Annotated in this window: 44 protein-coding genes; 42 read left to right on the top strand and 2 right to left on the bottom strand. The window is 33.9% G+C overall.

Annotated elements, in window-relative coordinates:
- The first annotated feature begins 269 nt into the window (after nt 1–269).
- The 14 genes from fapR to rplS all read left to right on the top strand — a co-directional run bounded on the left by fapR (nt 270) and on the right by rplS (nt 13874).
- Entirely contained in the window at nt 270–839 is a 570-nt protein-coding gene (fapR, locus tag HMPREF2580_RS07500) for a transcription factor FapR (protein ID WP_070831650.1), read from the top strand.
- Entirely contained in the window at nt 832–1818 is a 987-nt protein-coding gene (gene plsX / locus HMPREF2580_RS07495) for a phosphate acyltransferase PlsX (protein WP_037541395.1), read from the top strand. Before fapR ends, plsX begins: the two co-directional genes overlap by 8 nt.
- Nucleotides 1811–2737, top strand: a complete 927-nt coding sequence (fabD, locus tag HMPREF2580_RS07490; protein ID WP_070831647.1) for an ACP S-malonyltransferase — start codon at nt 1811–1813, stop codon at nt 2735–2737. Before plsX ends, fabD begins: the two co-directional genes overlap by 8 nt.
- Entirely contained in the window at nt 2730–3464 is a 735-nt protein-coding gene (fabG, locus tag HMPREF2580_RS07485) for a 3-oxoacyl-[acyl-carrier-protein] reductase (protein WP_037541397.1), read from the top strand. The genes fabD and fabG overlap by 8 nt, the downstream gene beginning before the upstream one ends.
- Nucleotides 3465–3770: 306 nt before the next feature.
- Nucleotides 3771–4004 (top strand): acyl carrier protein, encoded by a 234-nt coding sequence (locus HMPREF2580_RS07480; protein ID WP_001830184.1) that lies wholly within the window; start codon nt 3771–3773, stop codon nt 4002–4004.
- Nucleotides 4005–4123: 119 nt separating this feature from the next.
- On the top strand, nt 4124–4870 hold the full coding sequence (gene rnc / locus HMPREF2580_RS07475) for a ribonuclease III (RefSeq protein WP_002442511.1): 747 nt from the start codon (nt 4124–4126) through the stop codon (nt 4868–4870).
- Between the two features lie 98 nt (nt 4871–4968).
- Nucleotides 4969–8538 carry a chromosome segregation protein SMC gene (smc, locus tag HMPREF2580_RS07470; protein WP_070831645.1) on the top strand — a complete coding sequence of 1190 codons (3570 nt, stop codon included), beginning with the start codon at nt 4969–4971 and terminating at the stop codon, nt 8536–8538.
- Nucleotides 8535–9791, top strand: coding sequence for a signal recognition particle-docking protein FtsY (gene ftsY, locus HMPREF2580_RS07465; protein ID WP_070831643.1), 1257 nt, complete (start codon nt 8535–8537; stop codon nt 9789–9791). The genes smc and ftsY overlap by 4 nt, the downstream gene beginning before the upstream one ends.
- Nucleotides 9778–10110: a putative DNA-binding protein gene (locus HMPREF2580_RS07460; protein ID WP_002442519.1), complete on the top strand. Its 333-nt coding sequence runs from the start codon at nt 9778–9780 to the stop codon at nt 10108–10110. Before ftsY ends, HMPREF2580_RS07460 begins: the two co-directional genes overlap by 14 nt.
- Before the next feature lie 31 nt (nt 10111–10141).
- Nucleotides 10142–11509 (top strand): signal recognition particle protein, encoded by a 1368-nt coding sequence (gene ffh / locus HMPREF2580_RS07455; protein ID WP_002442522.1) that lies wholly within the window; start codon nt 10142–10144, stop codon nt 11507–11509.
- Between the two features lie 269 nt (nt 11510–11778).
- The gene (gene rpsP, locus HMPREF2580_RS07450; protein WP_002439483.1) at nt 11779–12054 is read left to right on the top strand and encodes a 30S ribosomal protein S16; all 276 of its coding nucleotides are present in this window, start codon (nt 11779–11781) and stop codon (nt 12052–12054) included.
- A 124-nt stretch (nt 12055–12178) separates the two neighbouring features.
- The gene (gene rimM / locus HMPREF2580_RS07445) at nt 12179–12682 is read left to right on the top strand and encodes a ribosome maturation factor RimM (RefSeq protein WP_070831641.1); all 504 of its coding nucleotides are present in this window, start codon (nt 12179–12181) and stop codon (nt 12680–12682) included.
- The gene (gene trmD / locus HMPREF2580_RS07440; protein ID WP_070831638.1) at nt 12682–13419 is read left to right on the top strand and encodes a tRNA (guanosine(37)-N1)-methyltransferase TrmD; all 738 of its coding nucleotides are present in this window, start codon (nt 12682–12684) and stop codon (nt 13417–13419) included. The genes rimM and trmD overlap by 1 nt, the downstream gene beginning before the upstream one ends.
- 104 nt (nt 13420–13523) lie before the next feature.
- Nucleotides 13524–13874 (top strand): 50S ribosomal protein L19, encoded by a 351-nt coding sequence (rplS, locus tag HMPREF2580_RS07435; protein ID WP_002436293.1) that lies wholly within the window; start codon nt 13524–13526, stop codon nt 13872–13874.
- Between the two features lie 805 nt (nt 13875–14679).
- Here rplS and HMPREF2580_RS07430 read toward each other — a convergent pair.
- A complete protein-coding gene (locus HMPREF2580_RS07430; RefSeq protein ID WP_070831635.1) occupies nt 14680–17289 on the bottom strand; it encodes a YfhO family protein in 2610 nt (869 codons plus the stop codon).
- Nucleotides 17282–19882 carry a YfhO family protein gene (locus HMPREF2580_RS07425; RefSeq protein WP_070831632.1) on the bottom strand — a complete coding sequence of 867 codons (2601 nt, stop codon included), beginning with the start codon at nt 19880–19882 and terminating at the stop codon, nt 17282–17284. The genes HMPREF2580_RS07430 and HMPREF2580_RS07425 overlap by 8 nt, the downstream gene beginning before the upstream one ends.
- Before the next feature lie 276 nt (nt 19883–20158).
- On the opposite strand from HMPREF2580_RS07425, the gene ylqF reads away from it, so the two are divergent.
- The 28 genes from ylqF (at nt 20159) to ribF (ending at nt 53064) form a co-directional block, all read left to right on the top strand.
- Entirely contained in the window at nt 20159–21043 is an 885-nt protein-coding gene (gene ylqF / locus HMPREF2580_RS07420; RefSeq protein ID WP_070831629.1) for a ribosome biogenesis GTPase YlqF, read from the top strand.
- Nucleotides 21027–21797, top strand: coding sequence for a ribonuclease HII (locus tag HMPREF2580_RS07415; RefSeq protein ID WP_070831626.1), 771 nt, complete (start codon nt 21027–21029; stop codon nt 21795–21797). The genes ylqF and HMPREF2580_RS07415 overlap by 17 nt, the downstream gene beginning before the upstream one ends.
- 107 nt (nt 21798–21904) lie before the next feature.
- Complete coding sequence (gene sucC / locus HMPREF2580_RS07410) at nt 21905–23071, top strand: ADP-forming succinate--CoA ligase subunit beta (RefSeq protein WP_002442536.1); 1167 nt, start codon at nt 21905–21907, stop codon at nt 23069–23071.
- Between the two features lie 21 nt (nt 23072–23092).
- Nucleotides 23093–24001 carry a succinate--CoA ligase subunit alpha gene (gene sucD / locus HMPREF2580_RS07405; protein ID WP_002442537.1) on the top strand — a complete coding sequence of 303 codons (909 nt, stop codon included), beginning with the start codon at nt 23093–23095 and terminating at the stop codon, nt 23999–24001.
- A 263-nt stretch (nt 24002–24264) separates the two neighbouring features.
- Complete coding sequence (dprA, locus tag HMPREF2580_RS07400) at nt 24265–25137, top strand: DNA-processing protein DprA (RefSeq protein ID WP_070831623.1); 873 nt, start codon at nt 24265–24267, stop codon at nt 25135–25137.
- Nucleotides 25138–25314: 177 nt separating this feature from the next.
- A complete protein-coding gene (topA, locus tag HMPREF2580_RS07395; RefSeq protein ID WP_167495587.1) occupies nt 25315–27390 on the top strand; it encodes a type I DNA topoisomerase in 2076 nt (691 codons plus the stop codon).
- 26 nt (nt 27391–27416) lie between these two features.
- Complete coding sequence (gene trmFO, locus HMPREF2580_RS07390) at nt 27417–28724, top strand: FADH(2)-oxidizing methylenetetrahydrofolate--tRNA-(uracil(54)-C(5))-methyltransferase TrmFO (protein ID WP_070831621.1); 1308 nt, start codon at nt 27417–27419, stop codon at nt 28722–28724.
- Between the two features lie 233 nt (nt 28725–28957).
- On the top strand, nt 28958–29848 hold the full coding sequence (xerC, locus tag HMPREF2580_RS07385) for a tyrosine recombinase XerC (protein ID WP_037541405.1): 891 nt from the start codon (nt 28958–28960) through the stop codon (nt 29846–29848).
- A gap of 3 nt (nt 29849–29851) precedes the next feature.
- Nucleotides 29852–30394 carry an ATP-dependent protease subunit HslV gene (hslV, locus tag HMPREF2580_RS07380; protein WP_002442548.1) on the top strand — a complete coding sequence of 181 codons (543 nt, stop codon included), beginning with the start codon at nt 29852–29854 and terminating at the stop codon, nt 30392–30394.
- A gap of 84 nt (nt 30395–30478) precedes the next feature.
- Nucleotides 30479–31882, top strand: coding sequence for an ATP-dependent protease ATPase subunit HslU (gene hslU, locus HMPREF2580_RS07375; RefSeq protein ID WP_002442550.1), 1404 nt, complete (start codon nt 30479–30481; stop codon nt 31880–31882).
- A 22-nt stretch (nt 31883–31904) separates the two neighbouring features.
- On the top strand, nt 31905–32678 hold the full coding sequence (codY, locus tag HMPREF2580_RS07370) for a GTP-sensing pleiotropic transcriptional regulator CodY (RefSeq protein WP_037541406.1): 774 nt from the start codon (nt 31905–31907) through the stop codon (nt 32676–32678).
- Between the two features lie 251 nt (nt 32679–32929).
- The gene (gene rpsB, locus HMPREF2580_RS07365; RefSeq protein ID WP_002442555.1) at nt 32930–33718 is read left to right on the top strand and encodes a 30S ribosomal protein S2; all 789 of its coding nucleotides are present in this window, start codon (nt 32930–32932) and stop codon (nt 33716–33718) included.
- A 153-nt stretch (nt 33719–33871) separates the two neighbouring features.
- A complete protein-coding gene (gene tsf, locus HMPREF2580_RS07360; protein WP_002442557.1) occupies nt 33872–34750 on the top strand; it encodes a translation elongation factor Ts in 879 nt (292 codons plus the stop codon).
- A gap of 137 nt (nt 34751–34887) precedes the next feature.
- Complete coding sequence (gene pyrH, locus HMPREF2580_RS07355; RefSeq protein WP_002436299.1) at nt 34888–35610, top strand: UMP kinase; 723 nt, start codon at nt 34888–34890, stop codon at nt 35608–35610.
- 16 nt (nt 35611–35626) lie between these two features.
- The gene (frr, locus tag HMPREF2580_RS07350; RefSeq protein WP_070831618.1) at nt 35627–36181 is read left to right on the top strand and encodes a ribosome recycling factor; all 555 of its coding nucleotides are present in this window, start codon (nt 35627–35629) and stop codon (nt 36179–36181) included.
- A gap of 283 nt (nt 36182–36464) precedes the next feature.
- On the top strand, nt 36465–37235 hold the full coding sequence (locus HMPREF2580_RS07345; protein WP_070831615.1) for an isoprenyl transferase: 771 nt from the start codon (nt 36465–36467) through the stop codon (nt 37233–37235).
- A gap of 3 nt (nt 37236–37238) precedes the next feature.
- Nucleotides 37239–38021: a phosphatidate cytidylyltransferase gene (locus HMPREF2580_RS07340; protein ID WP_002442562.1), complete on the top strand. Its 783-nt coding sequence runs from the start codon at nt 37239–37241 to the stop codon at nt 38019–38021.
- Between the two features lie 240 nt (nt 38022–38261).
- Nucleotides 38262–39548, top strand: coding sequence for an RIP metalloprotease RseP (gene rseP / locus HMPREF2580_RS07335; protein ID WP_070831614.1), 1287 nt, complete (start codon nt 38262–38264; stop codon nt 39546–39548).
- 19 nt (nt 39549–39567) lie between these two features.
- Nucleotides 39568–41271: a proline--tRNA ligase gene (locus HMPREF2580_RS07330; RefSeq protein ID WP_070831611.1), complete on the top strand. Its 1704-nt coding sequence runs from the start codon at nt 39568–39570 to the stop codon at nt 41269–41271.
- Between the two features lie 252 nt (nt 41272–41523).
- Complete coding sequence (locus HMPREF2580_RS07325; protein WP_141756883.1) at nt 41524–45834, top strand: PolC-type DNA polymerase III; 4311 nt, start codon at nt 41524–41526, stop codon at nt 45832–45834.
- A gap of 181 nt (nt 45835–46015) precedes the next feature.
- A complete protein-coding gene (gene rimP, locus HMPREF2580_RS07320; RefSeq protein ID WP_070831605.1) occupies nt 46016–46483 on the top strand; it encodes a ribosome maturation factor RimP in 468 nt (155 codons plus the stop codon).
- Nucleotides 46484–46503: 20 nt separating this feature from the next.
- The gene (gene nusA, locus HMPREF2580_RS07315) at nt 46504–47715 is read left to right on the top strand and encodes a transcription termination factor NusA (protein ID WP_002442570.1); all 1212 of its coding nucleotides are present in this window, start codon (nt 46504–46506) and stop codon (nt 47713–47715) included.
- Nucleotides 47716–47731: 16 nt separating this feature from the next.
- A complete protein-coding gene (gene rnpM, locus HMPREF2580_RS07310; RefSeq protein ID WP_002442571.1) occupies nt 47732–48016 on the top strand; it encodes an RNase P modulator RnpM in 285 nt (94 codons plus the stop codon).
- Nucleotides 48013–48330 (top strand): L7Ae/L30e/S12e/Gadd45 family ribosomal protein, encoded by a 318-nt coding sequence (locus HMPREF2580_RS07305; RefSeq protein WP_002442572.1) that lies wholly within the window; start codon nt 48013–48015, stop codon nt 48328–48330. Before rnpM ends, HMPREF2580_RS07305 begins: the two co-directional genes overlap by 4 nt.
- Before the next feature lie 4 nt (nt 48331–48334).
- The gene (gene infB / locus HMPREF2580_RS07300; RefSeq protein WP_044466282.1) at nt 48335–50500 is read left to right on the top strand and encodes a translation initiation factor IF-2; all 2166 of its coding nucleotides are present in this window, start codon (nt 48335–48337) and stop codon (nt 50498–50500) included.
- Between the two features lie 161 nt (nt 50501–50661).
- Complete coding sequence (rbfA, locus tag HMPREF2580_RS07295; RefSeq protein ID WP_037541413.1) at nt 50662–51012, top strand: 30S ribosome-binding factor RbfA; 351 nt, start codon at nt 50662–50664, stop codon at nt 51010–51012.
- A 147-nt stretch (nt 51013–51159) separates the two neighbouring features.
- Nucleotides 51160–52077, top strand: coding sequence for a tRNA pseudouridine(55) synthase TruB (gene truB / locus HMPREF2580_RS07290; protein ID WP_070831602.1), 918 nt, complete (start codon nt 51160–51162; stop codon nt 52075–52077).
- A gap of 15 nt (nt 52078–52092) precedes the next feature.
- Complete coding sequence (gene ribF / locus HMPREF2580_RS07285) at nt 52093–53064, top strand: riboflavin biosynthesis protein RibF (protein WP_070831599.1); 972 nt, start codon at nt 52093–52095, stop codon at nt 53062–53064.
- Nucleotides 53065–53125 lie beyond the last annotated feature (61 nt).

The raw sequence follows: 53125 nt of genomic DNA, 5'->3' as shown, positions 1-53125 counted from the left end.
AAGAGGCTTTCGTAAGCGAAAGTCAACGGAAAGTGCAAGCCGGGAATCGGGGCCCCAGCAAAGAGACTTTCGTAAGCGAAAGTCAACAGACAGTGCAAGCTGGGGATTGGAACCACAGGGCATAGGCTATAGTGCATATTTAAATGATAGAATTTTTTTATAGTAGAAAAGGTGCCAACAGTGCAGTTATTTGTTGAGGAATTGAATAAGAAAGTGTTATGATATGTGAGGAATATTTAAGACTTGGTACTAAAATGAGGGGTGAGAGTTTGAAGCTAAAGAAAGACGAACGCAGAATAGCAATTCGAAATGCAATTGAAGCCAACCCCTTTATTACAGATAATGAACTTTGTGAAAAGTTTGATGTTAGTATTCAGACGATTCGCTTAGACCGTACGCATTTAAATATTCCAGAGTTGCGCAAGAGAATTAAACTTGTGGCTGAACAGAATTATGGACAAATTAAGTCTATTGAAGCCAATGAAATTATTGGAGATTTAATTCAAGTAGAGCCAGATGTAAAAGCACAGTCTCTCATAGAAATTACTGAAGACTACGTTTTTGCAAAAACACAAATCGCAAGGGGACATATTCTCTTTGCTCAGTCAAACTCTCTATGCGTAGCACTTATACATAATCCAACAGTATTGACTCAAGAAAGTCAGGTTGCATTTGTCGAAAAAGTAAAATTAAATGATACGGTAAGAGCAGAAGCTCAAGTAATAAATAAAACAAGTAAACATTATTTAATAGAAGTAAATTCATTTGTTAAAGACAAGTTAGTTTTTAAAGGGAAATTTAAAATGTTCTATATAAGTGAGGATGAATTCAATGGTTAAAATTGCAGTTGATATGATGGGCGGAGATGACGCGCCAGGTATCGTACTCGATGCAGTTAAAAAAGCTGTAGAAGACTTTAAAGATTTAGAGATTATTCTTTTTGGTGATAAAGAACAATATAACTTAAATCATGATCGTATTGATTTCAGACATTGTTCTGAAAAAATTGAAATGGAAGATGAGCCAGTTCGCGCGATTAAACGTAAGAAAGATAGTTCGATGGTTAAAATGGCAGAAGCAGTCAAATCTGGTGAAGCGGATGGTTGTGTTTCTGCGGGTAATACTGGGGCATTAATGTCAGCAGGACTATTTATTGTTGGTCGTATTAAAGGCGTAGCGAGACCAGCACTTGTTGTCACATTACCTACTACAGACGGTAAAGGATTTGTCTTCTTAGATGTTGGTGCCAATGCTGACGCTAAAGCTGAACATTTATTACAATACGCACAATTAGGTAATATTTATGCTCAGAAGATTCGCGGTATTAACAATCCATCAGTCTCACTTCTTAACATTGGAACTGAAGCTGCGAAAGGTAATTCATTGACGAAAAAAGCCTATGAATTATTCGAAAAAAATAATTCTTTCAACTTCCAAGGCAATATAGAAGCAAAAACATTGATGGATGGTAATACAGATGTCGTTGTTACTGATGGCTATACTGGAAACATGGTGTTGAAAAACTTAGAAGGTACAGCGAAATCTATTGGTAAAATGTTAAAAGAAACGATTATGGGCAGTTTAAAAAATAAATTAGCAGGCGCTGTTCTTAAAAAAGATTTAGAAACATTCGCTAAGAAAATGGATTACTCTGAATATGGTGGTTCAGTGCTATTAGGTTTAGATGGTACTGTTGTCAAAGCGCATGGTAGTTCTAATGCTAAAGCATTTTATTCAGCGATTAGACAAGCTAAAATTGCTGGTGAAGAAAATATAGTACAAACAATGAGGGAAACGGTAGGTGGAAAAAGTGAGTAAAACAGCAATTATTTTTCCAGGACAAGGTGCTCAAAAAGTTGGAATGGCGAGCGACTTATATAATGAAGAAACACGTTCGACTGAAATTTTAAATCAAGCACAAGCGTCACTAGACTTCGATTTACTTGAAACAATGTTCACTGATGAAGAAGGTAAATTAGGTGAAACTGAAAATACTCAACCAGCATTACTCACTCATAGTGTAGCGTTATTAACAGCTTTAAAAGATTTAAATGCTGATTATACTATGGGGCATAGTTTAGGAGAGTATTCAAGTTTAGTAGCAAGTGGTGTACTTTCATTTGAAGATGCAGTGAAAATTGTACGTAAACGTGGTCAATTAATGGCACAAGCGTTTCCTAATGGTGTAGGTAGCATGGCTGCTGTGTTAGGTTTAGATTATGAAGAAGTAGACAAGATTTGTAAGGATTTATCAAATGAGGATGAATTAATTGAACCAGCTAATATTAATTCACCAGGACAAATTGTGGTCTCAGGTCACAAAACACTCATTGATAAGTTAGTGGAAGAAGGAAAATCTTTAGGGGCAAAACGCGTACTTCCTTTAGCAGTTTCCGGTCCATTTCATTCATCAATGATGAGCGTGATAGAAGAAGACTTTGCTTCTTATATCAATCAATTTAATTGGAATGATGCTCAGTTTCCTGTTGTGCAGAATTATAATGCTCAAGGTGAAACAGATGCAGAAGTAATTAAGCATAATATGGTTAAGCAATTATATTCTCCTGTTCAATTTATTAAATCTACTGAGTGGCTCATTGAACAAGGCGTAGATCACTTTATTGAAATTGGTCCAGGAAAGGTACTTTCAGGATTAATCAAGAAAATTAATAGAGACGTTAAAATTACTTCAATTCAAACACTTGAAGATGTGAAAGGATGGAATGAAAATGAGTAAAAGTGCTTTAGTAACAGGTGCTTCACGTGGTATCGGACGTAGTATTGCATTACAATTAGCTGAGGAAGGATACAACGTTGCTGTCAATTATGCAGGTAGTAAAGACAAAGCAGAAGCTGTGGTTGAAGAAATTAAAGCTAAAGGTGTAGACAGCTTTGCCATCCAAGCTAACGTTGCAAACGGCGATGAAGTTAAGGCGATGATTAAAGAGGTCGTAAGTCAATTTGGTTCTGTTGATGTGTTAGTTAATAACGCTGGTATTACAAGAGATAATCTCTTAATGCGTATGAAAGAACAAGAATGGGACGACGTGATTGATACAAACTTGAAAGGTGTATTCAATTGCATTCAAAAAGTCACACCTCAAATGTTACGTCAACGTGGTGGCTCAATTATTAACTTATCAAGTGTTGTTGGCGCAGTAGGAAACCCTGGTCAAGCAAACTACGTAGCTACTAAAGCAGGTGTTGTTGGTTTAACTAAATCAGCTGCTCGAGAACTTGCGTCACGTGGTATAACTGTTAATGCCGTAGCGCCTGGATTTATTGTTTCTGATATGACAGATGCGCTTAGTGATGAGCTTAAAGATCAAATGTTAGAACAAATTCCTTTGGCACGTTTCGGTGAAGATACTGATATTGCGAATACTGTCGCATTCTTAGCTTCAGATAAAGCGAAATATATTACGGGTCAAACTATTCACGTTAATGGCGGAATGTATATGTAAAGCACTACTTTGTTTTCTATAGAAAACAATTTGTAGTTCTTGTACAATAGGCTTTTCCTATTGTAATCCTATTAACAAGGAACACAATGGTTGTACCATTGCGTAAGTATCACTAATCATTGAAATGAAAGTGATACTTTATAAGCACTAAAGTGCAGTATGGTATACAGTTGTTGGCACAACTGCATAAGAAACACTAGGCACTAAAGTGCTAAGTGTTTCTAAAAATTGTACTTGTATTTTAGAATCTAAAATGGGAAAATATAGTAGTCTATGGATAGACGCTTTTAAAGGAGGTGAATCGACGTGGAAAACTTCGATAAAGTAAAAGACATCATCGTTGACCGTTTAGGTGTAGATGCTGATAAAGTAACTGAAGATGCATCTTTCAAAGATGATTTAGGCGCTGACTCACTTGATATCGCTGAATTAGTAATGGAATTAGAAGACGAATTTGGTACTGAAATTCCTGATGAAGAAGCTGAAAAAATCAACACTGTTGGTGATGCTGTTAAGTACATCAATAGCTTGGAAAAATAATAAAACTTACATCTGAGTCGTCACTCACGTCGGCTCAGATTTTTTCTTTAGTTTTATTTTATTTTCACGTAAAATTAAAGTATATTGAAATTTAATTTTTTGGACAAGGAGGTTAGACAGTGGCTAACCAGAAAAAGATAGACATGGTCAAAGATTTCCAACAAACATTTACTAATAAAATGAATGAGTGGGGTTTCAGTTTTAATAATATCGATTTGTATCAACAAGCGTTCTCACACTCGAGCTTTATTAATGATTTTAATATGAATAGATTAGATCATAATGAACGTTTAGAATTTTTAGGTGATGCGGTATTAGAATTGACGGTTTCACGCTATTTGTTTGATAAGCATCCTCATTTGCCAGAAGGTAATCTGACAAAGATGCGTGCAACAATTGTTTGTGAGCCCTCACTTGTAATATTTGCGAATAAAATTGATTTGAATGAGCTCATTTTATTAGGTAAAGGTGAAGAGAAAACAGGTGGTAGAACAAGACCTTCACTCATTTCAGATGCTTTCGAAGCATTTGTAGGTGCTTTATATTTAGATCAAGGTTTAGAGACTGTTTGGGCATTTGCTGAGAAAGTCATTTTCCCATATGTCGAAGATAATGAATTAGTTGGTGTAGTGGACTTTAAAACACAATTTCAAGAGTTTGTGCACCGTCAGAATAAAGGCGATGTAACCTATCGTTTAATTAAAGAAGAAGGTCCGGCGCATCATAGATTATTTACGTCAGAAGTTATTTTGGAAAATAAAGCAGTTGCAGAAGGTAAAGGAAAGACGAAGAAAGAATCCGAACAGAAGGCAGCAGAACAAGCATATAAGTCAATGAAAAAGAATGAGAAGCTGAGACATCATTAATTATCTCAACTTCCGTTTAATAAATAATAAGTGGAAAGAAGAAGAGATGACGTGTGTCGTGCTGATAAACTAAACAGGAACGGGATAAGGAGAATAAGATGGTTTATTTGAAATCGATAGATGCCATAGGATTTAAGTCTTTTGCCGACCATACGAATGTCCAATTTGATAAGGGCGTCACAGCTATTGTTGGACCTAATGGTAGTGGTAAAAGTAATATTACTGATGCAATTAAATGGGTACTAGGTGAACAATCTGCGAAATCATTACGTGGCGCTAAGATGGAAGATATTATATTTTCTGGTGCAGAACATAGAAAAGCTCAAAATTATGCTGAAGTAAAATTAAAATTAGATAACCAATCTAAGAAATTGCAGATTGATTCAGATGAGTTAGTGGTTACACGTCGTTTATATAGAAGTGGCGAAAGTGAGTACTATTTGAATAACGACCGTGCTCGTTTAAAGGATATTATTGAAATATTTTTAGATTCAGGTTTAGGAAAAGAAGCGTTTAGTATTATTTCTCAAGGCAGAGTAGACGAAATATTAAATGCGAAACCGATTGACCGTCGTCAAATTATTGAAGAATCAGCAGGTGTTTTAAAATATAAAAAACGAAAAGCTGAATCAATCAATAAATTGGATCATACAGAGGACAATTTAACTCGTGTAGAAGATATTTTATATGATTTGGAAGGTCGTGTAGAACCATTAAAAGAAGAAGCTGCCATTGCAAAAGAGTATCAACAACTTTCTAAACAAATGGAACAAAGCGATGTTATTGTCACAGTGCACGACATTGATCAATATAATGAAGATAATCGCCAATTAGACAATCGTTTGAACGAGTTAAAGAGTCAACAAGCGGATAAAGAGGCACAACAAGCGCAAATTAACCAGTTATTGCAAAAGTTTAAAGGCGAACGTCAACAGATTGACCATGATATTGAAAAGTTAAACTATGAGTTGGTTAAGACAACAGAAACATATGAACAACTTGCTGGTAAGTTGAACGTTTTAGAAGAACGTAAAAAGAACCAATCAGAAACGAATGCAAGATATGAAGAAGAATTAGAAAACTTAAATGCACAAATCAAATCTATTGATGAAGAAAAACGTCAAAATGAAGAGATACTTAGTGAGTTAAAGGATAAACAAAAGCAATTAAATAAAGAAGTACAAGATTTAGAGTCACTCCTTTATGTTTCTGATGAACAACATGATGAAAAGCTAGAAGAAATTAAAAATAATTATTATACATTAATGTCTGAGCAATCTGACGTTAATAATGATATTCGTTTCTTGGAACATACGATAAATGAGAACGAAGCGAAGAAATCTCGATTAGATTCAAGATTAGTTGAAGCATTTAATCAGTTAAAAGAAATTCAGAATAATATCACTGAAACTGAAAAGAATTACAAAGCGTCTAAAAAAGAGATGTCTGAAGCTGAACAACAAATCAATCGTCTAGAAAAAGAATTAACAGCTTCTAAAAAGCTTCAATCAGAGTATGAAGACAAACTTTATCAGGCGTATCGTTATAATGAAAAGCTAAAATCTAGAATTGATAGTTTAGCTACTCAAGAAGAAGATTATACGTATTTCTTTAACGGTGTTAAACATATTTTAAAAGCAAAAAATAATGAATTAAATGGTATTCATGGTGCGGTAGCAGAGGTTATCGACGTGCCATCGCAAATGACACAAGCAATTGAAACAGCTTTAGGCGCCTCTCTCCAACACGTGATTGTGGATAGTGAAAAAGATGGCCGACAAGCCATCCAATACTTAAAACAACGTGGATTAGGTAGAGCAACATTTTTACCTTTGAATGTTATCAAACCACGTCAAATTGCTTCAGATATAAAAGATATTGCACGTAATACAGATGGTTTTATTAATATTGCTTCAGATGCTGTGAAGGTTTCATCTAAATACCAAAGTATCGTTGGAAATTTATTAGGAAATACCATTATTGTGGATGATTTGAAACATGCAAATGAGTTAGCTAGAGCGATTCGCTATCGAACTCGAATTGTTACGTTAGAAGGAGATGTCGTGAATCCAGGAGGATCAATGACAGGTGGTGGCGCTCGTAAAACGAAGAGTATTCTCTCACAAAAAGATGAATTATCGACAATGCGTCATCAACTTGAAGCGTATCAACGACAAACTGCCGAATTTGAACGTCATTTTAAAGAGCAAAAAGACAAAGCTGAAAAATTAAGTGAACAATATTTCGATGCGAGTCAACAATATAATACATTAAAAGAAAAAGTGCACCATCATGAACTTGAGTTAGATCGATTAAGAACGCAAGAAACGCACCTTAAAAATGAACATGAAGAGTTTGAATTCGAGAAAAATGATGGTTACCAAAGTGATAAGAGTAAAGAAACGTTAACGCAAAAACAAACTCGACTTTCAGAGATACAACAGCAATTGACTGAATTGGAAAGTGACATTGAGCGTTACACTCAATTATCTAAAGAAGGAAAAGAATCAACGACGCAAACTCAACAACAACTCCATCAAAAGCAATCTGATTTAGCAGTAGTCAAAGAAAGAATTAAATCGCAAAAACAAGCAATTGAGCGCTTAGATAAACAATATGAATCAACACAACTGCAAATTAAAGATGTTCAAGAGAAAATCAGACTATTCAATTCGGATGAAATGATGGGCGAACAAGCCTTTGAGAACTTGAAATCTCAAATTCAAGAACAAGAAGAAGAACGAGATCGTCTTAACCATCAACTTACAGACATTAAACAACAACGTATCGAACTGAATGAGACGATTGAGCGTAATGAAAGTCAACTTCAAGAATGTCACCAAGATATTCTATCAATTGAAAATCATTACCAAGATATTAAAGCGAAACAATCGAAGTTAGATGTACTTATTAACCATGCAATTGACCATCTCAACGATGTTTATCAACTTACAGTAGAAAGAGCACGCACTTTATATGAATCTGACGAACCGATTGAGAGCCTGCGTAAAAAAGTGAAATTGACTAAAATGTCGATTGATGAATTAGGACCAGTCAATTTAAATGCGATTGAACAATTTGAGGAATTAAATGAACGATATACGTTCCTAAATGAGCAACGCACTGATTTAAGAGAAGCGAAAGAAACATTAGAGCAAATTATAAACGAAATGGATAGAGAAGTAGAAGGGCGATTCAAAGAAACATTCCATGCAGTTCAGTCGCACTTCACAACCGTATTTAAGCAGTTGTTTGGTGGAGGTCAAGCCGAGTTACGTTTGACTGAAGATGATTACTTAGCTGCTGGAGTGGATATCATTGTTCAACCTCCAGGTAAGAAGCTTCAACACCTTTCTCTATTAAGTGGTGGGGAACGCGCCTTAAGTGCTATAGCATTATTATTTGCAATTCTAAAGGTTCGTTCTGCTCCATTTGTTATACTAGATGAGGTAGAAGCTGCGCTTGATGAGGCAAATGTTATTCGCTATGCACAATACTTAAATGAATTATCAGAGCAGACACAGTTTATAGTAATTACGCATCGTAAAGGAACGATGGAATTTTCAGATCGCTTATATGGTGTGACAATGCAAGAATCAGGTGTGTCTAAACTGGTTAGCGTTAACCTAAATACTATAGATGAGGTTATGAAGGAGGAACAAGCATGAGCTTTTTTAAACGCTTAAAGGATAAATTTTCTGGTAAAAGTGAAGACGATATTCAAAAAGAGTTAACCGAAGATGTGGAATCAGACGCATCTAGTGACTCTGATACATCCACTGAGTCAGACGACTCGAATTTGAATGAAACAGCTGAAGATTCTAAACCTAAGAAAAAGCCGAAAAAATTGAGTGAAGCAGATTTCGATGAAGATGGTTTAATATCTATCGAAGACTTTGAAGAAATAGAAGCACAGAAAATTGGTGCTAAATTCAAAGCTGGTTTAGAAAAATCTCGACAAAATTTCCAAGAACAATTAAACAATTTAATTGCGCGTTACAGAAAGGTCGATGAAGATTTCTTCGAAGCACTAGAGGAAATGTTAATTACTGCAGATGTTGGATTTAATACTGTAATGAAATTAACAGATGAATTACGTACTGAAGCTCAAAGACGTAATATTCAAGAAACTGAAGACTTACGTGAAGTTATTGTTGAAAAAATCGTAGAAATTTATCATCAAGAAGATGATCATTCTGAAGCGATGAATATTGAAGATGGCAGATTAAACGTTATCTTAATGGTGGGCGTCAATGGTGTAGGTAAAACAACGACGATTGGTAAATTAGCATATCGTTACCAACAAGAAGGTAAGAAAGTTATGTTGGCTGCTGGTGATACATTCAGAGCTGGTGCAATTCAACAGTTACAAGTTTGGGGAGAACGTGTAGGCGTAGAAGTTGTGAGTCAAAGCGAAGGTTCTGACCCTGCTGCTGTCGTTTATGACGCTATTAATGCTGCGAAGAATAAAGGTGTAGACATCTTAATTTGTGATACTGCTGGCCGTTTACAAAATAAATCTAACTTAATGCAAGAGTTAGATAAAATGAAACGTGTGATTAGCAGAGCCATTCCAGATGCACCTCACGAAGCATTATTATGCTTAGATGCGACTACTGGACAAAACGCATTATCACAAGCCCGCTCATTTAAAGAAGTTACAAATGTATCGGGTATTGTATTAACTAAACTAGATGGTACTGCTAAAGGTGGTATCGTTCTTGCCATTCGAAACGAATTACACATTCCTGTTAAATACGTTGGTTTAGGTGAAAAATTAGACGACTTACAACCATTTAATCCTGAAAGTTACGTTTATGGCTTATTTGCCGATATGATTGAACAAAATGAAGATATTCCTGATGAATTAGTGGAATCATCTAACGAAACTGAAGAAGGTACACAAGATGGGTCAAAATGATTTAGTTAAAACACTTAGAATGAATTATTTGTTTGATTTTTATCAATCATTATTAACTCAAAAGCAAAGAAACTACTTAGAATTATTCTATTTACAAGATTATTCACTAAGTGAAATTGCTGATACATTTGAAGTGAGTAGACAGGCAGTTTATGATAATATAAGAAGAACTGGCGATTTAGTAGAAGACTATGAATCTAAATTAGGCTTATATCGACGATTTGAAAAACGTCAAGAAATTTATAACTTAATGAAACAATCGCTTAATCAACCTGATTTGCTTAAACAATATATTAAACAATTAGAAGAGTTAGAGTAGTCATTATTTTTCAAAAAGGAGGGCAATAGTTATGGCATTTGAAGGATTATCCGAACGCTTGCAATCCACGATGCAAAAGATGCGTGGTAAAGGGAAAGTCACTGAAGCGGATATCAAAACAATGATGCGAGAAGTAAGACTTGCATTATTAGAAGCCGATGTTAACTTCAAAGTAGTTAAAGAATTTGTGAAAACAGTGTCAGATCGTGCATTAGGTTCTGATGTAATGCAATCTTTAACTCCTGGCCAACAAGTCATCAAAATTGTACAAGAAGAACTTACAAGTTTGATGGGTGGCGAAAATACATCAATCAAAATGGCTAATAAACCGCCAACTGTTGTAATGATGGTTGGTTTACAAGGTGCAGGTAAAACAACAACTGCAGGTAAATTAGCTTTATTAATGCGTAAAAAATATAATAAAAAGCCGATGTTAGTTGCAGGAGATATTTATCGTCCAGCAGCAATTGATCAGTTACAAACAGTTGGTAAACAAATAGACATACCTGTTTATAGTGAAGGTGACCAAGTACCACCTCAACAAATTGTTGAAAATGCATTAAAACATGCTAAAGAAGAACATTTAGATTTTGTTATTATCGATACTGCTGGTCGTCTACACATTGATGAAGCGTTGATGAACGAATTACAAGAGGTAAAAGAAATCTCTAAACCTGATGAAATCATGTTAGTTGTTGACGCGATGACTGGTCAAGATGCTGTGAACGTTGCGCAATCATTCGATGACCAATTAGATGTATCAGGCGTGACACTAACTAAACTCGATGGCGATACACGTGGTGGTGCAGCATTATCTATTCGTTCTGTAACTCAGAAACCGATTAAATTTGTTGGTATGAGTGAGAAATTGGATGGCCTTGAGTTATTCCATCCTGAACGTATGGCTTCTCGTATCCTTGGTATGGGTGACGTTTTAAGCTTAATTGAAAAAGCTCAACAAGACGTAGACCAAGAGAAAGCTAAAGATTTAGAGAAGAAAATGCGTGACTCTTCATTCACATTGGATGATTTCTTAGAGCAATTAGACCAAGTTAAAAATTTAGGTCCATTAGATGATATTATGAAAATGATTCCTGGAATGAACAAAATGAAAGGATTGGATAAGCTAAATATGAGTGATAAACAAATCGATCATATTAAAGCTATTATTCAATCAATGACACCGAAAGAACGTTCAAATCCTGAAACATTAAATGTTTCTCGTAAGAAACGTATTGCTAAAGGTTCAGGTCGTTCATTACAAGAAGTGAATCGTTTAATGAAACAATTTAATGATATGAAGAAAATGATGAAACAATTTACTGGTGGCGGTAAAGGTAAGAAAGCCAAACGCAACCAAATGCAAAACATGCTTAAAGGTATGAACTTACCATTTTAATATTATTTGATAAAGCATCGAACGGCTGTAGTGGTTGTTCGATGCTTTGTTTTGGTGTTGAATGCTTGAGCTAAAGCTCATGCGTAAGTCCCACTAACTTAATAAATTTTTAGAGGTTCGCCTGAGCTAGCGCTCATGCATAACCAAATGTAAGGTTTTGTAAAAACCTACATTTGGTAAAGAAAAAAGTCTTTACAAACATTTGTGTAACTGTTATTATTTATTCTTGTAGAAAATAAAATGATAAAACATAAAGGAGAGTAATTTAAATGGCAGTTAAAATTCGTTTAACACGTTTAGGTTCTAAAAGAAACCCATTCTATCGTATCGTAGTTGCAGATGCACGTTCACCACGTGATGGTCGTATCATCGAGCAATTAGGTACTTATAATCCAGCACACGTTAATGCACCAGAAGTTAAAATCGATGAAGAGTTAGCTTTAAAATGGTTACATGACGGTGCTAAACCAACTGATACAGTTCACAATATCTTATCAAGAGAAGGTATTTTGAAAAAATTCGATGAACAAAAAAATGCTAAATAATTAGCTTATGTTTGTGGACGCCAATGATGGCGTCCTTTTTTAATAAATCAACACTAACATGTTAGAATATATTTGATTCATTTTCGAAAAAAACAAGAGATACATCGACTAGGAGGGGCGTTAGATGGAAGTAGAAGTAGGTCAAATCGTAAATACACATGGTATTAAAGGCGAAGTTAAAGTAAAATCAAACTCAGATTTCACTGAAACACGATTTCAACCTGGCGAAAATTTAATTGTTAAACACAATAATAACGATATCCAATATACTATAGCTTCTTACCGTATACATAAGGGATTTCACATGTTGAAGTTTGAAGGAATTAATAATATTAACGACATTGAACATCTAAAAGGGGATTATTTGTATCAAGAACGTGACCATGAGGATATCGAATTAGATGAACATGAATATTACTATTCTGATATTATCGGTTGCACAGTTTTTGATGATAACAACACGCCAATTGGACGAGTAATTAATATTTTCGAAACAGGCGCAAATGATGTGTGGGTCGTTAAAGGTGATAAAGAATATCTCATTCCTTATATTGAAGATGTTGTAAAAGACATTGATGTGGAAGGGAAATCAATTAGAATTACGCCTATGGAAGGATTGCTAGATTAATGAAAATCGATTATTTAACGTTGTTTCCAGAGATGTTTGAGGGCGTTTTAAACCATTCAATTTTAAAGCGAGCTCAAGATAAAGAGATTATTGACGTAAATACTATTAATTTTCGAGATTATTCAGTTAACAAACATAATCAAGTTGATGACTATCCATTTGGTGGAGGTCAAGGAATGGTGTTAAAACCTGAACCAGTTTTTAATGCTATGGAAGATTTGAAAAGAGACAAAAATACACGTGTGATATTGATGTGTCCTCAAGGTCGGCCTTTCACTCAAGAGATCGCGCAGGAGTTGAGTGAAGCCCAACATATTGTATTTATTTGTGGTCATTATGAAGGGTACGATGAACGTATCAGAGAGCATCTTGTTACTGATGAAATTTCTATGGGAGATTATGTGCTTACAGGTGGAGAATTGCCTGCAATGACTATGACTGATGCGATTGTTCGTCTTATTCCAGGGGTTTTAGGTAATGAAGCTTCTCATCAAGATGATTCATTTTCAGATGGATTATTAGAATTTCCACAATATACAAGACCAAGAGAATATAAAGAAATGAAAGTGCCGGATGTCTTATTATCCGGAAATCATGCACATATTGAGCAGTGGCGACATAAACAGAAATTAATTCGTACTTATGAGAAACGTCCAGATTTATTAGAAAAATATGAGCTTACTGATAATGATAAAGAAATTTTAGAAACATATAAAAAGCAATTGAAAAACAATTAGCGTTATGCTAACATAATTTAAGTGTGAAAAAACACTAAAATCACTATGATCCGCTGCTATACATTTGTCTAGGCAAGAACATAGGTTGAAGGAGAGAATTTATAATGAGTAATCATAAGTTAATCGAAGCAGTAACTAAATCACAATTACGTACTGACTTACCTACTTTCCGTTCTGGTGACACTTTACGTGTACACGTTCGTATCGTAGAGGGTTCACGTGAACGTATCCAAGTCTTCGAAGGTGTTGTAATTAAACGCCGTGGTGGAGGAATTTCTGAAACTTTCACAGTTCGTAAAATTTCTTCAGGTGTAGGTGTGGAAAGAACATTCCCATTACACACTCCAAAAATCGAAAAAATCGAAGTTAAACGTCGCGGTAAAGTACGTCGTGCTAAATTATACTACTTACGTAGTTTACGTGGTAAAGCTGCTAGAATCCAAGAAATTCGTTAATCAGCAAACTCGACATTTTCAACACAAGTTATCTGTAACTTGTAATAAAGATAAAGCTTTCAAACATCTTAATCAAAGGTGTTTGAAAGCTTTTTTGTTTCGTTTGAATGTTAATTGCTGACAGAGTCGTATAGAAAACAACGTCGACTTTAAGAATGATACACATCCTAAAAGTTGGACTGAAAATCTAACATTAGGGGGACGTTTTTATAGGTAAATATTATAAATTTAAAATCAAGTTAAAAATAGTTCAAGACTATTTAGATGAATGGCTTAGAATGTCATATTTATACAAAATAAGAGGTTGGGACATAATTAATTGTCTCAGCCTTCTTTAACATATTGGCAGTAGATGTCTGAATTAAAAGTGCGCTTATATCAAGCTTCTTTCAATCCTAGCCATCCTTGCCGGGGAGGGACAACGAAAATAATTTTGCTAAATTATATTTCTGTCCCACTCCCCAAGATTTCAACTTATATTTAATTATTACAATTTAACATTCACTAAAAGGAAATCACTTTTCTCTTAAATACAGAATTAATATAATAAATCCTGCAACAATATAGTAAAATAACAAAAAATATATCGCGTGTATGGGATTGTTGTCTACAATCATTCCTTTATCCCAAATTACTTTAGATATTGTGTACAGACACACAAAAGCCAATGGAAATGCGAATAAAATATATTTTTTCAAAGAATCACTTCCTGTTTCATTTTACTATTGGTATATCTACTACATTCATCATACGTCCATGTCAATTGGCTTCGGTACTTAAGTCAACGCAGTGTTAATCATAATTATTAAATTTTATTTTTCCTTATTTTTCGGGCAAAAATGATACTTAATAGTATTCCAATTACGCTTAAGATAATTAATAAATAAAAATGTGGCGGTGTGTATGTCAATCTTATTGTTGATTGACCAGCTTTAGCTGGAATAGCAGTCATGATACCGTTCGCTTGTTTTACCGTTATAGATTGATTTTCTGCTTTCGCTTTCATACCTTTTGCGTAAGCAATCGGAAGAACGATATATCCACTATCGTTTTTATTTTTAGTCATCGTATAGCCATTTCTTTCTTTTTTCACCTTAACACGTTTTAAATCATGTGAGGCTTTTCTAAGCGTTTGATAATTTTCACCATAAATACCTTTAACTTTAAATCTGTAAATGCCTTTAGACATATGAATGTTAAGTTTGTCTGAAGCTTTAACCCGCATTGTTACAGGTGTGACGAAGCGTCGATATTTATATGAAAGTGCATTTCTATTTTGTGTATATTCATTTACACCGATACTATGTTCTTTATCAGGAGTGAGTAGTTCAACATCCATTTCGATATACATGTCTTTATATTTTTTAGTTAAGGATTGAGGTAATGTGAGTTGAACGCCACCATTATTTTTATCTACATTTAGTTGATTTTTCTTCTCCCATTTTGAATCTTTGAGTTGTAGTTGAGCATCATTTAATAGATTTTTGTTAGGACTAAACGTCGTATTTGCGCGCTTATTATTATTGAACACCACACCTTGAAGCATGGCTTGTTCTCTGTCTAATGGTGATTTTAAATCATTAGCATTATAAATTTTATTGGTTATGTGAGCGCTAGGATATTGAATTGTATTCTTTGAATGAATCCATTGATCTTTCCCATCTTTGATAAGCGCTTTCTTTTTAAAGCCAAAAGGCATATTTAAATCATTAGGATGTCTAAGTCTATCTTGTACGTCCCATAATGCCATTAAATTAGCTCGATTACCTAAATAACGATACGTACTGTTTTTATCAGCAGGCATATTGATTTGCATCGTGTTATCGTAATAATTTAAAATACTACCGTCAAATATGCTTGAATATAAAGATGTTCCGTTGTAGTGATAAATAAACGGGGAATTCAAAGCATAATATGAAAAGTAATCTAATCTTTTTAAAGGGTCATGACTACTTTTTGTCATTTGATTAATTTTACGATTCAATACTTTACTTCTATATGATGAATCACTAATTGTTTTAAACTCTGATTGATAAGGTTCAATAGTTATTTTTTTAGCATCATGTACCATGGTAATTTGTTGTGCTAAAAATAATAGCACTAATATTATTGAAATAGATTTTCTCCTTAATAAAGATTTTCGTTTAATTAATAATCCAAGAAGTATCATTATAATTAGTGCGATATACATCCAGTTGGCCGAACGCTCAGTAATAATTATGTAAATGCAACTATAAATAAACAATGGTAGGGCTATGATTAAATATTTTTTAATAGATAATTCACTTAAATGTTGTATGAAAAGTGCAATTAAAGCGCCAGATGATAATGCTAAAAAGTAAACCCATCGTCTTTGCGGTAATGAAAAGCCATTAAAAGCACTATCAAACCATTGTGATAAAGAGCCGATTAAAAGGATCCAAGTCGCTATTGCAAAGAGTTTATAGTAATAGTGTTGATATAACTTAAATGAGAATAAAGCTATTATAGTAATAATTGAAATGGTGATGTAGAAACCATCAGTAAATATATTGTAATTTTTTTCAAATAAATTGGTTAGAAAGGTAATACCAAATTTAGGATTCTGAGATCTATCATTATTTAAAAATGAAGAAACGCCAGTATATAAACCAAAAATACTTGTTAACACACTTAATACAGTAGCTACAACTAATATGTAAAATTTCTGCCAACGATTAACAATATCTTTTGGATGTACTGCAATAAGTCGATAAATGAAATAAAATCCTAATACGACCGCTTCGTAATAACTAAAATAGAAGTTGGTAAATAGAGTATATGCAATCGCAAAAATAAACCATCCTATTTTGCGTTCTTTAAAGAAACGTTCCATAGCCCAAATTGACATAGGTAACATAATCAGTAAGTTGCCGTAAAATGACCATGTAAAATTATAATAAGTCATAACTGTGGACATACCATATAGAATTGTAGCAATACACATTGATGTGGGTTTGAATTTTAAATAATTAAATAAATAAAAACTAAAAATAAGTGCTACAACTGTGCGTATGTATGCCATAACGAGTTGGTTAGAAGGCCAGAAACTAATGTCATGAGGATTAAGATGTAATGAATGTTCTAGCACCCAAATACATCCGAAATTAATCCACATGAGTGGCGACATGGAATAATAATATGCCAGTGATTTAACATAATCTCCACCTAAACCAAAAGATGCATCATAAAAGCCTTTAAGAGAAGTGAAATGTTCATAAAGGTACATTTGAAAGGGCATCATTTGTCTAAAACCATCACCATTACCACTAAATATGACACCCTTAGTTATATATTCATAAATAAATGGTAGGTACAGTATAAGAGAAAGTATACAACTGAGTATTAATATTGAACAAAATCGTTTTATTGGTGTTTCCCATAATTTTTTAATCACGGCGAATCCTCATCTTTCTTTTTGGTGAATTCGATTTTCTTACATATATCATACTAAAAATGATACTTATAAATGAAATGAATATCATTATTTTCAAAAACGGTGGCTCGTATTTAATGATAATTGTTTTATCATTTTTATTTACTGGGACACCAGTCATCATATAATTTACTTTTTTGACATCTACTTTATGACCATCGATATATGCACGCATACCATCTCGGTAAGGAATATTAATCGTAGCTAGCCCTTTAGGATGATTGCCGAGTTGGACTTTGATGCCATTTTTAATGTCCTTATAATTCATATCGAAATTTGCTTTATGATGGACGTGTTTAAGTGTTTCATAATTTTCACCAGTTAGATTTAACAGTTTAAAGTTAAATGATCCTTTAGGAGATAATTGAATATTAATATCGCCGTTTTTGTCAGGTTGCGTTCTATAAAGTTGAGTATCCACACCAATTCGATAAACGGAATCATTATAAAGACGATTATTCAAGTACTGATTAACATTTACTGTGAAATTACTATCTGGATTGCCTCTTTTAATATAAGCAGTTAAATAGAAATCTTTATATTGTTTACGAAGATTTTTAGGTAAATGAATATTGATTGAACCCATCTCACGATTTACTTTAATGGTGTTGCGACTCACTTTAGTTATATTTTTAGTTGTTATATGTGCATCATTTAGTAAATTTGGCGTGTGAGATTTAAAGTTTTCACCTTTTGAATCAACGACTGCACCTTTAAGCATCGCATGTTCACGATCAAGAGGTGTTTTAAGATTTTTACTATTATAAAGATGATTTGTCACTTTTACACTTGGTAAATTGAGTTGATTTTCATAAATATTGTACTGTCCACTCGTTTTAATCTTTTTGAAATAACTAGGCACGTTATTTTGGTAATTTTTTAACATAAGATATTTTATAGAGAATAAACTATCAATATTTTGTCTACCATTTGTTGATTGATAGCGACTTAACGATTCTTCAGCCAAGTTAATTTTTAGACTATCGTAGTAATAATCTAAAATATTATGGTGAAATATACTTGAGTAAAGGCTCAATCCTTTGAAATTTTGATACATAGGTGTATTATCTTGTTCGTTTACGCGCCAATCTATACGTTCATCTTCTTTTTTATTATCTTTCATTTCTTTTACTAAAGCCCTCTGTAATTCAGAACTATATAGACTAGAATTTGCATAAAATGTATTAGCGCGATTTTGATGGTCTTCAAAGTAAATTTGATTTTTAATGAAAACAAAGCTCACCATCATACTTAACGCGATAATAGAAATCATATAAATATATGTAAGTTGAATGCGTACCTTTCTTTCCTTTAAAAGTAAAATTAACAATCCAATCATTGAAACAATAGGAACAAGAATTAACCATGGTAAATATTTATGATAGCAGTAGGCGCTCACATATATGACAAACTGAGATATCAAACTTGTTAGAATATATGATTTAATACTGACAGTTCGAAAGTATTTAATAAATAATCCAACTAAGATGGACGATGAAAAAGCTAAAATAAAATGCCATCTTTTTTGTGGTGCTGAAAAACCATTAAACACTTGGTCAATAAAAGGTATAAATGTAAAAATGATAAGGATGACTGTTATAATTGCAAACAAACGATAATAGAAATGTCTATATAATCTAAATGTTAAAATCCCTTGAATTGTTATGAAAAGTATAACGATAAGATAATTATCGAAAAATATATTTGTGTTTATATTTAATTTTTCAAATAAAGGAACATGACCTGAAAAAGAGACGCGTCTATTATTCATAAAACTTTGAACGCCATGAAAGAATATAAACAAACTATTGCCTAAAGCGAGCAGTGCAGATATTAGTAACACCCGAAAAGTTTGTGTGCGCGTTGAAATATCATTAGGATGTCGAAAGATAATTCGAATAAACGAATAAACTGTGCCAATAATAAAAAAGTAATAAGCGAAATAGAAATTATTAACGAGAATGAGTGTAATTGTGACTATTAATAATCCTTGTTTACGTTGTTGTAATACACGTTCTATAGCGTATAAAAATAATGGTAGCCAAATAAATACATCACTAAAGAATGGCCAGTAGGCTGAGAATCTAAAGTAAAGCGGTGAAACGACAAATATAAACGCAATAAAGATACTTAAAACTTTATGTTTAGTGATATGTTTCCCATAAAGATAAGTACAATACATAGCGATTGCGCCTTTAATTACAGATATTATTAGTGCATTGTTCATCCAAAACATGATTTGGTGTGTATCAAGGGATATAAATAATTTTAAGAAGAGAATGACTAAAACATTAATAATAAATAAAATATTTGTTGAAAAATAATAGCTTAAGTCCGTAAAAAAGTCTCCACCTAAGCCAAAATTAGTAGAATAAAATATATTACCATGACTCCATTGATTAAACAGATACATTTGTATTGGTACCATTTGTTCCATGCCATCATTGGGTCCAGTAGATAATATTCCGTCATGATAAAAACGGAAAATAATGTAACTATGTCCAATAATAGATAAAATTATAAATAATATACTATAGCTTAAAATTCTCTTCATTATTTTCTCCTAAATACGATGTTTCCAATACACATTTATTCTTAATCTTCAATTAAATTGTAGGTTATTGTTTGAGTGAATGAAAGTGATTGTATCTTAGACTCTTCATTTTTAACATAACCTTAAATTTTGGTTGATTGATATTGCAATTTATTTTAAAAAGTGGGAAGAACGCATGTTACACTAAAAGTGGTTCGAGAGTTGAAATTAAAGTATAATTATTAAGTTGAAATGAATTACATATTTGAAGAAGAATTAGAAAGTAAGGTGACAAACATGGCAATTCAATGGTACCCAGGACACATGGCGAAAGCTAAAAGAGAGGTAAGTGAACAATTAAAAAAAGTGGATGTTGTATTTGAATTAGTAGATGCACGTATACCATATAGTTCACGAAATCCTATGATTGATGAAGTCATAAAACAAAAACCGAGAGTGGTAATTTTAAATAAAAAAGATATGACTAACTTGAAAGAATTAGAGAAATGGGAAAGTTATTTTAAAGATCAAGGGTTTTATCCTGTTGCTGTAGACGCTAAACACGGTAAAAATTTAAAAAATGTAGAAGCAGAAGCGATTAAAGCTACGAAAGAAAAATTTGATCGTGAAAAAGAAAAAGGACTTAAACCCCGTGCAATTCGTGCAATGATAGTAGGGATTCCAAACGTTGGTAAATCAACACTTATTAATAAATTGGCAAATCGTAGTATTGCACAAACAGGTAATAAGCCTGGTGTTACAAAGCAACAACAATGGATTAAAGTTGGTAAATCTCTCCAACTCTTAGACACTCCGGGTATATTATGGCCTAAATTTGAAGATGAAGAAGTTGGGAAGAAACTAAGTTTAACGGGTGCAATTAAAGATAGTATTGTTCATTTGGATGAAGTTGCGATTTACGGTCTAAATTTTATGATCGAGCATGATTTAGAGGGGTTAAAGCAACATTATAATATTGACGTTGATAAAGAAGCGGAAATATTAGAATGGTTCGATGCAATTGGACGTCGTAGAGGCCTTCTTCAAAAGGGGAATGAAGTAGACTATGAATCAGTTATAGAATTAATTATTAACGATACGAGAAATGCTAAAATAGGAACATATTGTTTCGATATTTTAAAAGAAATGAAGTGTGACGTTGACAATGACTCAAACAATTAAAGAAATAAAGGAACAGCTTGCTTTAGTTTATACTTTAGAAGAATTAGAAGCACATTCAGCACATCAAGATTCCCGAAAAGGTGTACAAAAAGCTTTAGATTCTCGCAAGAAGCAATTGATTAAACAACAAACACTTGAAGAAAATTACCAAAAAATGACTCAATATGAAAATAATATTTTAAATCATGATAGCAATGCGCTAATTTGTGGTATTGATGAAGTGGGGCGAGGACCTTTAGCTGGTCCCGTTGTTGCCTGCGCTGTAATTCTTAATAAAGACCATCATTATTTAGGCTTAAATGATTCGAAAAAGGTGCCAGCAAAACAGCGGGCAGCCTTGAACAATGACTTAAAAGCTGGCGTTTTAAGCTATGCATATGGAATTGCGAGTTCAGAAGAGATTGACGAATTAAATATTTATCGAGCGACGCAAGTAGCAATGCAACGTGCAATCGCTCAATTAGATGAACAACCTACGCATTTGCTTATTGATGCAATGAAACTTGATAATGATATTCCGCAAACGTCAATAATTAAAGGTGATGCTAAAAGTGTTTCAATTGCTGCAGCAAGTATTATGGCTAAAGAATATCGAGATGATTACATGAAAGCATTGGCTAACCATTTTCCGGATTATGGATTTGAGAAGAATGTAGGTTATGGTACAAAACAACATTTAGAAGCAATTGACACGTATGGTGTAATAAATGAACATCGTAAATCCTTTGAACCTATCAAATCTTTGTTTAAATAATTTGAATTTTGATTTAATTGCAAAAAATATGGTCTTTCAGTTTACAATAGCGCTTTCATTTTTTATAATTAAAAAGGAACTTAACCTAAGAAACAGGAGGATGGAAGATGAATATCCACGAGTATCAAGGTAAAGAAATATTTCGTTCTATGGGCGTAGCAGTTCCAGAAGGACGAGTAGCATTCACTGCTGAAGAAGCGGTGGAAAAAGCGAAAGAATTAGATTCAGATGTATATGTGGTTAAAGCACAAATACACGCTGGGGGTAGAGGTAAAGCAGGCGGTGTAAAAATTGCTAAATCACTATCTGAAGTTGAAACTTACGCTAACGAATTATTAGGGAAACAATTAGTTACTCACCAAACAGGACCTGAAGGTAAAGAAGTTAAACGCTTATATATCGAACAAGGTTGCGATATTCAAAAAGAATATTACGTTGGTTTTGTAATTGATCGTGCAACAGACAAAGTTACATTAATGGCATCTGAAGAAGGTGGAACTGAAATCGAAGAGGTTGCAGCTAACACACCTGAAAAAATCTTCAAAGAAACAATCGACCCAGTTGTAGGTTTATCACCTTATCAAGCACGTCGTATTGCTTTCAACATTAATATTCCTAAAGAATCTATTGGTAAAGCAACTAAATTCTTACTAGCACTATACAATGTGTTCATCGAAAAAGATTGCTCTATCGTAGAAATTAACCCACTAGTAACTACTGGTGACGGACAAGTATTAGCTCTAGACGCTAAATTAAACTTCGACGACAACGCTTTATTCAGACATAAAGATATCGTTGAATTACGTGATTTAGAAGAAGAAGATCCAAAAGAAATTGAAGCATCTAAATATGATTTATCATATATCGCTTTAGATGGCGACATTGGTTGTATGGTTAACGGTGCAGGTTTAGCTATGGCAACAATGGATACTATTAATCATTTTGGTGGAAATCCAGCTAACTTCTTAGACGTTGGTGGCGGTGCTACTAAAGAAAAAGTTACTGAAGCATTTAAAATCATCTTAGGTGATGACAATGTTAAAGGTATCTTTGTAAATATCTTTGGTGGAATCATGAAATGTGACGTTATCGCAGAAGGTATCGTAGCAGCAGTTAAAGAAGTAGAATTAACTTTACCTTTAGTAGTACGTTTAGAAGGAACAAATGTTGAACGTGGTAAAGAAATCTTAAACGATTCAGGTTTAGCAATCGAACCAGCAGCTACAATGGCTGAAGGCGCACAAAAAATTGTTAAACTTGTCAAAGAAGCGTAAGGAAAGGATGGGAGCACTAAGATGAGTGTATTTATTGATAAAAATACGAAAGTAATGGTACAAGGTATCACAGGGTCTACTGCCCTTTTCCATACAAAACAAATGCTTGATTATGGAACACAAATTGTCGCAGGGGTAACACCTGGTAAAGGTGGACAAGTTGTAGAAGGTGTTCCAGTATATAATACAGTTCAAGAAGCTAAAAATGAAACTGGCGCTAACGTATCTGTAGTATATGTTCCAGCACCATTCGCTGCTGACTCAATTTTAGAAGCGGCTGAAGCTGATTTAGATATGGTAATTTGTATTACTGAACATATTCCTGTTGTAGACATGGTTAAAGTTAAACGTTACTTACAAGGTCGTAAAACACGTCTAGTAGGACCAAACTGCCCAGGTGTTATCACAGCAGATGAATGTAAAATCGGTATCATGCCTGGTTACATCCACAAAAAAGGTCACGTAGGCGTTGTATCTCGTTCAGGTACATTAACTTATGAAGCAGTACATCAATTAACTGAAGAAGGTATCGGTCAAACAACAGCTGTTGGTATCGGTGGTGACCCAGTTAACGGTACTAACTTTATCGACGTATTAAAAGAATTTAATGAAGATCCTGAAACTAAAGCAGTAGTTATGATTGGTGAAATCGGCGGTACTGCTGAAGAAGAAGCTGCACAATGGATTAAAGAAAACATGAATAAACCAGTTGTAGGCTTCATCGGTGGTCAAACAGCACCTCCAGGTAAACGTATGGGTCATGCTGGTGCGATTATTTCTGGCGGTAAAGGTACTGCAGATGAAAAAATTAAAACACTTAATGATTGTGGTGTAGAAACTGCAGATACTCCATCAGAAATTGGTACAACATTAATTGAAGCAGCTAAAAAAGCTGGAATCTATGATGAATTATTAACAGTTGATAAATAACTAAAAAGTTATGATTGATAGCTCGAACTCTTATTAGGGTTCGGGCTTTTTAAGTTATATGGGCATATCTTAAAAGTTATAAGAACTATATATAATAGTAGAAACTCGTCTTATCATCTAAAATTTAAGTCATTTGATTAGAAATTAACATATTTGAAAATTACTCCTTACAATTCCATTAAATAATAAGAGCTAAATGTATTTAAACAGTAACAACATATTCTTGAATCATCAGCTATAATACTCTTAAAGGAGTAATGCCATTGATTCAACACACTTTATTAAAACTTTATTGGGCTAATTTCACTACAATGCAAGTACATCAAATCATTGATTTTTATCCTAACTTTTCCTTGGAAAATGAACAAACAAGAATGGATATTATAAAAGATTGGGTATTAAAACAAAATTCCCACGCATTGCAAAGAAAACTTGATCAATTTAAAATGCTAAAAACTGAGTATTTATACAACTATATGAAACGTATAAAACTAAAATATGTGACTTACTATGACAAAGATTATCCTTTACTTCTCAAAGAAATCTATCATTTTCCATACGTAATTTTTTATAAAGGAACCAAACAATTGTTTAATCAACCTCATACATTAGCTGTAATCGGCTCTCGTAAATCTACTTCATATACGACACAAGCTTTAGAGTATCTTTTTCCTTCATTTCAACAAATTCAAATGACTATAATTTCTGGTTTAGCATACGGCGCAGATAGTGTAGCGCATCAAGTCGCTCTCAAATACCATTTACCCACCATAGGAGTTCTGGGATTCGGTCATGATTATCACTATCCTCAATCCACATATCAATTAAGAGATAAGATTGAAAAAAGTGGATTAGTATTAAGTGAATATCCTCCTCATTCAGCAATCAGTAAGTATAAATTTCCAGAAAGAAATAGATTGATAAGTGGGCTTTCACGTGGCTTACTTATTACGGAAGCTGAAGAAAAAAGTGGCAGTCAAATTACTGTTGATTGTGCTTTAGAACAAAATCGAAATGTGTATGTGTTACCTGGATCCATGTTTAATCAAATGACAAAGGGAAATTTACTTAGATTAGAAGAAGGTGCTCAAGTCGTATTAGATGAAAGCAGCATTTTAACAGACTATACATTCTAAACAGACATTGAGTTACTTGCGATTAATCAGTGTAGACATGTATTAAATTAGTTAAAGATTTATGTGACAAAATTAATAATATTTCAAACAAAATTGGAAATTAAAAATTAAAACGTTGACAAACACAAAATTAAGCGTTTATCATTTATCTTTAGTAATTCAATTTGCAAGGGGGAAATCACTTTGGCAGATAATTTAGTCATAGTTGAATCGCCTGCAAAAGCTAAAACCATTGAAAAATATTTAGGAAAAAGATATAAAGTTATTGCTTCAATGGGACACGTTCGTGACTTACCTAGAAGTCAAATGGGTGTGGACACTGAAGATAACTATGAACCAAAATATATTACAATTCGCGGTAAAGGGCCGGTCGTCAAAGATTTAAAGAAACATGCGAAGAAGGCAAAAAAAGTTTTTCTTGCAAGTGACCCTGACCGTGAAGGTGAAGCGATTGCCTGGCATTTATCAAAAATCTTAGAATTAGAAGATTCAAAAGAAAACAGAGTCGTATTTAATGAAATTACTAAAGATGCGGTTAAAGATAGTTTTAAACATCCAAGAGAAATTGAAATGGAACTCGTGGATGCTCAACAAGCCCGTCGTATTTTAGATAGATTAGTAGGCTATAATATTTCTCCTGTTCTATGGAAGAAAGTGAAGAAGGGATTATCTGCAGGACGTGTCCAATCAGTAGCACTTCGTTTGGTTATCGATCGAGAAAATGAAATTAGAAATTTCAAACCTGAAGAATATTGGACAATTGAAGGCGAATTCAGATATAAAAAATCTAAATTTAATGCCAAATTCCTTCATTATAAAAATAAGCCATATAAATTAAATAAAAAAGAAGATGTTGAAAAGATTACTGCAGCACTGGATGGAGATCAATTTGAAATTACGAATGTAAATAAGAAAGAAAAAACACGTAATCCAGCAAATCCATTCACCACATCAACGCTTCAACAAGAAGCTGCACGTAAATTAAACTTTAAAGCACGTAAAACAATGATGTTGGCACAACAATTATATGAAGGTATTGATTTAAAACGTCAGGGTACTATTGGTTTAATCACTTATATGCGTACGGATTCTACTCGTATATCTGACTCAGCAAAAGCTGAGGCGAAGAATTATATTACTGATAAATACGGTAAAGAGTATATTTCAAAACGTAAGGCAACTGGTAAACAAGGTGATCAAGATGCTCACGAAGCAATTAGACCTACAAGTGCTTTAAGAACACCAGATGATATGAAACCATATTTAACTAGAGATCAACATCGTTTGTATAAATTGATATGGGAACGATTTGTAGCAAGTCAAATGGCTCCAGCTATACTAGATACTATCGCGTTAGACGTCACTCAGAATGACATTAAATTCAGAGCTAATGGACAAACTATTAAATTTAAAGGTTTCATGACATTGTACGTGGAAGCTAAAGATGACAAAGATAATGAGAAAGAGAACAAACTTCCGAAACTTGAGGAAGGAGATAAAGTTACAGCTACTCAAATCGAACCTGCTCAACACTTTACTCAACCACCTCCTCGTTATACTGAAGCACGTTTAGTTAAAACTTTAGAAGAGTTGAAAATTGGTAGACCTTCTACTTATGCACCAACAATAGATACCATTCAAAAACGAAATTACGTTAAATTAGAAAGTAAACGTTTTGTTCCTACCGAGTTGGGAGAAATCGTTTATGAGCAAGTGAAAGAATACTTCCCAGAAATTATTGATGTAGAGTTTACAGTTAATATGGAAACATTACTAGATAAAATTGCGGAAGGCGACATGAATTGGCGTAAGGTTGTTGGTGATTTCTACAATAGTTTCAAACAAGATGTTGAGCGCGCTGAAGAAGAAATGGAGAAAATAGAAATTAAAGATGAGCCTGCTGGAGAAGATTGTGAAGTATGTGGTGCTCCGATGGTAATCAAAATGGGACGCTATGGTAAATTTATGGCTTGTTCGAATTTCCCTGATTGCCGAAATACAAAGGCTATTGTTAAATCTATAGGCGTGAAATGTCCAAAATGTAATGAAGGAGACGTTGTAGAACGTAAATCCAAAAAGAACAGAGTCTTTTATGGTTGTTCCAGATATCCTGATTGTGACTTTATTTCTTGGGACAAACCAGTTGGCAGAGATTGTCCAAAATGTAACCATTACTTAGTTGATAAGAAAAAAGGTAGAAGTAGTCAAGTTGTATGTTCAAATTGTGACTATCAAGAAGAAGTTCAAAAATAGATAAATTAAAAATTAGGAGGAAAATGATGACTCAAACGGTTAATGTCGTTGGGGCTGGTTTAGCTGGTTCGGAAGCTGCGTATCAATTAGCGCAACGTGGAATAAAAGTTAACTTAATTGAAATGCGACCAGTTAAACAAACACCTGCACACCATACTGATAAATTTGCTGAGCTTGTATGTTCAAACTCATTGAGAGGGAATTCTCTTACAAATGCGGTTGGTGTACTTAAAGAAGAAATGAGACGTCTAGACTCTCTAATTATACAAGCTGCAGACAAGGCGCGTGTTCCTGCTGGAGGAGCTTTAGCAGTAGATAGACATGATTTTGCTGGTTATATAACTGATACACTCAGAAATCATCCGAATGTTACTGTTTTAAATGAAGAGGTTAATAGTATACCTGAAGGTTATACGATTATTGCTACGGGTCCACTCACTACAGAACATTTAGCGCAAGAAATTGTTGATATTACTGGTAAAGATCAACTTTATTTTTATGATGCTGCTGCTCCAATTGTTGAAAAAGAAACAATTGATATGAATAAAGTGTATCTTAAATCTCGTTATGACAAAGGTGAAGCGGCATATTTAAACTGTCCTATGACTGAAGAAGAATTTAATAGATTTTATGATGCTGTTTTAGAAGCAGAAGTAGCACCAGTCAATAAGTTTGAAAAAGAAAAATATTTTGAAGGATGTATGCCATTTGAAGTTATGGCAGAAAGAGGACGTAAAACGTTGTTATTTGGTCCAATGAAACCGGTTGGATTAGAAGACCCTAAAACAGGTAAACGTCCTTATGCAGTTGTACAATTAAGACAAGATGATGCAGCTGGCACACTTTATAATATTGTTGGCTTTCAAACACATTTAAAATGGGGAGCTCAAAAAGAAGTTATTCGCCTTATCCCGGGATTAGAGAATGTGGATATAGTTAGATATGGTGTAATGCATCGTAATACATTTATTAACTCACCGGATGTATTAAATGAAAAATACGAACTTGAAGGGCATGAAAACTTGTACTTTGCAGGTCAAATGACTGGTGTAGAAGGTTATGTAGAGAGTGCCGCAAGCGGTTTAGTTGCTGGGATTAACCTTGCTCACAAACTTGCAGGTAAAGGTGAAGTCATTTTCCCAAGAGAAACAATGATAGGTAGTATGGCTTATTATATTTCTCATGCTAAGAACGAGAAAAACTTCCAACCAATGAATGCAAACTTCGGTTTATTACCATCATTAGAAAAACGTATTAAAGACAAAAAGGAAAGATATGAGGCTCAAGCGAACAGAGCTTTAGAATATCTCGACAACTATAAGCAAACACTTTAAAAGTAGAATAGACAGACTGGGTAGTAGATTAAATTTGCTACCTAGTTTTTTTGTTGTTTTGTCGAAAAAGCATAGGTTTTTATCAAAAAAATAAATAATGCTATTTTACTGTATATTTGAAAGATTTATAAAATTTTTGACATTAATTCTCTAAAGATTTTGAATTGGTTATCAAATTACTGTATGCCCTATCATTCATATGCTACAATGCAATATGATGGAGGGGAATTATATTGAATGAAATCCAAAAAACATTTTTATATATGTTAAAGGTAGAAAGAAATTTTTCTGAATATACTTTGAAATCATATCATGATGATTTAGTTCAGTTTAATGAATTTTTAAATAGTGAACATTTAGAGTTAACTACTTTTGAATATAAAGATGCTAGAAATTATTTGTCTTATTTATATTCAAATAATTTAAAAAGGACTACTGTTTCAAGAAAAATTTCAACATTACGTACTTTCTATGAATATTGGATGACTCAAGATGAATCTGTAGTAAACCCCTTTGTTCAACTTGTACACCCTAAGAAAGAACAGTATCTTCCTCAATTCTTTTACGAAGAGGAAATGGAAGCACTATTTCGAACTGTAGAGCAAGATCGTACTAAGGGCATGCGAGACAGGGTTATTATCGAGTTGTTATATGCAACAGGAATACGTGTGTCTGAATTAGTTAATATAAAAATTAAAGATATAGATATGAATTTGCCTGGTGTAAAGGTATTAGGTAAAGGCAATAAAGAACGTTTTATCCCATTTGGCGAATTTTGTAAGCAAAGTATTGAAAGATACTTAGATGAATTTCAGCCACGAAAAGCGGTAGATCATGAATATTTAATTGTTAATATGAAAGGCGAACCGATAACTGAACGCGGTGTGAGATACGTACTCAACGATGTTGTCAAACGTACAGCAGGAGTGACTGATATTCATCCACATAAGCTTAGACATACATTCGCGACGCATTTGTTAAATCAAGGTGCTGATTTAAGAACAGTACAATCCCTCTTAGGACACGTAAATTTATCAACAACTGGACGTTATACCCATGTTTCAAACCAACAACTTCGTAAGGTATATTTAAACGCACATCCTCGAGCAAAAAAAGGAGAGTAATTTATGAGTAATTCTTTACATGCAACAACAATATATGCTGTCCGTCATAATGGTGAAGCGGCTATGGCAGGTGATGGTCAAGTCACATTAGGTCAGCAAGTTATTATGAAACAAACTGCTAGAAAGGTGAGACGCCTCTATGAAGGTAAAGTGTTAGCTGGCTTTGCTGGAAGCGTTGCTGATGCATTTACGTTATTCGAAAAGTTTGAAACAAAACTTCAACAATTTAGCGGTAATCTTGAAAGAGCAGCAGTTGAATTAGCACAAGAATGGCGTGGAGATAAACAATTACGTCAATTAGAAGCGATGCTTATCGTAATGAATAAAGACGCTATTCTCGTTGTAAGTGGTACAGGCGAAGTGATTGCACCAGATGATGACTTAATCGCAATCGGTTCAGGAGGTAATTATGCGTTGAGTGCAGGCCGTGCACTTAAACGTCATGCGTCACAACTTTCTGCTAAGGAAATGGCTTATGAAAGTTTAAAAGTCGCAGCCGACATTTGTGTGTTTACGAATGATAACATTATTGTTGAAACGTTGTAGTATCGGTTAATGTTGTAGTTTAATTTTAAGAAATAATGGAAATGAATGACTGATACAAAGTAGCAAGATGGAGGAATGTAAAACATGGATACTAATGGAATTAAATTAACTCCAAAAGATATCGTATCTAAATTAAATGAATATATAGTAGGACAAGATGATGCTAAAAGAAAAGTAGCAATTGCGTTAAGAAATCGTTATAGAAGAAGTTTATTAGACGAAGAAGCTAAACAAGAAATTGCTCCTAAAAATATTCTGATGATAGGGCCAACAGGTGTAGGTAAAACCGAAATTGCTCGTCGTATGGCGAAAATTGTTGGTGCACCATTCATCAAAGTTGAAGCCACTAAATTTACTGAAGTAGGCTATGTAGGTCGAGATGTTGAAAGTATGGTCAGAGATTTAGTAGACGTAGCCGTGCGCTTGGTTAAAGAGGAGAAGAAAGCTTTAGTTAAAGACGAAGCTATTTCAAAAGCTAACGACAAACTTGTTAAATTGTTAGTCCCAAGCATGAAGAAAAAAGCTTCTCAAGGTAATAACCCTCTAGAGAATCTTTTTGGAGGTGCGATTCCAAACTTCGGACAAAATAATGAAGAAGAGGAAGAACCACCTACTGAAGAGATTAAAACTAAACGTTCTGAAATTAAAAAGCAATTAGATGAAGGTAAACTTGAAAAAGAAAAAGTAAGAATTAAAGTAGAACAAGATCCAGCAGCTATGGGCATGTTAGGCACGAATCAAAATCAACAAATGCAAGATATGATGAACCAATTGATGCCTAAGAAAAAGGTAGAACGTGAAGTTTCAGTTGAAACTGCTAGAAAAATACTTGCTGATGACTATGCTGACGAACTTATTGATCAAGAAACTGCAAATCAAGAGGCACTAGAGCTCGCAGAACAAATGGGTATCATTTTTATTGATGAAATCGATAAAGTTGCGACAAATAATCAAAATAGTGGTCAAGATGTTTCTAGACAAGGGGTTCAACGAGATATTTTACCAATTCTTGAAGGTAGCATGATACAAACGAAGTATGGTACTGTAAATACTGAACACATGCTATTTATTGGCGCTGGTGCATTCCACGTATCAAAACCTAGTGATTTGATTCCAGAATTGCAAGGTCGTTTCCCAATTAGAGTGGAACTGGAAAGCCTTTCAGTTGATGACTTTGTTCGAATTCTAACTGAACCTAAATTGTCTTTAATCAAGCAGTATGAAGCATTGCTTCAAACAGAAGAAGTGACAGTCAACTTCTCTGAAGAAGCTGTTAAACGCTTAGCTGAAATTGCGTACCAAGTCAATCAAGATACTGACAACATCGGTGCGCGTAGATTACACACAATTTTAGAGAAAATGCTTGAAGATTTATCATTTGAAGCACCAAACATGCCACATGCTGTTGTAGACATAACACCACAATATGTTGACGATAAACTAAAAACAATCTCAACGAATAAGGATTTAAGTGCATTTATTTTATAATATAAATAGAAGGAGAAAAATTATGAGCTTATTATCTAAAACTAGAGAATTAAACACGTTATTACAAAAACATAAAGGCATTGCAGTAGATTTCAAGGATGTTGCCCAAACTATTAGTAGTGTTACCGTAACAAATGTATTTATCGTTTCGAGAAGAGGTAAAATTTTAGGGTCGAGTCTTAACGAATTATTAAAGAGTGACCGAATCATAAATATGTTAGAAGAAAGACATATTCCAACTGAATATACTGAACAACTTATGGACGTAAAACAAACGCAATCTAACATTGATATTGATAATGTGTTAACTGTTTTCCCTCCTGAGAATAGAGACGTATTTGAAAATAGTAGAACAACAATCTTCCCAATTTTAGGTGGAGGAGAAAGACTTGGAACATTAGTTTTAGGTCGCGTTCAAGACGATTTTAATGAGAACGACCTAGTTTTAGGTGAATACGCTGCAACTGTAATAGGTATGGAAATCTTACGTGAGAAACATAATGAAGTTGAAAAAGAAGCTCGTGATAAAGCTGCAATCACAATGGCGATTAATTCGCTTTCTTATTCTGAGAAAGAAGCAATCGAACATATCTTTGAAGAATTAGGTGGAAATGAAGGATTGCTTATTGCATCTAAAGTAGCTGATCGTGTTGGAATCACTAGATCTGTTATTGTCAATGCATTACGTAAATTAGAAAGTGCCGGCGTCATCGAATCACGCTCACTAGGTATGAAAGGTACTTTCATTAAAGTTAAAAAAGAAAAATTCCTTGATGAATTAGAAAGAACAAAATAAGCGAATTAGATATGAGAAGTTTAAAAGAGTGTCAGCAATTGAAAAGCGATACTCTTTTAATTTGTTCATAAATTCATTGTGATGATCTTGTTAGAAAGTCATTGCGTTTCAAGGTGAGTTATGATATATTAAATGACGGCTATAAAGCCAATACACACATAATTAATTAAAATATAGAGGGTGCAAATCAATCTATTTGTCTTTATATGAGTTAGTTATGGAGGTAAATAACCAATAGGAGGAATTTTAAAATGGCAGTAATTTCAATGAAACAATTACTAGAAGCCGGTGTTCACTTCGGTCACCAAACACGCCGTTGGAACCCAAAAATGAAAAAATATATCTTCACTGAAAGAAATGGTATCTATATCATTGATTTACAAAAAACAGTGAAAAAAGTTGAAGAAGCTTATAACTTCATCAAACAAGTATCTGAAGATGGCGGTAAAGTCTTATTCGTAGGTACTAAAAAACAAGCACAAGAATCAGTTAAAGCTGAAGCAGAACGTGCTGGTCAATTCTACGTTAACCAAAGATGGTTAGGTGGAATCTTAACTAACTACAAAACAATCTCTAAACGAATTAAACGTATTTCTGAAATCGAGAAAATGGAAGAAGACGGTTTATTCGAAGTATTACCTAAAAAAGAAGTTGTTGAACTTAAAAAAGAATATGACCGTTTAATTAAATTCTTAGGCGGTATTCGTGATATGAAATCAATGCCTCAAGCATTATTCGTTGTTGACCCTCGTAAAGAGCGCAACGCTATTGCTGAAGCACGTAAATTAAATATTCCTATCGTAGGTATTGTTGACACTAACTGTGATCCAGATGAAATCGATTACGTTATCCCAGCAAACGATGATGCTATCCGTGCCGTTAAATTATTAACTGGTAAAATGGCAGATGCTATCTTAGAAGGTCAACAAGGTGTATCTAATGAAGAAGTAGCTGCAGAACAAAACATCAATTTAGATGAAAAAGAAGAATCTGAACAAGCAGAAACAACTGAAGACAACACTTCTGTTGAGTCAAACTAAGATATAGTTTAAATGGGTGATAAGATACTAATGCTTATCACCTTTTTTTAAAAGTAAAATAAATAATTATAGAGTATTGGAAATATAACCTAAAATAATGGTAAAATTTGGGTATATCAATAAATACAATTATATACATTGGAGGAATAATTAATGGCAATTTCAGCAAAACTTGTTAAAGAATTACGTGAAAAAACAGGCGCAGGTATGATGGATTGTAAAAAAGCGCTAACTGAAACTGATGGGGACATCGATAAAGCAATCGACTACTTACGTGAAAAAGGTATTGCTAAAGCAGCTAAAAAAGCTGACCGTATCGCAGCTGAAGGTCTTGTACACGTAGAAGTTAAAGGAAACGAAGCAGCAATCGTTGAAATCAACTCTGAAACTGACTTCGTTGCTCGTAATGAAGGCTTCCAAGAATTAGTTAAAGAAATTGCTAACCAAATTCTTGATAGTAAAGCTGAAACAGTTGATGCTTTAATGGAAACTAAATTATCTAATGGTAAAACTGTTGATGAAAGAATGAAAGAGGCTATCTCTACAATTGGTGAAAAATTAAGCATTCGTCGTTTTGCTATCAGAACTAAAACTGACAATGATGCATTTGGTGCATACTTACACATGGGTGGACGCATCGGTGTATTAACTGTTGTTGAAGGTTCTACTGATGAAGAAGCTGCTAAAGATGTAGCTATGCACATTGCTGCAATCAACCCTAAATATGTTTCTTCTGATCAAGTAAGCGAAGAAGAAATCAACCACGAAAGAGAAGTATTAAAACAACAAGCATTAAACGAAGGTAAACCAGAAAATATCGTTGAAAAAATGGTTGAAGGTCGTTTACGTAAATATTTACAAGAAATTTGTGCTGTAGATCAAAACTTCGTTAAAAACCCAGATGAAACAGTTGAAGCATTCTTAAAATCAAAAGGTGGTCAACTTGCTGACTTCGTTCGCTATGAAGTAGGCGAAGGAATGGAAAAACGCGAAGAAAACTTCGCTGAAGAAGTTAAAGGACAAATGAAATAATCTGTCATAAAGTTTAACAAGGAAGAAGACACCTATTACGTTTCCTTTCTATTAGTTGCATAGCTATAGAAAGAAGCCATCCGTGTCTTCTTTACTTATATATTTTTACATATTTTTACTATAGAGAGGATAAGAAAATGGCTCAAACTTCTAAATATAAACGTGTAGTCTTGAAATTGAGTGGTGAAGCATTAGCAGGTGATAAAGGATTTGGTATTAATCCAATCATCATTAAAAGTGTAGCAAAACAAGTTGCTGAAGTTGCTAAAATGGACTGTGAAATCGCAGTCATCGTTGGTGGCGGAAATATTTGGAGAGGTAAAACAGGTAGTGACTTAGGTATGGACCGCGGTACAGCTGACTATATGGGTATGTTAGCGACTGTGATGAATGCTTTAGCTTTACAAGATAGCTTAGAACAGTTAGATTGTGATACACGTGTTTTAACTTCTATTGAAATGAAACAAGTTGCTGAACCATATATTCGTCGTCGTGCAATTCGACACTTAGAGAAAAAACGCGTTGTTATCTTTGCAGCTGGTATTGGCAACCCTTACTTCTCAACAGATACAACAGCAGCTTTACGTGCGGCTGAAGTAGAAGCAGATGTAATTTTAATGGGTAAAAATAATGTAGATGGCGTATATTCAGCAGATCCTAAAGTTGATGAAAATGCCGTTAAATATGAACATTTAACACATATTCAAATGTTACAAGAAGGATTACAAGTAATGGATTCAACAGCTTCATCATTCTGTATGGACAATAATATTCCATTAAATGTATTCTCAATTATGGAAGAAGGAAATATTAAACGTGCCGTAATGGGTGAAAAAATCGGAACGTTGATTACAAAATAATCTAGAGGTGTAAAAAATGAATGACATAATTAAAGATACAAAAGCTAGAATGCAAAAATCTATCGACAACTTATCACGTGAATTAGCTAATATTAGTGCAGGTAGAGCAAATTCAAACTTATTAAACGGTGTAACTGTTGATTACTATGGCGCGCCAACGCCTGTTCAACAACTAGCAAGTATTAGTGTGCCAGAAGCACGTTTGTTAGTGATTTCACCATACGATAAAACTTCTGTAGATGACATCGAAAAAGCGATTATCGCAGCAAATTTAGGTGTCAATCCAACTAGTGATGGCGAAGTAATTCGTATTTCAGTTCCTGCTCTTACTGAAGAAAGACGTAAAGAATTAGTTAAAGATGTTAAAAAAATTGGTGAGGATGCAAAAGTTTCAATTAGAAACATTCGTCGCGACATCAATGATCATCTTAAAAAACAAGAGAAAAATGGAGACATCACTGAAGATGATCTAAGAAGTCAAACTGATGATGTTCAAAAAGCTACTGATAATTCAATTAAAGAAATTGACCAATTAGTAGATGACAAAGAAAAAGATATTATGTCTGTTTAATCACATAATTTCAAAAATAAAATATTTAAGATATTGATGTCATAGGACACCTTATATGGTCATAATAATAAAATCATATCAATTGATTTAAATGTATAGTTGTTTTTATAACTATTCCTCTAGACACCAATAATCTTTTTAGTCTAAACTGTACCGAGTAGGACTTTGGTACAGTTTTTTTATTTGCTTATTCAATGGAATAAATGAGTATGATAAAATGATAGATGATTGTTTAATAAACGTATAGAATAAAACAGAGATGATCAGGCTCGGAGGAAAGACCATGTTTAAAAAGCTAAAAAATAAAAATAAAACTGAGAATAATCTAGACAATGATTTAGATTTACATAATATACCTGAACATGTTGCTATCATTATGGATGGAAATGGTCGATGGGCTAAAAAACGTAAAATGCCACGTATTAAAGGCCATTATGAAGGGATGCAAACAATCAAGAAAATTACTCGAGAAGCGAGTAATATTGGTATTAAGTACTTAACACTTTATGCTTTCTCTACTGAGAATTGGTCTAGACCTGAAAGCGAAGTTAATTATATTATGAATTTGCCTGTTAATTTCCTTAAGACATTTTTACCAGAATTAATTGAGAAAAATGTTAAAGTCGAAACAATTGGGTTTAATAATGGATTGCCTAAATCTACAATTGAAGCAATCGATTATGCCAAAGACAAGACAAAACATAATACAGGCCTAACACTTGTTTTTGCTATAAATTATGGTGGACGTGCAGAAATTATTCAAAGTATGAAAGAGATTTATGAAGAATTACAAACCAATAATCAAAGTTCTAATGCTATAGATGAAGAATTATTTAATAAACATTTAATGACTCACAATTATCCTGATCCAGAATTATTAATTCGTACCTCTGGTGAGCAGAGAATTAGTAACTTTTTAATTTGGCAAGCTTCATACAGTGAATTTATATTCAATGAGAAGTTATGGCCAGATTTCGATGAGAATGAATTGAAAGAATGTATAAAAATTTATCAATCACGCCAAAGACGTTTTGGGGGATTAAGTGAGGAGTAGAGTATGAAAGTAAGAACATTAACTGCAATTATAGCCTTATTAATATTCTTGCCTATCCTTCTTAAAGGTGGCATGGTATTAATGCTATTTGCTTACTTGTTAGCATTAATTGCTTTAAAAGAATTATTAAACATGAATATGATCAAATTCTTATCTATACCAGGACTGATCAGTGCACTCGCATTGATTATTATCATGTTACCTCAAGATGCGGGAGAATGGGTTCAAACGATTCAACTCAAAAGTTTAATTGCTATGAGTTTTATACTGCTAAGTTATACTGTATTATCTAAAAATAGATTTAGTTTCATGGATTCAGCATTTTGTTTAATGACAGTAGCATATGTAGGTATTGGATTTATGTATTTCTATGAAACTCGTTCAGAAGGTTTACATTACATATTATTTGCATTCTTAATCGTTTGGTTAACTGACACAGGGGCATATATTTTTGGTCGTTTAATGGGTAAACATAAACTTTGGCCAGTCATTAGTCCGAACAAAACAATCGAAGGATTTATCGGAGGAATTATTTGTAGTTTGCTAGTCCCTTTAATTATGCAATTCTTCGTTAATTTCCAATTAAATATTTGGCTTTTATTACTTATCACAGTCATATTGAGTATGTTTGGCCAATTAGGTGATTTAGTTGAATCTGGATTTAAACGTCATTTTGGTGTGAAAGATTCAGGTCGTATTCTTCCAGGGCATGGTGGTATTCTAGACAGATTTGATAGTTTCATGTTTGTTTTACCACTGTTAAATATTTTATTAATTCAAATTTAAATCGCACAGTCTATAAAATAAAATAGATGTTATAATAAAGGAGTTATTGAGATATTGAGGCGTAATCAATATTTCTTAACTCCTTTTAATCACTACCACATTTTTAAATTTCAAACGACAACTATACATATCAATTTGAGAATGAATCTAAGCGTATTATAATATTTTATATTGCCAATTTATTACAATGCTTAGATTATTTCTAAAAATTAAAACACAATATCAATAGAGGTGTAGCGCATGAGCATTTTAATAACAGTAGTTGCATTTATCATCGTATTTGGCGTGCTCGTAACTGTACACGAATACGGTCATATGTTCTTTGCGAAGAGAGCAGGTATCATGTGTCCCGAATTTGCTATCGGCATGGGGCCTAAAATTTTTAGTTTTAGAAAAGATGAAACATTATATACGATACGATTATTACCTGTAGGTGGTTATGTCAGAATGGCTGGTGATGGTCTAGAAGAACCACCCGTTCAACCAGGTATGAACGTGAAGATAAAATTAAACGATAATGATGAAATTACGCATATCATCTTAGATGACCAACATAAATTCCAACAAATCGAAGCAATAGAAGTTAAAAAATGTGACTTCAAAGATGATTTATATATTGAAGGAATTACGTCGTACGACGATGAAAGACATCACTATCCTATAGCTAAAAAAGCATATTTCGTAGAAAATGGTAGTCTTATTCAAATTGCACCACGAGATAGACAATTTGCACATAAGAAACCACTCCCTAAGTTTTTAACATTATTTGCAGGACCGCTGTTCAACTTTATATTAGCATTGGTGCTATTTATAGGTTTAGCATATTACCAAGGGACGCCTACGAATACAATTGGAGAAGTAGTGAAGCATTCACCTGCCGATGAAGCTGGACTACATAAAGGTGATAAAATAGTTCAAATCGGTAGCCATAAAATTAAAGATTTTAGTGAAATCAAAAAAGTTTTAGATGAAAACAAAACATCTAAAACAACAATTAAAGTTCAAAGAGATCATCATACAAAAACAATGCAACTGGAACCTAAAAAAGTAAATACTAAAATTAGCAAGAATAAGAGTCAAACGAGTTATCAAATTGGTTTTGCACCTAAGACGGAACATAGCATATTCAAGCCAATTAGCTATGGAATTTATAATTTCTTTGATAAAGGTAAATTAATTTTTACAGCGGTTGTTGGTATGATTGCGAGCATCTTTACAGGTGGATTCTCATTCGACATGCTCAATGGACCTGTAGGTATTTACCATAACGTGGACTCAGTAGTTAAGTCTGGTATTATAAACTTAATAGGTTATACAGCGCTATTGAGTGTAAACCTAGGTATCATGAATTTATTACCTATACCAGCGTTAGACGGTGGTCGAATCTTATTTGTATTATATGAGGCCATTTTCAGAAAGCCAGTAAATAAAAAAGCTGAAACTGCAATTATTGCTACAGGTGCACTATTTGTAGTTATCATTATGATAATAGTGACGTGGAATGACATACAACGGTATTTCTTATAATTAGGGAGGAAAATAGAGAATGAAGCAATCTAAAGTATTTATACCAACGATGAGAGAAGTTCCTGCTGAAGCTGAAGCATTAAGTCATAGATTATTGCTTAAAGCAGGGTTAATTAAACAAAGTACAAGTGGAATATATAGTTATTTACCACTTGCAACACGCGTTTTAAATAATATTTCTAAAATTGTGCGTGAAGAAATGGAAAGTATAGACGCGGTAGAGATACTGATGCCTGCATTACAACAAGCAGAATTATGGGAAGAATCTGGACGTTGGGGAGCATACGGTCCTGAATTGATGCGCTTAAAAGATAGAAATGGACGAGAATTCGCATTAGGACCTACACATGAAGAAGTTGTAACATCTCTAGTTAGAGATGAGTTAAAATCATATAAACGATTACCTCTTACATTATTCCAAATCCAATCTAAATTCCGTGATGAAAAGAGACCACGTTTTGGTTTGCTTAGAGGTCGTGAGTTCATTATGAAAGATGCTTATTCTTTCCACGCAGATGAAGCTTCTTTAGATGCGACTTATCAAGACATGTATAATGCATATAGCAGAATCTTTAAACGTGTTGGTATTAATGCACGTCCAGTCGTTGCTGATTCCGGAGCGATTGGTGGGAATCACACACATGAATTCATGGCATTAAGTGAAATCGGTGAAGATACGATTGTTTATAGTAATGAAAGTGAATACGCTGCTAATATTGAAAAGGCAGAAGTCGTTTATCATCCTTCTAAAAAACATACCGAAACAGCAGAACTAACAAAAATTGAAACACCTCATGTTAAAACTGCACAAGAATTAGCAGATTTCTTAAATCGTCCGCTAGATGAAATTGTTAAGACAATGATATTCAAAGTGGATGGCGAATTCATCATGGTTCTTATTAGAGGCCATCATGAATTAAATGATGTTAAATTAAAATCATATTTTGGCACAGACCATGTAGAAATGGCTACTCAAGATGAAATTGTAAATCTTGTAGGCGCAAATCCAGGTTCTCTTGGCCCTATCCATAATAAAGAAATTAAAATTTATGCAGACAATTATGTTCAAGACTTAAATAATCTTGTCGTAGGTGCTAATGAAGACGGTTATCATTATGTGAATGCGAATGTTGGAAGAGATTTTGAAATTGATCAATATGGTGATTTTAGATTTATTTTAGAAGGCGAAATGCTAAGCGATGGTTTTGGAGAAGCTCAATTTGCCGAAGGAATCGAAGTAGGGCAAGTGTTCAAATTAGGAACTAAATATTCAGAAGCTATGAATGCTACTTTCTTAGACAACCAAGGTAAAGCGCAACCATTAATTATGGGTTGTTATGGTATTGGTATCTCTAGAACACTTAGTGCAATTGTTGAGCAAAATAACGATGAGAATGGTATTATTTGGCCTAAATCAGTGACACCTTTTGAATTACACCTTATTACGATTAATCCTAAAAAGGATGAGCAACGTGAATTAGGTAATCAACTCTATTCTCAACTGAATGGACGATACGATGTTCTTTACGATGACAGACAAGAAAGAGCAGGCGTGAAATTCAATGATGCCGATCTAATTGGTCTACCACTCCGTGTTGTTGTCGGTAAAAGAGCTGGAGAAGGCATCGTGGAAGTTAAACAACGCTTAAACGGTGAAAGTGAAGACGTCCATATTGATGATTTAGAAAACTATTTAAAAAGTTTATATGAAAATTTAAAATAAGCAATGATGAAATGATTGTAATAACTTAAATAGGGCAGGATGACGAATTCTTAAATAAGGATTCTAACCTGCTCTTCTTTATTGTTTAAATTTCAATCAATTTCTCATGAAAATTAACTCAATGAGTAGTATAATATGAATCAAATTTGCTTTAACACTTTTGCATAAAAATCGAAATATTTCCAAACAAAGCATACGTTAAATTATTTTTAGTAAAAGTATTAAATATTTAAGGTGGTTATTATTTTGGCAATGACAAATCAAGAAAAATTCAAAGTACTTGCCGATCAAATTAAAATATCAAATCAATTAGAGTCTGACATTCTTCAAGAAGGAGAGCTGACTCGCATTGATGTTTCCAACAAAAACAGAACATGGGAATTTCAAATTTCATTACCACGCTTTCTCTCTCATGAAGATTATCTATTATTTACTCATGCAATTGAAGAAGAATTCAAAGAAATAGCCACGGTTACAATACATTTCTCAATTAAAGACACGCATAACCAAGATGAACACGCATTAAAATATTTTGCCCATTGTATTGATCAAACTGGATTATCACCTAAAGTGAAAGGTCAACTTAAACAGAAGAAGTTGATTATGTCTGGCAACGTCATCAAAGTTTTAGTTTCTAATGATATTGAACGTAATCACTTCGATAAAGCGTGTAACGGCAGCTTAGTAAAAGCATTCCAAAAATGCGGTTTCAATATCGATAAAGTTGTATTTGAAACGGATACGTCAAACCATGATGATGATTTAGCATCTTTAGAAGCGCATATTCAACAAGAAGATGAACAAAGCGCTAGAGAAGCAACTGAGAAATTAGAAAAAATGAAAGCTGAAAAAGCCAAACAACAGGACAACAACGAAAGTACTGTTGATAAATGTCAAATTGGTAAGCCGATCCAAGTTGAAAATCTGCGTTCAATTGAGTCTATCATTGAAGAAGAATTTAAAGTAGCCATTGAGGGCGTTATCTTCGATATTAACTTAAAAGAATTAAAAAGTGGACGTCATATCGTAGAACTCAAAGTTACAGACTATACGGATTCTCTAGTTTTAAAAATGTTTACACGTAAAAATAAAGATGATTTAGATCATTTCAAAGCACTTAGTGTAGGCAAATGGGTAAGAGCGCAAGGTCGAATTGAAGAAGATTCATTCGTTCGTGATTTAGTGATGATGATGTCTGACATTGAGGAAATCAAGAAAACTCCGAAAAGAGATAAAGCAGACGAAAAACGTGTTGAATTTCATTTACATACAGCGATGAGTCAAATGGATGGTATTCCAAATATAAGTTCATATGTAGAACAAGCTGCGGAATGGGGACATACTGCGATTGCGGTCACGGATCACAATGTTGTACAAGCTTTTCCAGATGCGCATAATGCTGCTGAGAAACATGGCTTGAAAATGATTTATGGAATGGAAGGCATGCTTGTTGATGATGGCGTTCCTATTGCATACAAACCAACAGATCGTAATTTAAAAGATGCGACGTATGTTGTGTTCGACGTTGAAACAACGGGTCTATCCAATCAGTACGATAAAATTATTGAATTAGCAGCAGTTAAAGTACATGATGGTGAAATTATTGATAAATTTGAACGTTTTAGTAATCCACACGAACGTTTGTCAGAAACAATCATTAATTTGACGCATATTACTGATGATATGCTGACAGATGCGCCGGAAATTGAAGAAGTATTAACTGAATTTAAAGAATGGGTTGGAGACGCCATTTTTGTAGCGCATAATGCGTCATTCGATATGGGCTTCATCGATACAGGTTATGAACGATTAGGTTTCGGCCCATCAACAAACGGTGTCATTGATACACTCGAACTTTCTCGTACGATTAATACAGAGTATGGTAAACATGGTTTGAATTTCCTTGCTAAAAAGTATGGCGTCGAACTCACACAACACCATAGAGCCATTTATGATACAGAGGCTACGGCCTACATTTTCATTAAAATGGTTCAACAAATGAAGGAGCTAGGTGTTAACAACCATAACGAAATTAATAAAAAACTTACGAATGAAGATGCATATAAAAGAGCTCGACCATCACATGTCACATTAATCGTTCAAAACCAAGAAGGACTTAAAAACTTATTTAAGATTGTTAGTGCTTCTTTAGTTCAATATTATTATCGTACTCCACGAATTCCACGTTCTCTTTTAAATGAATATAGAGAAGGAATATTAGTGGGAACAGCATGTGACGAAGGTGAGTTATTTACTGCAGTAATGCAGAAAGATCAATCAGAAGTTGAAAAAATTGCAAAGTATTATGACTTTATCGAAGTTCAACCGCCAGCCCTTTATCAAGATTTAATGGATAGAGAATTGATTAGAGATAAAGAAACATTGATTGAGATTTATAAGCGATTAATTGAAGCTGGCGAAAGTGCCAACATCCCAGTTATTGCAACTGGTAATGCGCATTATTTATATGAACATGATGCGATAGCGAGAAAAATATTAATCGCTTCTCAACCAGGTAATCCATTGAATCGTTCTACATTACCAGAAGCTCATTTTAGAACAACTGATGAAATGTTAGATGAGTTTCACTTTTTAGGAGAGGAAAAAGCGCACGAGATTGTTGTAAAAAATACAAACGAGTTAGCTGATCGTATTGAAAGAGTCGTGCCAATTAAAGATAAATTGTTCACTCCGAGAATGGAAGGCGCGAACGATGAAATCCGTGAGTTAAGCTATTCTAATGCTAAAAAGTTATATGGTGAAGACTTACCACAAATTGTTATAGATAGATTAGAAAAGGAATTGGCAAGTATTATCGGTAACGGATTCTCAGTTATCTATTTAATTTCCCAACGTTTGGTTAAGAAATCACTCGACGATGGATATTTAGTAGGCTCTCGTGGTTCCGTAGGTTCAAGTTTCGTAGCAACGATGACTGAAATCACTGAGGTTAATCCATTACCACCGCACTATATCTGTTCTCATTGTAAGACAAGTGAGTTCTTCGATGATGGTTCCGTAGGTTCAGGTTTTGACCTTCCCGATAAAAAATGTCCAACATGTGGAAATGATTTAATTAAGGAAGGACAGGATATTCCCTTCGAGACATTCTTAGGATTCAAAGGGGACAAAGTACCTGATATTGACTTAAACTTTAGTGGTGAATATCAACCGAATGCCCATAACTATACGAAAGTACTATTTGGTGAAGACAAAGTATTCCGTGCAGGAACGATAGGTACAGTAGCAGAAAAAACAGCATTCGGATTCGTCAAAGGCTACTTAAACGATCAAGGCATTCATAAGCGTGGTGCAGAAATTGATAGATTAGTCAAAGGATGTACAGGCGTAAAACGGACTACAGGTCAGCATCCAGGGGGTATTATCGTAGTTCCAGATTACATGGATATTTATGATTTCACACCGATTCAATTCCCAGCTGATGACCAAAGTGCGGCTTGGATGACAACACACTTTGACTTCCACTCTATCCATGATAATGTACTTAAACTCGACATACTTGGACACGATGATCCAACGATGATTCGTATGCTTCAAGACTTGTCTGGCATAGATCCTAAAACAATTCCAGTTGATGATAAAGACACGATGCAAATTTTCAGTGGCCCTGAAAGTTTAGGTGTTACGGAAGATGAAATTTTATGTAAGACAGGAACATTTGGCGTTCCTGAATTTGGTACAGGGTTTGTTAGACAAATGTTGGAAGATACAAAGCCAACGACATTTTCAGAACTTGTTCAAATTTCAGGATTATCTCACGGTACTGACGTATGGCTTGGAAATGCGCAAGAGTTAATAAGACAAGGTATTTGTGACTTATCAAGCGTTATAGGCTGTCGTGACGATATCATGGTTTATCTTATGTATGCTGGTTTAGAGCCATCAATGGCATTTAAAACGATGGAATTTGTGCGTAAAGGTCGTGGTTTAACTGATGAAATGGTTGAAGCGATGAAGGCAAATGAAGTGCCAGACTGGTATTTAGATTCTTGCCGTAAGATTAAATACATGTTCCCGAAAGCACACGCGGCTGCATATGTACTTATGGCGGTTAGAATTGCTTATTTCAAAGTTCATCATCCACTATATTACTATGCAGCATACTTTACGATTAGAGCCTCTGACTTTGATCTCATTACTATGATTAAAGATAAAACAAGTATTCGTAATACAGTTAAAGACATGTATTCAAGATATATGGATTTAGGTAAAAAAGAAAAGGACGTGTTAACTGTACTTGAGATTATGAATGAGATGGCACATCGTGGTTATCGTATGCAACCCATCAGTCTAGAAAAAAGTCAGGCGTTTGACTTCATTATTGAAGGAGATACGCTTATCCCACCATTTGTGGCAGTTCCAGGACTAGGTGAAAATGTTGCCAAACGAATTGTAGAAGCACGTGAGGAAGGGCCATTCTTATCTAAAGAAGATTTAAATAAGAAGGCAGGTTTATCTCAAAAAGTTATTGATTACTTAGATGAAATGGGCTCATTACCTGACTTACCAGATAAAGCACAACTTTCAATCTTTGATATGTAATGATTTAATGGAAATGATTTTTTCAAATACAAATAAAGTACAACACATCTATTTACATCTGATGAAATTTGTTTAGTATCAATAGTTATGATATACTTAAATTGCGTAAAAAATGATTAAACTCAGGCAGAAGAGTGGGCATATACCCGCTCTTTTCTATTTGCCAAAAAAGGAGGCCTGTATGAGTAAAGTTACTGAACAAGTAGAATCAATCATTCAACCTATCTTAGACGACTTAAAATTTGAACTTGTTGAAATTGAATATGTTAAAGAAGGTAAAGACCGTTTTCTAAGAATTTCCATTGATAAAGAAGGCGGTGTAGATTTAAACGATTGTACGCTAGCTTCTGAAAAAATTAGTGAAGCTATGGATGAAAATGACCCTATCCCCGAAATGTATTATCTTGATGTGGCTTCTCCAGGAGCAGAAAGACCTATTAAAAAAGATAAAGATTTTCACAATGCGGTGTCTCAACCGGTGTTTATCTCACTTTATGCTCCAATTGAAGGCGAGAAAGAATGGTTAGGCATTTTACAATCTGTTGATGATGACAATATTGTTATGGAAGTAAAAGAAAAATCTAAAACAAAACAAATTGAAATACCAAGAAATAAAATAGCAAAAGCACGTCACGCTGTTATGATTTAACGTGATGAGGAGGAAAAACTGTGTCAAGTAATGAATTATTATTAGCTACTGAATATTTGGAAAAGGAAAAGAAAATTCCTAGAGAAGTACTTATCGATGCAATTGAAGCAGCATTAATTACTGCTTATAAGAAAAATTACGACAGTGCAAGAAATGTTAGAGTTGAATTAAATATGGACGAAGGTTCATTTAGAGTTATTGCACGTAAAGAAGTAGTAGAAGAAGTTTTTGATGATAGAGAAGAAGTAGACTTAAGTACAGCTTTAGTAAAAAATCCTGCTTATGAAGTTGGAGATATTTACGAAGAAGATGTAACACCTAAAGACTTTGGTCGTGTAGGTGCGCAAGCAGCTAAACAGGCCGTGATGCAAAGATTAAGAGATGCTGAAAGAGAAATCTTATACGATGAATTTATTGATAAAGAGGAAGATATCTTAACAGGTGTAATTGACCGTGTTGACCACCGTTATGTATACGTAAACTTAGGTCGTATTGAAGCGGTATTATCAGAAGCGGAAAGAAGCCCTAATGAAAGTTATATTCCTAATGAACGAATTAAAGTTTATGTAAACAAAGTTGAACAAACGACTAAAGGTCCTCAAATTTATGTTTCAAGAAGCCATCCAGGTTTATTAAAACGTTTATTCGAACAAGAAGTTCCAGAAATTTATGATGGAACAGTGATTGTTAAATCTGTTGCTCGTGAAGCAGGTGACCGTTCTAAAATCAGTGTATATTCAGAAAATCCTGACATTGATGCTGTAGGCGCATGTGTAGGTTCTAAAGGTGCACGTGTTGAAGCGGTAGTAGAAGAACTTGGTGGAGAGAAAATTGACATTGTGCAATGGAATGAAGATCCAAAAGTATTCGTAAGAAATGCTTTAAGTCCATCACAAGTTTTAGAAGTGATTGTAGACGAAGACAATCAATCAACAGTTGTTGTAGTTCCAGATTATCAATTATCTTTAGCAATTGGTAAACGTGGTCAAAATGCTCGTTTAGCTGCTAAGTTAACAGGCTGGAAGATTGATATTAAATCTGAAACAGATGCACGTGAAGCAGGTATTTACCCAATCATTGAGTCAGAAGAAGTAGCAGATGAAATTGTTAACACTGGCGATGAAGATGTAGAATTTGATGATGTTAATTTAGAAGAATCTAACTTAACTACAGCTGAATTAGCTGCAGAAACGGATGAAGAAACAGAAGAAGATAAGAATACAGAAGAATAGATTGGAGTGACTACTTATGAAGAAGAAAAAAATTCCAATGAGAAAATGTATTATATCTAACGAAATGCATCCTAAGAAAGATATGATTCGTGTAGTCATCAATAAAGAAGGTGAAATATTTGCCGATGCGACTGGTAAGAAACAAGGTCGTGGCGCATATGTTTCTAAAGATGTTCCTTTAGTTGAAAAGGCACAACAAAAAGAATTGCTTGAAAAATATTTCAATGCTTCTAAAGAAACACTTGAACCAGTATATAAAGAAATTATTCGTTTAATTTATAGAGAAGAGATTCCTAAATGACGAAAGATCAAATATTTAATTTTCTTGGTTTAGCAATGAGAGCAGGCAAAATAAAAAGTGGAGAATCTGTAATTCTAAGCGACATTAAAACTAATAAAATTAAACTCGTCATTGTTGCAACTGATGCCTCTGATAACACATTAAAAGTTATGAAAAATAAGAGCGAGAGCAATCAAATTCCACTAAGAAGCTTTGGAACGAGAGTTGAATTAGGGATAGCACTTGGTAAAGGCGAGAGAGTAAATATTGGTGTAACCGATAATGGTTTTGCAAAAAAATTGTTATCAATGATAGATGAATATCGTAAGGAGTGATTATATGAGTAAAAAAAGAATTTACGAATATGCGAAAGAATTGAATCTAAAGAGTAAAGAGATTATAGATGAGTTAAAAAGTATGAATGTTGAAGTGTCTAACCATATGCAAGCTTTAGAAGACGACCAAATTAAAGCTTTAGACAAAAAGTTCAAAAAAGAACAAAATAATGACAACAAACAAAATACTCAAGATAATCACCAAAAATCTAATAGCAAACAAAATCAAAACAATAAAGGCAAACAACAAAACAAAAATAACCAACAACAAAAAGGTAACCAACAATCTAATCAAAACAAGAAAAACGGACAAAACAACAAAGGCAAGCAACAAAATAAGAATAATAAAAACAATAAAAATAATAAGAACAACAAGAATAATAAACAACAAAACCAAACTTCAGAACCAAAAGAAATGCCTTCTAAAATCACTTATCAAGAAGGAATTACAGTTGGCGAATTAGCTGAAAAATTAAATGTTGAATCTTCAGGCATTATTAAGAAATTATTCTTACTAGGTATCATGGCTAATATTAACCAATCATTAGATGAAGAAACATTAGAATTAATTGCTGAAGACTATGGTGTAGAAATCGAACAAGAAGTTGTCATTGATGAGGAAGATTTATCGATTTATTTCGATGATGAAAGCGAAGACCCAGATGCAATTGAAAGACCAGCTGTAGTTACAATCATGGGACACGTTGACCATGGTAAAACAACTTTATTAGATTCTATTCGTCATACTAAAGTAACTGAAGGAGAAGCAGGCGGTATTACTCAACATATCGGTGCTTATCAAATTGAAAATGCTGGTAAGAAAATTACTTTCTTAGATACACCAGGACACGCTGCATTTACAACAATGCGTGCACGTGGAGCACAAGTCACTGATATTACTATTCTAGTTGTAGCAGCAGATGATGGCGTAATGCCACAAACTATCGAAGCGATTAATCACGCGAAAGAAGCAGAAGTACCGACAATCGTTGCAGTAAATAAAATTGATAAACCGACAGCTAATCCAGATCGTGTTATGCAAGAATTAACTGAATACGGTTTAATCCCTGAAGACTGGGGTGGCGATACAATTTTCGTACCACTTTCAGCCTTAAGTGGAGACGGTATTGAAGATTTACTTGAAATGATTGGCTTAGTAGCAGAAGTTCAAGAATTAAAAGCAAATCCTGAAAAACGTGCTGTCGGTACGGTTATTGAAGCAGAACTTGATAAATCACGTGGGCCTGCTGCATCATTATTAGTACAAAATGGTACTTTAAATGTTGGAGATTCAATTGTAGTCGGTAATACGTATGGTCGTATTCGTGCTATGGTAAATGACTTAGGTAAACGTATTAAATCAGCTGGTCCATCTACGCCAGTCGAGATTACTGGTATCAATGATGTGCCACTTGCGGGTGATCGTTTCGTCGTATTTAGTGATGAAAAACAAGCACGCCGTATCGGTGAAGCGCGTCATGAAGCAAGTGTGATTCAGCAACGTCAAGAAAGTAAAAATGTTTCATTAGATAACTTATTTGAACAAATGAAACAAGGCGAAATGAAAGACCTTAACGTAATCATCAAAGGTGACGTTCAAGGTTCTGTAGAAGCATTAGCAGCTTCATTAATGAAAATTGATGTTGAAGGCGTTAATGTACGCATTATTCATACAGCTGTAGGTGCAATCAATGAATCTGACGTGACATTGGCAAATGCATCTAACGGTATTATTATCGGATTTAACGTTCGTCCAGATGCAGGTGCAAAACGTGCTGCTGAAGCGGAAAATGTTGATATGAGATTACACCGTGTTATCTATAATGTTATCGAAGAAATCGAATCTGCTATGAAAGGTTTACTTGACCCAGAATACGAAGAACAAGTTATCGGACAAGCAGAGGTACGTCAAACATTCAAAGTATCTAAAGTTGGTACAATTGCAGGTAGTTATGTAACAGAAGGTAAAATCACACGTAACGCAGGTGTACGTGTTATAAGAGATGGTATTGTCTTATTCGAAGGTGAGTTAGATACACTTAAACGTTTCAAAGATGACGCTAAAGAAGTAGCTCAAGGTTATGAATGTGGTATTACCATCGAAAAATATAACGACCTTAAAGAAGGCGACATTATCGAAGCATTTGAAATGGTTGAAATCCAAAGATAATGAATTAGAATATCATTCCAATCTCCTCGCTATTAAACACAAATAGGGAGGAGATTTTTGAATCAATCACATTGCTAAAAAGCGCATTATTTAATAAAATATAATCTACTTGAGCGTGGATAATTTTAAAAAATAAATATATTAAAAGAGGTGAAATGAAGATGAGTAATATGAGAGCTGAACGTGTTGGCGAACAAATGAAGCAAGAAATTATGGATATTGTAAACACTAAAGTAAAAGATCCTAGAGTTGGATTTCTTACGATTACAGATGTTGAATTAACGAATGACCTATCGCAAGCAAAAGTTTATTTAACTGTATTAGGAAACGAAAAAGAAGTCGATAATACATTTAAGGCACTTGAAAAAGCGAAAGGCTTTATTAAATCCGAGTTAGGTTCAAGAATGCGTTTAAGAATTATTCCTGATTTAACATTTGAATATGATGAATCAATCGAATACGGTAATAAAATTGAACGTATGATTCAAGATTTACACAAAGAAGATAAATAATCATTTATGAAAGTAGGTACGCGTATTCACAAAAGAAATTGTTGAATGACTACCTACTATTTTTATGTATTATTTTCAGTCAAATAGAGTTTAAGAGATGTTATAATAATTAAGGTTAAAGTAACGTTGAGTAAAAGGTGTGACAAAATGTATAACGGTATATTACCTGTATTTAAAGAAAGAGGTTTAACAAGCCACGATGTTGTTTTTAAACTAAGAAAGATTTTAAAAATGAAGAAAATTGGACATACGGGTACACTTGATCCTGAAGTAAATGGTGTACTTCCAATTTGTTTAGGTCATGCTACGAGGGTCAGTGATTACGTGATGGATATGGGTAAAACGTATAAAGCAACTGTCACACTAGGCATGAGTACGACTACTGAAGATCAAACAGGGGATATATTAGAAACTAAGCGTATTAAAGCAGAAGATGTTTCAGAACAAGACATAGATCATACGCTTGAGCAATTTTTAGGTCTTATAAAACAAATTCCCCCTATGTATTCTTCAGTGAAGGTTAAAGGTAAAAAGCTATACGAATATGCTCGAAATAATGAGGAAGTAGAAAGACCAATCAGGCACGTCTATATCAAATCTATTCAAAGAATTTCTGAACTAACCTTCGAAGGTGAACAGTGTCATTTCGATATTGAAGTTACATGTGGTAAGGGTACGTATATTAGAACTTTAGCTACTGATATTGGTGCCAGTCTTGGCTTTCCTGCGCATATGTCACTTTTAACTCGCATCGCTTCAGGCGGTTTTAAGCAAGAGGCCAGCTTAACACTTGATCAAATTAAAGTATTGCATGAGCATGATTCATTACAAGAAAAGTTGTTTCCTATAGAATATGGTTTGAAAGGAATACAACACATTGAAGTCAGTGATGATGAACTCAAGAAGCGGATCTTAAATGGTCAGAAATTCAATAGTCATGAATTTCAGTATGAATTTGAGGAGCAATTTGTGTTTATCGATAACCACACAAATAAAGCGCTTGCTATATATATGATTCATCCGGAAAAAGCGCACGAAATTAAACCGAAAAAAGTTTTTAACTAAAGGAGCAATTTATTTATGAAAGTGATAGAAGTAACCCATCCTATTCAAAAGGAACAGTTAATCAATGAAGATGTAGCGATGGCGTTTGGTTTCTTTGATGGTATGCATAGAGGTCATGACAAAGTTTTTCAAACTTTAGACCATAAAGCCAAAGAAAGCAATTTGAAAAAAGCTGTAATGACGTTTGACCCTCATCCATCAGTAGTGCTGAATCCCGAGCGTAAACGTACAACATATTTAACACCACTTTCAGATAAATTGGAAATGATTGCGCAACATGATATTGATTATTGTATTGTCATTAACTTTTCTTCAAGATTTGCAAGTGTAACTTCCGAAACATTTATTCAAGAATATGTGATTAATAATCATGTTAAAGAAGTGATTGCAGGTTTCGACTTTACTTTTGGTAAATTTGGTAAAGGGAATATGACTGTTTTACAAGAATCTGAAGAATTCAATACTACCATTGTAGGTAAGCAAGAAATGGGTTCTGAAAAGATATCTACAACAGCTATTAGAGAGGCATTAACTGAAGGCAATTTGAGAAAAGCAAATGAAGCGTTAGGTTACCTATATAGAATTAAAGGTACAGTTGTGCAAGGAGAAAAACGTGGCAGAACGATTGGTTTCCCTACAGCTAATGTACAACCGAGCGATGATTACGTGCTACCTAAAAAAGGTGTCTATGCCGTGAGTATGGAGATAGGGCCAGAGAGTAAATTGTATAGAGGGGTAGCCAATGTGGGAGTAAAACCTACATTCCATGACCCAGCTAAAGCTGAAGTAGTGATTGAAGTAAATATTTTTGACTTTGATGAAAATATTTATGGTGAAAGGGTTACAGTTTATTGGCATCACTTCTTAAGACCAGAAGTTAAATTTGAGGGCATAGATCCATTAGTTGAACAGATGAATGAAGATAAAGCTAAAGCGAAATATTTATTATCTGTTGATTTCGGTGATGATATATCATATAATATTTAAAGTTGAGGAAGAAAAGAGTAGGGAATTTAAAGTTTATGCTCTGGGAAACCGATTAACGGCG

This window comes from Staphylococcus sp. HMSC036D05 (genome assembly GCF_001836225.1).
Classification (GTDB): domain Bacteria; phylum Bacillota; class Bacilli; order Staphylococcales; family Staphylococcaceae; genus Staphylococcus; species Staphylococcus caprae.
The sequence above is the reverse complement of the archived record's forward strand: the minus strand, read 5'-3'. Positions and strand labels throughout refer to the sequence as shown.

What these genes read in the sequence shown, in the direction of transcription:
- HMPREF2580_RS07305 (WP_002442572.1), top strand. Translation starts at nt 48,013, where the DNA reads ATGACGAAAGATCAAATATTTAATTTTCTTGGTTTAGCAATGAGAGCA.
- HMPREF2580_RS07325 (WP_141756883.1), top strand. Translation starts at nt 41,524, where the DNA reads ATGACAAATCAAGAAAAATTCAAAGTACTTGCCGATCAAATTAAAATA.
- infB (WP_044466282.1), top strand. Translation starts at nt 48,335, where the DNA reads ATGAGTAAAAAAAGAATTTACGAATATGCGAAAGAATTGAATCTAAAG.
- smc (WP_070831645.1), top strand. Translation starts at nt 4,969, where the DNA reads ATGGTTTATTTGAAATCGATAGATGCCATAGGATTTAAGTCTTTTGCC.
- sucC (WP_002442536.1), top strand. Translation starts at nt 21,905, where the DNA reads ATGAATATCCACGAGTATCAAGGTAAAGAAATATTTCGTTCTATGGGC.
- frr (WP_070831618.1), top strand. Translation starts at nt 35,627, where the DNA reads ATGAATGACATAATTAAAGATACAAAAGCTAGAATGCAAAAATCTATC.
- ffh (WP_002442522.1), top strand. Translation starts at nt 10,142, where the DNA reads ATGGCATTTGAAGGATTATCCGAACGCTTGCAATCCACGATGCAAAAG.
- pyrH (WP_002436299.1), top strand. Translation starts at nt 34,888, where the DNA reads ATGGCTCAAACTTCTAAATATAAACGTGTAGTCTTGAAATTGAGTGGT.
- trmFO (WP_070831621.1), top strand. Translation starts at nt 27,417, where the DNA reads ATGACTCAAACGGTTAATGTCGTTGGGGCTGGTTTAGCTGGTTCGGAA.
- rnpM (WP_002442571.1), top strand. Translation starts at nt 47,732, where the DNA reads ATGAAGAAGAAAAAAATTCCAATGAGAAAATGTATTATATCTAACGAA.
- HMPREF2580_RS07340 (WP_002442562.1), top strand. Translation starts at nt 37,239, where the DNA reads ATGAAAGTAAGAACATTAACTGCAATTATAGCCTTATTAATATTCTTG.
- HMPREF2580_RS07415 (WP_070831626.1), top strand. Translation starts at nt 21,027, where the DNA reads ATGACTCAAACAATTAAAGAAATAAAGGAACAGCTTGCTTTAGTTTAT.
- HMPREF2580_RS07345 (WP_070831615.1), top strand. Translation starts at nt 36,465, where the DNA reads ATGTTTAAAAAGCTAAAAAATAAAAATAAAACTGAGAATAATCTAGAC.
- ftsY (WP_070831643.1), top strand. Translation starts at nt 8,535, where the DNA reads ATGAGCTTTTTTAAACGCTTAAAGGATAAATTTTCTGGTAAAAGTGAA.
- ribF (WP_070831599.1), top strand. Translation starts at nt 52,093, where the DNA reads ATGAAAGTGATAGAAGTAACCCATCCTATTCAAAAGGAACAGTTAATC.
- trmD (WP_070831638.1), top strand. Translation starts at nt 12,682, where the DNA reads ATGAAAATCGATTATTTAACGTTGTTTCCAGAGATGTTTGAGGGCGTT.
- rimM (WP_070831641.1), top strand. Translation starts at nt 12,179, where the DNA reads ATGGAAGTAGAAGTAGGTCAAATCGTAAATACACATGGTATTAAAGGC.
- rpsB (WP_002442555.1), top strand. Translation starts at nt 32,930, where the DNA reads ATGGCAGTAATTTCAATGAAACAATTACTAGAAGCCGGTGTTCACTTC.
- tsf (WP_002442557.1), top strand. Translation starts at nt 33,872, where the DNA reads ATGGCAATTTCAGCAAAACTTGTTAAAGAATTACGTGAAAAAACAGGC.
- rplS (WP_002436293.1), top strand. Translation starts at nt 13,524, where the DNA reads ATGAGTAATCATAAGTTAATCGAAGCAGTAACTAAATCACAATTACGT.
- HMPREF2580_RS07425 (WP_070831632.1), bottom strand. Translation starts at nt 19,882, where the DNA reads ATGAAGAGAATTTTAAGCTATAGTATATTATTTATAATTTTATCTATT.
- HMPREF2580_RS07330 (WP_070831611.1), top strand. Translation starts at nt 39,568, where the DNA reads ATGAAGCAATCTAAAGTATTTATACCAACGATGAGAGAAGTTCCTGCT.
- rpsP (WP_002439483.1), top strand. Translation starts at nt 11,779, where the DNA reads ATGGCAGTTAAAATTCGTTTAACACGTTTAGGTTCTAAAAGAAACCCA.
- sucD (WP_002442537.1), top strand. Translation starts at nt 23,093, where the DNA reads ATGAGTGTATTTATTGATAAAAATACGAAAGTAATGGTACAAGGTATC.
- plsX (WP_037541395.1), top strand. Translation starts at nt 832, where the DNA reads ATGGTTAAAATTGCAGTTGATATGATGGGCGGAGATGACGCGCCAGGT.
- rbfA (WP_037541413.1), top strand. Translation starts at nt 50,662, where the DNA reads ATGAGTAATATGAGAGCTGAACGTGTTGGCGAACAAATGAAGCAAGAA.
- truB (WP_070831602.1), top strand. Translation starts at nt 51,160, where the DNA reads ATGTATAACGGTATATTACCTGTATTTAAAGAAAGAGGTTTAACAAGC.
- ylqF (WP_070831629.1), top strand. Translation starts at nt 20,159, where the DNA reads ATGGCAATTCAATGGTACCCAGGACACATGGCGAAAGCTAAAAGAGAG.
- hslU (WP_002442550.1), top strand. Translation starts at nt 30,479, where the DNA reads ATGGATACTAATGGAATTAAATTAACTCCAAAAGATATCGTATCTAAA.
- codY (WP_037541406.1), top strand. Translation starts at nt 31,905, where the DNA reads ATGAGCTTATTATCTAAAACTAGAGAATTAAACACGTTATTACAAAAA.
- HMPREF2580_RS07460 (WP_002442519.1), top strand. Translation starts at nt 9,778, where the DNA reads ATGGGTCAAAATGATTTAGTTAAAACACTTAGAATGAATTATTTGTTT.
- rseP (WP_070831614.1), top strand. Translation starts at nt 38,262, where the DNA reads ATGAGCATTTTAATAACAGTAGTTGCATTTATCATCGTATTTGGCGTG.
- fabG (WP_037541397.1), top strand. Translation starts at nt 2,730, where the DNA reads ATGAGTAAAAGTGCTTTAGTAACAGGTGCTTCACGTGGTATCGGACGT.
- hslV (WP_002442548.1), top strand. Translation starts at nt 29,852, where the DNA reads ATGAGTAATTCTTTACATGCAACAACAATATATGCTGTCCGTCATAAT.
- rimP (WP_070831605.1), top strand. Translation starts at nt 46,016, where the DNA reads ATGAGTAAAGTTACTGAACAAGTAGAATCAATCATTCAACCTATCTTA.